Source organism: Microbacterium sp. MYb45, from assembly GCF_002979655.1.
GTDB lineage: Bacteria > Actinomycetota > Actinomycetes > Actinomycetales > Microbacteriaceae > Microbacterium.
This window is the reverse complement of the sequence record NZ_PCPG01000008.1, coordinates 1-57671: the sequence shown is the minus strand read 5'-3', so window position 1 is coordinate 57671 and position 57671 is coordinate 1. Positions and strand designations below refer to the sequence as shown.

The 57671-nt window shown below is 68.7% G+C and carries 50 protein-coding genes (1 of these 50 running past the window's edge); 28 read left to right on the top strand and 22 right to left on the bottom strand.

Features of this window, described 5'->3' with window-relative positions:
- Positions 1–498, top strand: the end of a protein-coding gene (locus CQ034_RS13495; protein WP_029264132.1) for a LacI family DNA-binding transcriptional regulator. 561 nt of this gene lie to the left of the window's left edge; the window shows 498 of its 1059 coding nt (coding positions 562–1059); its start codon lies off the left edge, out of view; it ends in the stop codon at positions 496–498.
- Positions 499–529: 31 nt separating this feature from the next.
- On the opposite strand, the gene CQ034_RS13490 is transcribed toward CQ034_RS13495, so the two are convergent.
- Entirely contained in the window at positions 530–2029 is a 1500-nt protein-coding gene (locus CQ034_RS13490; RefSeq protein WP_105711434.1) for a hypothetical protein, read from the bottom strand.
- 119 nt (positions 2030–2148) lie between these two features.
- On the opposite strand from CQ034_RS13490, the gene CQ034_RS13485 reads away from it, so the two are divergent.
- The 7 genes from CQ034_RS13485 (at position 2149) to CQ034_RS19455 (ending at position 9655) form a co-directional block, all read left to right on the top strand.
- Positions 2149–5115: a Na+/H+ antiporter subunit A gene (locus CQ034_RS13485; RefSeq protein WP_105711433.1), complete on the top strand. Its 2967-nt coding sequence runs from the start codon at positions 2149–2151 to the stop codon at positions 5113–5115.
- On the top strand, positions 5115–5714 hold the full coding sequence (locus tag CQ034_RS13480; RefSeq protein WP_105711432.1) for a Na(+)/H(+) antiporter subunit C: 600 nt from the start codon (positions 5115–5117) through the stop codon (positions 5712–5714). The genes CQ034_RS13485 and CQ034_RS13480 overlap by 1 nt, the downstream gene beginning before the upstream one ends.
- Positions 5711–7264 carry a Na+/H+ antiporter subunit D gene (locus tag CQ034_RS13475; RefSeq protein WP_029264128.1) on the top strand — a complete coding sequence of 518 codons (1554 nt, stop codon included), beginning with the start codon at positions 5711–5713 and terminating at the stop codon, positions 7262–7264. The genes CQ034_RS13480 and CQ034_RS13475 overlap by 4 nt, the downstream gene beginning before the upstream one ends.
- Positions 7261–7854, top strand: coding sequence for a Na+/H+ antiporter subunit E (locus CQ034_RS13470; RefSeq protein ID WP_029264127.1), 594 nt, complete (start codon positions 7261–7263; stop codon positions 7852–7854). Before CQ034_RS13475 ends, CQ034_RS13470 begins: the two co-directional genes overlap by 4 nt.
- Positions 7851–8120: a monovalent cation/H+ antiporter complex subunit F gene (locus CQ034_RS13465; protein ID WP_029264126.1), complete on the top strand. Its 270-nt coding sequence runs from the start codon at positions 7851–7853 to the stop codon at positions 8118–8120. Before CQ034_RS13470 ends, CQ034_RS13465 begins: the two co-directional genes overlap by 4 nt.
- Positions 8117–8506 (top strand): monovalent cation/H(+) antiporter subunit G, encoded by a 390-nt coding sequence (gene mnhG / locus CQ034_RS13460; RefSeq protein WP_029264125.1) that lies wholly within the window; start codon positions 8117–8119, stop codon positions 8504–8506. Before CQ034_RS13465 ends, mnhG begins: the two co-directional genes overlap by 4 nt.
- A gap of 273 nt (positions 8507–8779) precedes the next feature.
- Positions 8780–9655, top strand: coding sequence for an endonuclease domain-containing protein (locus tag CQ034_RS19455; protein WP_146114845.1), 876 nt, complete (start codon positions 8780–8782; stop codon positions 9653–9655).
- 125 nt (positions 9656–9780) lie between these two features.
- Here CQ034_RS19455 and CQ034_RS13450 read toward each other — a convergent pair whose 3' ends face one another.
- Entirely contained in the window at positions 9781–10542 is a 762-nt protein-coding gene (locus tag CQ034_RS13450; protein WP_051662649.1) for an alpha/beta fold hydrolase, read from the bottom strand.
- A 57-nt stretch (positions 10543–10599) separates the two neighbouring features.
- Entirely contained in the window at positions 10600–13263 is a 2664-nt protein-coding gene (locus CQ034_RS13445) for a penicillin acylase family protein (RefSeq protein WP_258134214.1), read from the bottom strand.
- 288 nt (positions 13264–13551) lie between these two features.
- On the opposite strand from CQ034_RS13445, the gene CQ034_RS13440 reads away from it, so the two are divergent.
- A complete protein-coding gene (locus tag CQ034_RS13440) occupies positions 13552–14220 on the top strand; it encodes a GntR family transcriptional regulator (protein WP_258134213.1) in 669 nt (222 codons plus the stop codon).
- A gap of 55 nt (positions 14221–14275) precedes the next feature.
- Here CQ034_RS13440 and argG read toward each other — a convergent pair whose 3' ends face one another.
- From argG to CQ034_RS13425, 3 genes are read right to left on the bottom strand one after another with little or no spacing between them, the layout of a single operon-like run.
- Positions 14276–15721 (bottom strand): argininosuccinate synthase, encoded by a 1446-nt coding sequence (argG, locus tag CQ034_RS13435; RefSeq protein ID WP_091028311.1) that lies wholly within the window; start codon positions 15719–15721, stop codon positions 14276–14278.
- 43 nt (positions 15722–15764) lie between these two features.
- Positions 15765–16181 (bottom strand): PIN domain-containing protein, encoded by a 417-nt coding sequence (locus tag CQ034_RS13430; protein ID WP_105711429.1) that lies wholly within the window; start codon positions 16179–16181, stop codon positions 15765–15767.
- Positions 16165–16398 (bottom strand): AbrB/MazE/SpoVT family DNA-binding domain-containing protein, encoded by a 234-nt coding sequence (locus tag CQ034_RS13425; protein ID WP_258134212.1) that lies wholly within the window; start codon positions 16396–16398, stop codon positions 16165–16167. Before CQ034_RS13425 ends, CQ034_RS13430 begins: the two co-directional genes overlap by 17 nt.
- Before the next feature lie 272 nt (positions 16399–16670).
- On the opposite strand from CQ034_RS13425, the gene CQ034_RS13420 reads away from it, so the two are divergent.
- The gene (locus tag CQ034_RS13420; RefSeq protein WP_105711427.1) at positions 16671–17375 is read left to right on the top strand and encodes a ZIP family metal transporter; all 705 of its coding nucleotides are present in this window, start codon (positions 16671–16673) and stop codon (positions 17373–17375) included.
- 34 nt (positions 17376–17409) lie between these two features.
- Here CQ034_RS13420 and CQ034_RS13415 read toward each other — a convergent pair whose 3' ends face one another.
- Entirely contained in the window at positions 17410–17817 is a 408-nt protein-coding gene (locus tag CQ034_RS13415) for a pyridoxamine 5'-phosphate oxidase family protein (RefSeq protein ID WP_105711426.1), read from the bottom strand.
- A 201-nt stretch (positions 17818–18018) separates the two neighbouring features.
- On the opposite strand from CQ034_RS13415, the gene CQ034_RS13410 reads away from it, so the two are divergent.
- Together CQ034_RS13410 and CQ034_RS13405 are read left to right on the top strand one after the other, a co-directional pair.
- Complete coding sequence (locus CQ034_RS13410) at positions 18019–18990, top strand: alpha/beta hydrolase (RefSeq protein ID WP_105711425.1); 972 nt, start codon at positions 18019–18021, stop codon at positions 18988–18990.
- A 69-nt stretch (positions 18991–19059) separates the two neighbouring features.
- The gene (locus tag CQ034_RS13405; protein WP_258134211.1) at positions 19060–20055 is read left to right on the top strand and encodes a hypothetical protein; all 996 of its coding nucleotides are present in this window, start codon (positions 19060–19062) and stop codon (positions 20053–20055) included.
- A gap of 9 nt (positions 20056–20064) precedes the next feature.
- Here CQ034_RS13405 and cls read toward each other — a convergent pair whose 3' ends face one another.
- The 11 genes from cls to CQ034_RS13350 form a co-directional block, all read right to left on the bottom strand.
- Positions 20065–21525 carry a cardiolipin synthase gene (gene cls / locus CQ034_RS13400; RefSeq protein ID WP_105711423.1) on the bottom strand — a complete coding sequence of 487 codons (1461 nt, stop codon included), beginning with the start codon at positions 21523–21525 and terminating at the stop codon, positions 20065–20067.
- Positions 21526–21627: 102 nt separating this feature from the next.
- A complete protein-coding gene (locus tag CQ034_RS13395) occupies positions 21628–22731 on the bottom strand; it encodes a hypothetical protein (protein ID WP_258134210.1) in 1104 nt (367 codons plus the stop codon).
- On the bottom strand, positions 22728–23516 hold the full coding sequence (locus tag CQ034_RS13390; RefSeq protein WP_105711421.1) for a hypothetical protein: 789 nt from the start codon (positions 23514–23516) through the stop codon (positions 22728–22730). Before CQ034_RS13390 ends, CQ034_RS13395 begins: the two co-directional genes overlap by 4 nt.
- Positions 23517–23665: 149 nt before the next feature.
- Positions 23666–26575, bottom strand: a complete 2910-nt coding sequence (locus CQ034_RS13385; RefSeq protein WP_105711420.1) for an RICIN domain-containing protein — start codon at positions 26573–26575, stop codon at positions 23666–23668.
- A 214-nt stretch (positions 26576–26789) separates the two neighbouring features.
- The gene (locus tag CQ034_RS13380) at positions 26790–28499 is read right to left on the bottom strand and encodes a hypothetical protein (RefSeq protein ID WP_181156319.1); all 1710 of its coding nucleotides are present in this window, start codon (positions 28497–28499) and stop codon (positions 26790–26792) included.
- A gap of 339 nt (positions 28500–28838) precedes the next feature.
- The gene (locus CQ034_RS13375; RefSeq protein WP_181156318.1) at positions 28839–30539 is read right to left on the bottom strand and encodes a hypothetical protein; all 1701 of its coding nucleotides are present in this window, start codon (positions 30537–30539) and stop codon (positions 28839–28841) included.
- Positions 30540–30781: 242 nt separating this feature from the next.
- On the bottom strand, positions 30782–31831 hold the full coding sequence (locus tag CQ034_RS13370) for a VWA domain-containing protein (protein ID WP_105711419.1): 1050 nt from the start codon (positions 31829–31831) through the stop codon (positions 30782–30784).
- Complete coding sequence (locus CQ034_RS13365; protein ID WP_258134209.1) at positions 31828–32814, bottom strand: VWA domain-containing protein; 987 nt, start codon at positions 32812–32814, stop codon at positions 31828–31830. The genes CQ034_RS13370 and CQ034_RS13365 overlap by 4 nt, the downstream gene beginning before the upstream one ends.
- Entirely contained in the window at positions 32805–33293 is a 489-nt protein-coding gene (locus CQ034_RS13360) for a hypothetical protein (protein ID WP_105711417.1), read from the bottom strand. Before CQ034_RS13360 ends, CQ034_RS13365 begins: the two co-directional genes overlap by 10 nt.
- On the bottom strand, positions 33280–34167 hold the full coding sequence (locus tag CQ034_RS13355; protein ID WP_105711416.1) for a DUF58 domain-containing protein: 888 nt from the start codon (positions 34165–34167) through the stop codon (positions 33280–33282). The genes CQ034_RS13360 and CQ034_RS13355 overlap by 14 nt, the downstream gene beginning before the upstream one ends.
- 8 nt (positions 34168–34175) lie before the next feature.
- Positions 34176–35276 carry an AAA family ATPase gene (locus CQ034_RS13350; RefSeq protein WP_374956818.1) on the bottom strand — a complete coding sequence of 367 codons (1101 nt, stop codon included), beginning with the start codon at positions 35274–35276 and terminating at the stop codon, positions 34176–34178.
- A 335-nt stretch (positions 35277–35611) separates the two neighbouring features.
- On the opposite strand from CQ034_RS13350, the gene CQ034_RS13345 reads away from it, so the two are divergent.
- Positions 35612–37036: an NAD(P)-binding domain-containing protein gene (locus CQ034_RS13345; protein ID WP_258134208.1), complete on the top strand. Its 1425-nt coding sequence runs from the start codon at positions 35612–35614 to the stop codon at positions 37034–37036.
- A 70-nt stretch (positions 37037–37106) separates the two neighbouring features.
- On the opposite strand, the gene CQ034_RS13340 is transcribed toward CQ034_RS13345, so the two are convergent.
- Entirely contained in the window at positions 37107–37844 is a 738-nt protein-coding gene (locus CQ034_RS13340; protein WP_105711414.1) for a Pr6Pr family membrane protein, read from the bottom strand.
- A 106-nt stretch (positions 37845–37950) separates the two neighbouring features.
- On the opposite strand from CQ034_RS13340, the gene CQ034_RS13335 reads away from it, so the two are divergent.
- Together CQ034_RS13335 and CQ034_RS13330 are read left to right on the top strand one after the other, a co-directional pair.
- Positions 37951–40110, top strand: coding sequence for an adenylate/guanylate cyclase domain-containing protein (locus tag CQ034_RS13335; protein ID WP_146114843.1), 2160 nt, complete (start codon positions 37951–37953; stop codon positions 40108–40110).
- Positions 40111–40112: 2 nt separating this feature from the next.
- The gene (locus CQ034_RS13330; protein ID WP_105711412.1) at positions 40113–41537 is read left to right on the top strand and encodes a mechanosensitive ion channel domain-containing protein; all 1425 of its coding nucleotides are present in this window, start codon (positions 40113–40115) and stop codon (positions 41535–41537) included.
- A gap of 6 nt (positions 41538–41543) precedes the next feature.
- On the opposite strand, the gene CQ034_RS13325 is transcribed toward CQ034_RS13330, so the two are convergent.
- Entirely contained in the window at positions 41544–42476 is a 933-nt protein-coding gene (locus CQ034_RS13325) for a DMT family transporter (RefSeq protein ID WP_105711411.1), read from the bottom strand.
- A gap of 186 nt (positions 42477–42662) precedes the next feature.
- Between CQ034_RS13325 and CQ034_RS13320 the strand changes: the two genes are divergently transcribed.
- The 11 genes from CQ034_RS13320 to CQ034_RS13270 all read left to right on the top strand — a co-directional run bounded on the left by CQ034_RS13320 (position 42663) and on the right by CQ034_RS13270 (position 53677).
- Positions 42663–43949: an adenylosuccinate synthase gene (locus tag CQ034_RS13320; RefSeq protein WP_105711410.1), complete on the top strand. Its 1287-nt coding sequence runs from the start codon at positions 42663–42665 to the stop codon at positions 43947–43949.
- Between the two features lie 11 nt (positions 43950–43960).
- Positions 43961–45070: a beta-propeller fold lactonase family protein gene (locus CQ034_RS13315; protein ID WP_105711409.1), complete on the top strand. Its 1110-nt coding sequence runs from the start codon at positions 43961–43963 to the stop codon at positions 45068–45070.
- Between the two features lie 69 nt (positions 45071–45139).
- Positions 45140–46531, top strand: a complete 1392-nt coding sequence (locus CQ034_RS13310) for an MFS transporter (protein WP_105711408.1) — start codon at positions 45140–45142, stop codon at positions 46529–46531.
- Positions 46532–46572: 41 nt separating this feature from the next.
- Positions 46573–47565 (top strand): alcohol dehydrogenase catalytic domain-containing protein, encoded by a 993-nt coding sequence (locus CQ034_RS13305; protein WP_105711487.1) that lies wholly within the window; start codon positions 46573–46575, stop codon positions 47563–47565.
- Positions 47566–47647: 82 nt separating this feature from the next.
- Entirely contained in the window at positions 47648–48229 is a 582-nt protein-coding gene (locus CQ034_RS13300) for a biotin transporter BioY (RefSeq protein WP_105711407.1), read from the top strand.
- A gap of 288 nt (positions 48230–48517) precedes the next feature.
- Positions 48518–49954: an NAD(P)/FAD-dependent oxidoreductase gene (locus CQ034_RS13295; RefSeq protein WP_258134207.1), complete on the top strand. Its 1437-nt coding sequence runs from the start codon at positions 48518–48520 to the stop codon at positions 49952–49954.
- A gap of 142 nt (positions 49955–50096) precedes the next feature.
- Positions 50097–50399 (top strand): DUF427 domain-containing protein, encoded by a 303-nt coding sequence (locus tag CQ034_RS13290; protein WP_029263232.1) that lies wholly within the window; start codon positions 50097–50099, stop codon positions 50397–50399.
- A 43-nt stretch (positions 50400–50442) separates the two neighbouring features.
- Complete coding sequence (locus CQ034_RS13285) at positions 50443–51315, top strand: ABC transporter ATP-binding protein (protein WP_105711406.1); 873 nt, start codon at positions 50443–50445, stop codon at positions 51313–51315.
- Entirely contained in the window at positions 51312–51995 is a 684-nt protein-coding gene (locus CQ034_RS13280; protein WP_029263230.1) for an ABC transporter permease, read from the top strand. Before CQ034_RS13285 ends, CQ034_RS13280 begins: the two co-directional genes overlap by 4 nt.
- Positions 51992–52717 carry an ABC transporter permease gene (locus CQ034_RS13275; RefSeq protein ID WP_029263229.1) on the top strand — a complete coding sequence of 242 codons (726 nt, stop codon included), beginning with the start codon at positions 51992–51994 and terminating at the stop codon, positions 52715–52717. Before CQ034_RS13280 ends, CQ034_RS13275 begins: the two co-directional genes overlap by 4 nt.
- A gap of 48 nt (positions 52718–52765) precedes the next feature.
- Positions 52766–53677 (top strand): ABC transporter substrate-binding protein, encoded by a 912-nt coding sequence (locus CQ034_RS13270; protein WP_105711405.1) that lies wholly within the window; start codon positions 52766–52768, stop codon positions 53675–53677.
- 60 nt (positions 53678–53737) lie between these two features.
- On the opposite strand, the gene CQ034_RS13265 is transcribed toward CQ034_RS13270, so the two are convergent.
- Complete coding sequence (locus CQ034_RS13265; protein ID WP_105711404.1) at positions 53738–54988, bottom strand: AI-2E family transporter; 1251 nt, start codon at positions 54986–54988, stop codon at positions 53738–53740.
- Positions 54989–55050: 62 nt separating this feature from the next.
- Here CQ034_RS13265 and CQ034_RS13260 point away from each other — a divergent pair, with 62 nt between their 5' ends.
- Together CQ034_RS13260 and CQ034_RS13255 are read left to right on the top strand one after the other, a co-directional pair.
- On the top strand, positions 55051–55350 hold the full coding sequence (locus CQ034_RS13260) for a chorismate mutase (protein WP_029263226.1): 300 nt from the start codon (positions 55051–55053) through the stop codon (positions 55348–55350).
- A gap of 159 nt (positions 55351–55509) precedes the next feature.
- On the top strand, positions 55510–56706 hold the full coding sequence (locus CQ034_RS13255) for an ROK family protein (protein ID WP_105711403.1): 1197 nt from the start codon (positions 55510–55512) through the stop codon (positions 56704–56706).
- Positions 56707–56835: 129 nt separating this feature from the next.
- On the opposite strand, the gene CQ034_RS13250 is transcribed toward CQ034_RS13255, so the two are convergent.
- Complete coding sequence (locus CQ034_RS13250) at positions 56836–57615, bottom strand: hypothetical protein (RefSeq protein ID WP_105711402.1); 780 nt, start codon at positions 57613–57615, stop codon at positions 56836–56838.
- Positions 57616–57671: the final 56 nt, after the last annotated feature.

The following is a 57671-nucleotide window of genomic DNA, read 5'->3' as shown; positions in this document are numbered from 1 at the left end:
GCCCTGGTCACCCTGCCGCTCGACAGCGACCGCGAGCGTGCAGCCGTCACACCGGAGCGTCTCGCCAACGCGACCGTCGACGTCACGGTCCACCGGTTGGCCGGCACCCGGGAGGTGTTCCCCGACGCCCCGGCGATCTCGGCATCCGGCAGCCTCATCGACGAAGGCGTGCGCGTCGGCAGGATGCTGCTCGCGGACCCCGCCACCCGGCCGACCGCGGTGCTCGCCCAGAGCGACCTGCTGGCCGTCGGGGTCATCCGCGCGGCCGAGGAGAAGGGACTCCGCGTCCCCGAAGACCTCTCCGTCGCGGGTTTCGACGGTATCGCGCTGGACGGTCTCGGCGACCTCACCCTCACGACGAGCGTGCAGCCGGCCGTCGAGAAGGGCCGCGCGGCGGGGGAGCAGGTCGCCCGCATGCTGCGAGGCGAACCGGGGATCACGCAGCATCTCACCTGTCGGTTCCGCGTCGGCACCACCACCGGCCCGGCCTCGCGCTGAGCTCCGCCCTCCGCCCCGGCGGCGGCCACAGTCAGCTGCGCTGCGGGCCGAGCGGAAGCGCCGTGTCGCCGAGATCGAGGATGCGGTAGCGGCCGCAGTCGATCACCTCGTCGGGAATGGCCGGTGCGGGCAGGTTCCAGGGAACCGTCTGCGCATCCTCCACGAGGAACGTCACCTCTCCGACGTCGAAGTCACGACGGTTCACCAACCAGGCATAGCCGCGCAGCTCATGATCGACCTGCACGAGCTGCGCAGGATCGTCGAGGTGCAGTTTCGGCAGGCGTACGGTCCAGAACTGACCGGCCCCGGTGCGGCCGGACGCGTCGACCCAGTCGGTCACGCAGGTGAGGTCGGGGTCGGCGACCTCGGCGGCCGCAGCGAGGCGCGGGATGCTCAGGATGCCGCCGAGCGCGAGCAGCACCGCGGCGATCGCGGCGACGAGCGACCGGGGGCGGAGCGGCATCCACCCCGCGCGCGGCAGGGCGACCAGGGCCAGAACGGGCGCGAACACCACAGGCTGCAGGTAGCGGGCCGCGTGGGTGCCGAGCGCGATCGCGCCGATCACGACGAGAACGGGCATCAGCCAGGCGACGGCGGCGACGAAGCGCGAACCCTCACTCGCGGCGCGTGTCGTGCGGACGACCGCGAGCACGATGAGTACCAGCACGATCAGGCAGCCGAACACCCCGCCGGGGGTCGAGAGGCGGTCTGCCGCGAGTCCGCCGTAGTAGCCGAGTGAATCGGCCCATCGCGCCGGCTGCACGTAGCCGGCGCCCGTGTTGGCGATCCATGCCCGAAGTGGAATGCGTCCGACGAAGCCGAGAGCCGTGCCGATCAGGAGCACACCGAGGAGCAGGGTCAAGCGCGACCGCTGCCGCGAGCGGATGGTCAGCAGTGCGAGCAGCACCGCGATCGGAACCGCCGCCCACGCCGCGTACAACGGATTCGACAGGGTCGACAGGGCCGCCGTGGCGCCGAGCGCGACCAGGAGACCGACGATCCCGGACGCGCGGTCGAGCGCGCGACGCACCAGACCGACCGAGAGCGCGACCGCGACCACGGTCGCCGAGTAGTAGGTCGTCGTGAGTTGCAGGGACGCGAGCTCGAGCGCATCGCGCGATGCGGAGACCTCGGTCACGGCGATGGCGCAGAAGGCCGCGAGTCCGAGAAGAGCCCACGCGACGGGTGCCCGGTCCTCTCTCCGCCGACCGGCCACGAGCCGAAGTGCTCCGTAGAGGGCGAGCATGTTGATCACGGCATTGATCGCGAGCAGGCTGTTCACATCGACCGGAAGGAGCAGGTCGAGCCCCGCGAACACCGCGGATTCGGGGAGGAAGAGCACGCTCGACATCGCCCAGTCCAGCGGCTCACCGGAAAGCGCCGACTGCCCGAACATGGCCACGATCAGGGAATCCCCGTCGCGGAACAGCAGGTCGGAGCGCGCCGAGGATGCGACCTGCGCGGCGGTCATCACCGCGATCGCCAGGGCGCCGAACCACCCGGCCAGCTCCCGCACCCAGACCCGCCGCATGCGACCACTCTTGCACGATCACACTCCTGCGGACCGAGTGGAGTCTTCGCCCGGGTAAACTACTTATGACACCCCCCCGCCTGGCCGCAAGGCCGACGACCCCCGAGGGAGCCGCGTATATGCTGACGCTCCTCGCCGTGTTCCTGCTCGGGTCGCTGTTGATGCCCGTTCTGGTGCGCTGGCTCGGAGCTCAGGCCTTCGCCATCGCCGCACTCGTCCCCGCAGCGGCCTTCGTGCACGCGCTCGTCATGACGCCGCAGGTGCTCGACGGCCCGGTCCCGTACGAGTCGGTCGAGTGGATCCCGCAGCTCGGACTGAACCTGTCCATGAACATGGACGTGCTCGGCTGGGTGCTCACCCTGATCGTGACCGGCGTCGGCGCCCTCGTGCTCCTCTACTGCCGGTGGTACTTCTACGAGGACTCGGCCGGCGTCGGCCAGTTCGCGGGCGTCCTTCTCGGATTCGCCGGAGCGATGTACGGCCTCGTGCTGACGGACGACCTCGTCATGCTGGTCATGTTCTGGGAGGTGACGAGCATCCTCTCGTACCTCCTCATCGGCCACTACCGCCGCCGCGCCGCCAGCCGACGTGCGGCACTGCAGGCCCTGCTCGTGACCACCCTCGGCGGACTCGTGATGTTCGTCGGCGTCGTGATCCTCGTCGTGGACACCGGAACCTCGAGCATCCGCGAGATCCTCGAGATCGCACCGACGGGCCCTGCGGTGGATGCCGCGATCGTCATGCTCCTGATCGGCGCGATCAGCAAGTCGGCCCTGTTCCCGTTCCACTTCTGGCTCCCCGGTGCGATGGCAGCGCCCACCCCGGTGAGCGCGTATCTGCATGCGGCCGCGATGGTGAAGGCCGGCATCTATCTGATCGCCCGGTTCGCGCCGATCTTCGCGTTCAGCGCCCCCTGGCGCCCGATCGTCATCACCCTCGGCATCCTCACGATGCTCATCGGCGGCATCCAGGCGCTGCGCGAGACCGACCTCAAGCGCATCCTCGCGTTCGGCACGGTCAGTCAGCTCGGGTTCTTCGCGATCGTCGTCGGCTACGGCACGCAGGCCGCAGCACTGGCCGGACTCGCGCTGGTGATCGGCCACGCCCTGTTCAAGTCGGCCCTCTTCCTGATCGTCGGCGTCATCGACCGGCAGCTGTCGACCCGTGACATCACCGAGCTCTCCGGCGTCGGGCGGCAGGCGCCGGTCATGGCGACGGCGGCATTCATCTCGGTGGCATCGATGGCGGGCATCGCTCCGACCATCGGGTTCGTCGCCAAGGAGTCCACGCTCACGGCTCTGCTCGACGACGCCCTGGGGGGTTCTCCCTGGGGTCTGGTGGCGCTCATCGGCGTCGTCCTCGGTTCCATGCTCACTGCGGCATATGGGGCGCGCTTCCTCTGGGGAGCCTTCTGGAAGAAGCGCGACGAGCAGGGCCAGCTGCCCGACACCGCCTGGCCCGATCCGCCGGTCGGGTTCCTCTCGGCGCCGATCATCCTCGCCGGCGTCACGCTCGCCGCGGGTATCGGGGCGCCCGCGCTCGACGTGGCCCTGCAGGGCTACGCCGTCACCGCGACTCCCGGGCTCGACCACGCGGGCGAAGCCGTCGAAGGCCCGGGGCACCTCGCGCTGTGGCACGGCCTCGAGCCCGCCCTAGGCATCTCGATCGCGTCGATCCTGGTGGGCATCGGCCTCTTCCTGCTCACCCGCCGGACCGGCTGGGACCGCATGCCCCGCCTGCTGCGCTTCACCGCAGCCGATGTCTACTACCTCGTCATGCGCGGCATCGACCGTCTCTCCGTGCTCAGCACCACCCTCACGCAGCGCGGCTCGCTGCCGGTGTACGTCGGCACCATCTTCGTGGTGTTCGTCGCCGCCGAGGTCACCGCGCTCATCGCCAGCGACATCGATCGTTACAACCTCTCCGCCTGGCACACGCCGGCGCAGATCGTCGTCGCGCCGATCATGGCGATCGCCGGCGTGTTCGCGGTGCGTGCCCAGAAGCGTTACACCGGCGTCGTCCTCGTCTCGGTCACCGGGCTCGGGATGGTCGTGCTGTTCGCGACGAGCGGCGCACCCGACCTGGCGCTCACGCAGATCCTGGTCGAGACCGTGACGATGGTGACGTTCGCTCTGGTGCTTCGCCGCCTGCCCGCGCGGATGGGGGAACACAACGCCTCGGTGGGGCGTGTCCCCCGGGCGCTCCTCGCGATCGGCGTCGGCGTCACCATGGCCTTCGTCGCGGTCGTCGCCACGCAATCCCGTATCGCGGATCCGATCTCGGAGGTGTTCCCGCAGCTCGCGTACGAGATCGGTCACGGCAAGAACGTCGTCAACGTGGCCCTGGTCGACCTGCGTGGCTGGGACACGATGGGCGAGCTGTCGGTGCTCGTGCTCGCCGCGACCGGCGTGGCCTCGCTCGTGTTCGTCACCCATCGAGCCGACCTGCTGGCCGCCACCAAGAACCTGCCGAAGGCGACCCGCAAGGCCGCGCGCAGTCGCCCGCTCGTCGAGACGACCGAGGGCATCCGGTTCCAGAACTCCGAGAACGAGAGCAGCCCGCGGGCATGGCTCGTCGGCGGGCAGAAGATGAAACCCGAGAACAGGTCGATCCTGCTCGAGGTGATCGTCCGCATCCTGTTCCACACGATCATCGTGGTGTCGATCTTCCTGCTCTTCGCCGGGCACAACCTGCCCGGCGGCGGTTTCGCCGGCGGACTTGTCGCCGGCATGGCGCTGGTCATGCGCTACATCGCCGGAGGCCGCTGGGAACTCGGCGCCGCCGCACCGACGGATGCCGGCCGACTGCTCGGAACCGGCCTCATCCTCGCCGTCGGCACGGCCGTCGTCCCGCTCTTCTTCGGGCTCGCGCCGCTGACGAGCACGTTCTGGGAATGGGAGATCCCCGGTATCGGGCACATGGAGTTCGTCACCTCGACCATCTTCGACGTGGGTGTCTACCTGGTCGTGATCGGGCTCGTCCTCGACGTGCTGCGCAGCCTCGGCGCCGAGGTCGACAGGCAGGCGGCTCTGCGCTCGACCCCCGGTCCTGAAGGCTTCCTCTCGCGCGGAAGGGGGAGCAGCTGATGGATGTCTCGCTCACCCTGATCGTCATCATGGCCATCCTCTTCGCGTGCGGCGTGTACGCGATGCTGGAGCGCAGCCTCACCCGCGTGCTGATCGGCTTCCTCCTGCTCGGCAACGCCACGAACCTGCTCCTGCTGATCGTGATGGGCGTCCCGGGCAACGCACCGTTCTTCGGCACCGAGGGCGAGATGAGCGACCCGCTCCCCCAAGCGCTCACCCTGACCGCCATCGTGATCACGTTCGCGGTCTCGGCCTTCCTCCTGGCTCTGATCTATCGCTCCTGGCAGCTGGGCCAGGCCGACACCGTCGAGGACGACGAGGCTGACATCGCGCTCCGCGAGCGCACCGACGCCGACGAAGATCTCATGGACGACGAGTCCGAGACCGACGAGGACGAGGCGACCACCGACTTCGTCGGCGTGCAGACCGCACCGATCACTGTGCTGCACATGCGCGACCACCCCGCCATCCACGACGATGCACCGTTCGACGCGCCGACGGGCTGGGGCGACGAACCCTCCTCACGCTCAGCCGAGGGCGACCAGGCGCGCCCCGATGAACCCGACGACCACGACGAGAACGAGGAGGGCCGGCCATGACCGCACTGGTCCCGCTCCTCGTCGGGCTCCCGCTCCTCGGCGCCGCCATCACCCTCGTGTTCGGCCGGAACGCGCGGCTCCAGGTCGTCGTGACCGTCGCCACACTCGCCGCGGTCTCGGTGATCGCCGCCGTGCTCCTGGTCGTGGTGGATTCCGGCGACCCGCTCGCCGTCTCGGTCGGCGGCTGGCCGGTGCCCTTCGGTATCGTGCTCTATGTGGACAGGCTCGCCGCGCTCCTCGTGCTCATCTCGAGCATCGTGCTCCTCGCCGTCCTCCTCTTCTCCATCGGCCAGGGCGCCGCCGACGGCACCGACGAGACCCCGATCTCGATCTTCAACCCCTCATATCTGATCCTCGCGGCCGGTATCTTCAACGCCTTCATCGCCGGCGACCTGTTCAACCTCTATGTCGGCTTCGAGATCCTGCTCGTCGCCTCGTACGTGCTGATCACGCTGGGCAGCACCGAGTCTCGCATCCGCACCGGCGCCGTCTACATCGTCGTCTCGCTGGTCTCATCGATCCTGTTCCTCGCATCGATCGCCATGATCTACGGCGCACTCGGCACGGTCAACATGGCTCAGATCGCCGAACGCATGTCGGAGCTCCCACAGGAGACCCAGCTGGTGCTGCACCTGATGCTGGTGGTGGCCTTCGGCATCAAGGCCGCGATCTTCCCGGTGTCCTTCTGGCTGCCGGACTCGTACCCGACCGCCCCCGCCCCCGTCACGGCGGTGTTCGCGGGCCTGCTGACCAAGGTGGGCGTCTACGCGCTGATCCGCACCGAGACCCAGCTGTTCGCCTCGAACAGCATCGACACGGTGCTGCTGATCATCGCGCTCGCGACCATGATCGTCGGTGTGCTCGGTGCCGTGGCGCAGGCGGAACTCAAGCGAATCCTGTCGTTCACGCTCGTCAGCCACGTCGGCTACATGATCTTCGGCCTCGCGATAGCCACGCCGGCCGCGATCGGCGCGACCGTGTACTACATCGTCCACCACATCGTCGTGCAGACGACCCTGTTCCTCGCGGTGGGACTCGTGGAACGTCGAGCCGGCAGCACGTCGATCCTGCGGGTCAAGGGGCTGCTCAAGGTCGCGCCGGTGATCGCCGTGCTCTACTTCGTGCCCGCGATCAACCTGGGCGGGCTCCCCCCGTTCTCCGGGTTCATCGGCAAGTTCGCGCTCTTCGAGGCGGCAGCATCCGTCGGCACCCCGATCATGATCGTGCTGATCTTCGGCGGCATCGTCACCTCCCTGCTCACCCTGTACGCACTCATGCGCGCCTGGAACCTCGCCTTCTGGCGCGAGGAGGAGGACTCCACCGAGACCGAGGGTCGCATCTCGTACCTCGGCAACGCCCCGGCCGCCGACGAGCAGCAGGAGCGTCGCCGCATCCCGAAGATCATGACGATCGCCACGGCCGGCATGGTCGCCGTCACCGTCTCGCTCACGATCTTCGCCGGACCCCTGTACGCGCTCTGCGACCGCATCGGCGCCGCTCTGCTGCAGCCCGTCAGCCTCGTCCAGCTGGAAGAGGAGGTGGGCGGATGAGACGACAGACCAAGCGTCACCTCTGGCGCGACATCCGGGTCCAGCTGCCCTTCCTGGCCTGGCTCGTCGTGCTGTGGATGCTGCTGTGGGCGCAGTTCACCGTGCTGTCTTTCCTGTCCGGACTCGTCGTCGCGATCTTCGTGACCCGCGTGTTCCGGCTGCCGACGGTCGAGCTCTCGGGTCGGATCAATGTCGCCTACGCCGCGCTGTTCGTGGTGCAGTTCCTGTTCGCGGTGCTCAGCGGAGCCATCTCGGTGACTCTGCAGGTGTTCGACTTCCGCCGCCAGCCGGGCACCGCGATCATCGCGGTGCCGCTGCGCTACGCCGACGACCTGGTCATGACGCACGTCGCCGTCGTGTCGTCGCTCGTCCCCGGTTCGCTGGTGGTCGAGACCGACCGCGACCGTCGCATCCTGTACCTGCATGTGATCGGGGTCAGGAACCGCGCCGACGTCGAGAAGCAGCGCGCCGGAGTGCTCCGCTGGGAGCGACGGGTCGTCCGGGCGCTGGGCGACCCCGCGCAGTACCGCGCCCTCAAGGCCGACCAGCGCGCCGGCCTGACCGGATCGACGAAGGGCGGTGCCCGATGAACATTCTGCTGCTGCTGATCATGGTGGTCTTCGGCATCGCCGCCGTCCTCACCCTCGTCCGCATCGTTCGAGGACCGTCGATCCTCGACCGTGCCGTCGCCTCCGACGTGCTCCTCACCGAGGTCATGTGCGTGCTCGGGGCGGAGATGGCCATCAACGGTCACACCCGCAACATCCCCGTGCTCCTCATCATCGCCGCGATCGGGGTGTTCGGCTCGATCTCCGTCGCCCGGTTCGTCGCGAGAAGGGACAACACGACCTCATGAACATCCTCGGTCTCGTGATCCCCGACCCCGTCATCGACGTGGCCGTGCTCGTGCTGATCCTGCTCGGGGCGCTGCTCTGCCTGTCGGCGGCGGTCGGGCTGCTGCGCTTCCGCGACGTGCCGTCCCGGCTGCACGCGGCGACCAAGCCCCAGGTGCTCGGGCTGCTGCTGATCTGCATCGCGATTGCCCTGTCGCAGCGGTCGGTCGGCGGCATCCTGCTGGGATTCGTGCTCGTCGCGCCCGTCGTGCTCATGCAGTTCGCGACGGCGCCGCTGTCTGCGCACATGGTCGGGCGACAGGCCTACCGCAACGGCACCATCGAACAGCGCGGCCTCGTCGTGGACGAGCTCGCCGAGTCGAAGCAGACCCCGCCCGCCGCCGGCTGAGCTACCCGCCGGGGTGTGCTCTGTCGGCTGAGCTCGTCCGGCTGACCGCGCTGCCGCCGTGAACGGTCGGTGCACCACTCCTCAAGAATCCGCGCGACTCTGCCACCGAAGCGGATTATCCCGGCGTGAAGCCAGATTTCTGAGGAGTTGCGCACACCGCATGGCTGCCAACGGGGTCGACACTGCTCCTACCCAAGGCGAGATTCGGGACGAACCTTCCCTTTCGTGAGCCTCGCCCCTCAGCTGTCCTCTCCAGGACCCAGACTCGCTCGAATGAGGCCATGGACCGTAAACGAACGCGCAGCCGCGCTGTACAGCAGCATCGTTCTCGACCGAGCGGAACTCCTCGCCCGACGAATGACCGGACGAGCAATCACGCGAGCCATCGACTCCGGCCAGCTCCGACGGCTGCGCCGCGACCGTTACGCAATCGAACCCGTCGATCCTGATATCGCGGAAGCGGTCCGCATCGGCGGGCGCCTGTCGTGCATCTCGCTTCTGAGCCAGATCGGTGTATTCGTGCATGTCGTCGACGCACTGCATGTGCACGTCGTTCCAGGGTCGTCTCGAATTCGTCCTCCTCGATCGAGGCGAACCATCCTGCACTGGCAGTCGTGGTCGGGGCAACCGAGCCCTCTCCATGTCGCTCCCCTCGCGGACGCCGTCGCGCAGGCCATCCGGTGCCAGGCTCCGCGGGCATCTGTCGCCACCGTCGACAGCGTGCTGCACCACGGATTGATGACTCGGGAGGAAGTGATCCTCATGTTCTCTCAACTGCCTGTCCGGTTCCGTCCGTTGCTCGCGCTGATCGATGCCTCGGCGGGGTCGGGGCCCGAGACTTTCATGAGGCTCATTCTGCGAGCGCTCGGGGTCGCGTTTGAGACCCAGGTGCTGATCGAGGGTGTCGGCCGGGTCGACTTCCTGGTCGAGGGGTGGCTCATCATCGAGTGCGACAGCAAGGAGTTCCACGAGGGTTGGGCCAAACAGGTCGATGATCGGCGGCGGGATATGGCAGCTGCGATGCAGGGGTATGTGACGATCCGGCCCCTTGCGGTCGACATTCTGCGGAACGATCCGACCGTCCGACAGGCAGTCGCCGAGGTCATCCGGGTAATGGGACCGCGCTTTCGGCCCACGACTCGTTCATGACTCCTCAAGGATTGGCTGTAAGGGAGCCCAGATGACGGCGAAAGCGAGGTCGGTGCGCTTTCTTGAGGAGTTGTGAACACCGGTCGCGACGAACCCCCGCGAGACGGGCCGTCAGAGACGGGCCGTCAGAGGCGGGCGGCGAACTCGTGGATCAGGCGGGCAGCGGGCTCGGAGTCACTGATGAGTGTGCCGTGTCCGTGGTCGGGGATGACCTCGAGCGCGGCACCGGGGATCGCGTCGAGGATCTCGCGGCACCAGCTCATCGGCGCGAGCGGGTCGTCCTCGCCGCGCAGCACCAGCACCGGGCACTCGATGCGCACGAAGGCGTCCTCGGGCTCGTGCACGACGGTGGCACGGATCTTGCGGATCAGGTGCGGGCCGCCCCGGAGGTACTCCCGCGCGCCGCGCCAGATCACCAACGGCCGCTCGCCGACGAGGTCGGTCAGGAGGTAGCGGGCCTGTGCCGCGATGTTGCGCGCCGCCTTGTTCACCGTGGGGCCCGCCAGCACCACGCCTTCCACCAGCGACGGATGCCGCGCGGCGAGCTCTGCGGCGATCTGGCTGCCCATCGAGTGGCCGATCACGACGACCGGGCCCGAATCCACCTGCTGCAGGTAGGCGGCGACCAGGTCGGCGTGGCGTTCCATGGTGAGGGTGCGCGTCGGCTCCGGCGCCTCGCCGAATCCCGGCAGGTCCAGGGCGATCACCCGACCCTCGAGCCGCTGCACGACGTCGAGGTAGACGCTCCGACCCATCCCGATGCCGTGCAGCAGGAGATACGTGTGCGGGCCTTCGCCGAACGTCTCGGCGATGAGCGTGGCGCCGCCGTGCTCGAACTCGAGGAGCGTGACGGTCGTGCCCTTCGGGGCGAGGTAACTGGATGGCACCTCCCCACGGTAGCGGAGCAACCTGCACCGTCCCTTCAGGTCGGCGCAGCCCACGGATCAGCCGGTCGGCGACAGGATCAGCGTGTCCACCTCCGACGCATCCACCGCCTTCGCGGAGTACGCCCACGGCTTCTGCAGCCCGACCGTCCAATCGGCGGTCTGGTCGGTGTAGTGCTCGTGGAAGGCATGACCCGACGCGCCGGTGAGGTGGTTCCAGGTCGAGGCATCGAAGTCGGAGAGATCGATCACCATGCGCATCGACGGCACCGTCGTGGTGGCGTATGAGACGCCGAGCTCCCACCCGGTCGCGTTGACCACCGATGCGCCGCCGCCCACCGGGTACGGCCCGCGGTTGAAGAGGGCCTCGACGGGCGCGATCCCCGAGGTGCCGAGCGTGTCGCTGGTGAGGGTGATCGCGTGCAGGTCGCCCCAGTTCCAGCGGGTCGGGACGTCTCCCTGCAGGGCGACGAGTTCGTCATAGGCCTCTTCGGCGGACAACGCCAGCATTGCCTCCATCCCGTCGACGTCGATCTGCGGGTTGCTCCAGAGCGGATCGGTCGGGTCGTCGAGCATGTCGGCGACGACCGTGAACAGGCGACCCTGTCCGTCGATCGGCAGGGGCTGCTCGCGCTCGCCGAAGATGTTCTGCACGAGGTTCGACCAGAGCACGTTCGCGTAGGCGGCGGCGGGGGAGGAGGCCGTGTTCTGGCCGTCCCACGGGAGCAGGAGGTCCACGGCCGACTGGACGTCCGCGCGGCTCACGTCGACGTCGGCCATGGCGGTCGCCAGCTGCGTGCCGATCCACATCTCGTCGTCCATCTGGATGTCACGCATGTCCTGTGCGGTCAGCGGAGCGGCGGCCGCGCGTCGTTCGATCAGGTGGGCGATGCGCGCCGCGCGATACCCGTAGTCCCAGTCGCGGGACAGGAAGAAGGCGTAGTCGTCGGTCACGATCGCGTTGTTCGCGGTGACGATGTACCCCGAGGTCGGGTTGTACGAGACGGGCAGCTCGTCGAACGGGATGTAGCCCGTCCAGTCGTAACTGCTGTCCCAACCCGGCTGCGGCATCCATCCGTCGCCGGCACCGCGGATCGGGAGGCGCCCCGGTGTCTGGTAGCCGATGTTGCCCTCGGTGTCGGCGTAGATGAGGTTCTGTGCCGGCACGTCGAAGAGGGAGGCGGCGTAGCGGAAGTCGTCGAAGTCCTGCGCGGTGGAGAGGGCGAAGATCGCGGTCGCGGTCGTGCCGGGGTCGAGCGCCGTCCAGCGCAGGCTGATGGCGTACTCGGCGTCGTCCTGCCCGACGGGCGGAGCGGCGGGCGCCTCGGTTCCTTCCGCGAGCGCCGGCTCCGGGTCATCGGCGATCGCGGTGAAGTCGTCCGTGAGCCCCGAGATGATGGGCCCGTGCACGGTGGAGCGGATCGTCAGCTCGATATCCTCGCCACCGGCGACCTTGATGGTCTCGATGCTCTGCTCGAGCGGGACCAGTGCTCCGTCGCGCCAGTACTCGTCGCCGACCACCCGCTCCACGTAGAGGTCGGTGACGTCGGTGGTGAGGTTCGTGAACCCCCAGGCGACGTGCTGGTTGTGGCCGATCACGATGCCGGGAAGCCCGGAGAACGAGAAGCCGCCGACGTCGAACGGGCACGCGTCGTTCACTGTCGAGCACTTCAGCTGCACCTGGTACCAGACCGATGGCAGCGACGCACCGAGGTGCGGGTCGTTCGCGAGCAGCGGCATCCCGGTCTCGGTGAGATCCCCCGAGACGACCCAGGAGTTCGATCCGATGCCCTCGCCGACATCGCCGACGAGCTCGCTCGCGGCCTCGATCACACTCGAGGTCTCCTGCCACTCGATCGTGGTGGTCGCCTGCTGGATCTCGCCGTCGGATTCGGAGGGCGTGTACGCGGCGGGTTCCGCACCGGTCTCGAGTGCGGGCACCGTCGAGATCTTCGGAACGATCACCGGGTTCTCGTCGAACGGGTAGTCGGGGTAGAGCTTCGCGAGTACTTCCCCGGTGTCGACCGCCTCGCCCGCCTCGTCCGCACCGGCCTTCAGCTCGGCGGCCAGGAGCGAGCGCTCGGTCTCATCCTCGATGTTGCCGCGCAGATCCCAGGCCATCGCCTTGAGCCAGGCGACCGAATCCGCGGGCTCCCACGGCTCGGGAGCGTAGTCCGGGTTCTGGATGCCGAGAACGGCATATTCGAGCGAGAGCTCGGCGCCGGACCGTGTCGCGAGGTAGGCGTTGACCCCGTCGGCATAGGCCTCGTAGTAGCCGCGCGTGGTGTCGTCCATCGCCTCGACCTCGGCTTCGGCGACGGTTCGCCAGCCGAGTGTGCGCAGAAAGGCGTCGGTCGCCGCCTGGGGCTCTCCGAACATCTCGGCGACGCGCCCTGCGGTGACGTGGCGGCGGAAGTCCATCTCGAAGAAACGGTCCTGCGCGTGCACGAACCCTTCGGCATAGAACAGATCGTCGGTCGAGTCGGCCGTGATCGTCGGGATGCCGCGGTCATCGCGCTGCACCGTGACCTCGGCCTTCAGACCGTCGAGCTCGACCGTTCCCGAGGTCTGCGGGAAGGAGCGCTGGATCGTCCAGGTCACGAAGAAGGCGGCGGCAACGGCGATCACGACGATCCCGGCCACAACGAGGAAGGAGATCCGTCCGATCCGGGCGCCCAGTGAAGGGCGCGTGGATACGGCGGACTCCTGCGAATCGGTCATCATCGTCGAGAACTCTTTCGGGTAGACAGGTGGAACTCAGTCCCACCGAGCCCCAGTGCGCGTTTCAGGGTCGCGCCTTCGCATCATATCCGCCCGAGCGCTCGTGGATCATCCATTCAGACGAATGTGTTATGTTACCCGTTGCGCTCTGCGCAGAACGGGGACGATGCGGAGGCTCGGCGCGATTGCGTCCGGGCCGCCATGTCGGCCGCAACGAGTGGTGGGGGAACCACTGTGGTCGAAGGAGGGTGTGATTTGGTGGGCATGGATGGTGCGCTGGAACGGCGTTCGGTGAGTGACGACGTCTATCACCGGCTGCGGGACGCGATCGTCGACGGTGAGCTTCGGCCGGGCGAGCGGATCCGCGACTACGAGCTGGCGGCGGATCTCGGGACGTCGAAGACGCCGGTGCGGCACGCGCTGGCGCGACTTGCCGAGGGGGGACTCGTCGAGATGCAGCGTAACCGCTACACGCGTGTGGCACCCCTCGATCTGGACCGCATCCGAGACGCGATCGCGCTCTTCGGTGACATCTGGATCGGTTCGGTACGCCACGCGATGCCGCTGATCCAGGCCGACGACGTCGCCTATCTCGTCGATCTCACCGAGGACATGTCCGCTGCGGTCGTGGACCACGATGTCGTCGAGTTCGGTAAAGCGTTGCGCGCCATCGTGACCGGGTTCGCGCGCATCGAGGGCAACACCACTCGGGTGACCGTCATCGAGTTCCTCGGCCCGCAGATCCGTCGCTTCACGCAGCACGCGCGCGGCGTGTTCGACTGGGTGGCGGTCGAGCGATCCACCGTCGCCATCCGTGAGGCCATCCGACAGCGCGACGCGGCCGAAACCCGTGCTGCCATCGTGACGCTCTTCGACGAGGTGCTGCCGGGCATCATCGACCGCGCCGAGGAGCTCGACGCCGCTGACGAACGGCGCAGCGCCGGCGACTCACCCGCCTAGCGGGTGCACCCGTCCGGCGCCGGCAGCCCGGGCTGCCAGCGCCGGCAGTACGACGTCAGTCGGTGCCGGAGTCGAACGCCGCGCCCTCGGACGCCGTGTCGACGGCATCCGCCAGGTTCTCGTCGGCTTCGGAGATCGACCCGTGGACCGACTCGGTGATCTCGGCGGACTCTCCGGCGGTCACCCGGCCGACCAGCTCGCCGGTCGCGCCACCCACGAGGCCCAGGCCCGCGTACTGCTCGAGGCGGGCACGCGAGTCGGCGATGTCGAGGTTGCGCATCGTGAGCTGGCCGATACGGTCGACCGGGCCGAAGGCGGCGTCGCCGACGCGCTCCATCGACAGCTTCTCGGGACCGTAGGACAGGTTCGGCGAGACGGTGTCGAGGATGGTCCAGTCGTCGCCGCGGCGCAGACGGATCGTCACGGTGCCCGAGATCGTCAGGCCGACCCAGCGCTGGATCGACTCGCGCAGCATGAGCGACTGCGGCTCGAGCCAGCGGCCCTCGTACATCAGGCGGCCGAGGCGGCGACCCTGCTCGTGGTAGGTGGCGAGGGTGTCCTCGTTCAGGATGCCGTTGACGAGGCGCTCGTAGGCGATGAACAGCAGCGACATGGCGGGAGCCTCGTAGATGCCGCGCGACTTCGCCTCGATGATGCGGTTCTCGATCTGGTCGCTCATGCCGAGGCCGTGGCGTCCGCCGATCGTGTTCGCCTCCATGACCAGGGCGACCGGGTCGGAGTACTCGACGCCGTTGATCGCGACGGGACGGCCGGCCTCGAACGTGACGGTGACGTCTTCGGTCTCGATCGCGACGGACGGGTCCCAGAACTTCACGCCCATGATCGGGTCGACAGTCTCGAGCGAGACGTCGAGGTGCTCGAGGGTCTTGGCCTCGTGCGTCGCGCCCCAGATGTTCGCGTCGGTCGAGTAGGCCTTTTCGGCGGAGTCGCGGTAGGGGAAGTCGCGGGCGACGAGCCAGTCGCTCATCTCCTTGCGACCGCCGAGCTCTGTGACGAAGTCGGCGTCGAGCCACGGCTTGTAGATGCGCAGGCGCGGGTTGGCGAGCAGGCCGTAGCGGTAGAACCGCTCGATGTCGTTGCCCTTGTAGGTGGAGCCGTCGCCCCAGATGTCGACGCCGTCTTCCTTCATGGCGCGCACCAGCAGCGTGCCCGTGACCGCGCGGCCGAGGGGTGTGGTGTTGAAGTACGTCTTGCCGCCGGAGCGAATGTGGAAGGCGCCGCAGGAGAGGGCGACGAGGCCTTCTTCGACCAGGGCGGTCTTGCAGTCGATCAGGCGCGAGGCCTCGGCGCCGTACTCCAACGCACGGCCCGGGATCGACGCGATGTCGTCTTCGTCGTACTGACCGAGGTCGCCGGTGTAGGTGAAGGGCACGGCGCCCTTCTCGCGCATCCACGCGACGGCGACGGAGGTGTCGAGTCCTCCGGAGAAGGCGATGCCGACGCGCTCGCCGACGGGCAGGGACTGGAGGACCTTGGACATGCTTTCCAGTCTATCCGCGTGCGGCGTGTCGCCCCGTGCCGCGTCAGATCACGCGCACATCGACTCCGAGCGCCGCGTACGTTCCTATCGCGCGGCGATCGCATGTGACGAGCGTCATCCCGGCGGCTCTGGCGCACAACGCGACCAGGCCGTCGTAGACCGCTCCACCGGCGATTCCAGCATCGGCGAGGACGTCGACGGCGGTGCGCGCATCCTCTTCTGAGAGTGAGATCGACCGGGGGAATGCGGCCCGGATCGCGTTCGCCGCTGCCAGAGGGGTCAGGCGATTGGGGCCCGGCAGGCGCGTCAGCACGGAGTATGTCTCTGCTGAGGCGTGGCCGGCGAGGCCGAGGATTGCCCCGGCGCAGGCGCTCTGGACCGCGATGTGCGCGGTGTTGTCTTCCACGAGGAGAGCGAGCGCTGCGCTCGTATCGAGGACGAGGTCAGCGCTGGTCGGCAAGGCGCAACTCGCGGATGTCGTCGGGTGTGATCGCCATGCCGGACGACGCGATGACGAGACGCCCGTCCTTCTCGATGAGGTTGTCCGGGGCATCGATCTCGATGCGGATGCCGTTGCCGTCGAGGATGAGATCGATAGGACCAGGGATCAATCCGACGCGCTCGCGGAGCGCAGCGGGGATGACGATTCGCCCTGCCTTGTCCATGGTTGCTTTCATGCCATGAGAATACCATTCGAATGGCGCGTCGCGAGGTGATGCGGGTGCTTCATATCGGTTACGGCGACGTTCGTCACCCCGAACGCCGACTACTCCGACTGAACGGCATCTTCATGGCGTAGTCGAGTGTGAGCTAGCGGTGAAACGAGGCGCGCGTGCGGGGGAGCCGATGCGCGACGTGCCGATGGACGAGCGACACGTCTCCGCTTTCGCCGATGTCGCGCAGGCAGAGTGCCGCAGTGGTGGGAGAGTAGGCCCCACGGAGGTGCGGCATGGGCGAAGCAGTCCTGTGGGGAGTGATCGCGGCGGCGCCGCTGTTCATCGGCGCGGTGCTCGCTCTGCTCCGGAAGTGGCCGCCGCGGTGGCTCGGCATCGTCCTCGGGTTCGGCGCCGGCGCCCTCATGGCCTCGATCGCCTTCGAGCTCTGGGAAGAGGGGCTCGACCTCGCCGGTCCGGTCCCGCTGGTGGTCGGCGTCGCGGCCGGTGCCATCAGCTATTACATCGCCGACCGCATCCTCGATGCCCGTGCCGCGAAGAGCAAGTCGCAGGCGGGCGGTGGCCAGCTCGCCGTGGGCGCGCTGCTCGACGGCATCCCCGAGCAGCTCGTGCTCGGCATCGGGCTGGCATCAGGGGAGCCGGTGAGCATCGCGCTCGTGGTGGCCATCCTCGTCTCGAACCTGCCCGAGTCGATCGGGTCCGCCGCCGACCTGCTCGAGGGGGGCATGGCGAAGTCGCGTGTGCTGCTGCTGTGGGCAGGGGTGGCCGTGATCTGTGCGGCGGCGACCGTCGCGGGCTTCGCGCTGGCGAGCGTGACGGGTGACGCCTTCCGTTCCGCGTCGAGTGGCTTCGCAGCCGGGGCGCTTCTGGTGATGCTCGTCGACTCGATGGTTCCCGAGGCGCAGTCCAAGGCCAAGGAGTCGACGGGTCTCGCGACCGTCCTGGGCTTCGCGCTCGCCGCGGGGCTCGCGTTGGCGTGAGAGCGCGCGCGACGGCAGACCCCGCCGCCGTGTCTCAGATCTTCGGGTGTGCCGGCTCTCGGCGTACGTTGCGACCGGAGATGCTGTCGATGTGCAGGACCAGAGGGAGGCTCCGATCCTCACCCGCCCAGGGGTGCACACGAGCGGCGATGCCGGCGGCTTCTTCTTCCGACGCACGGGAGAGACTGCCGTGCAGCAGCACGTTCCACGCCGTGCTCCCGATCGGATCGTGGTAGTCCACCTCGAACGCGACGTCGACGGGCGCCTGCGTCAGATCGGCCAGGAGGCCATCGGGCGACGTCCTCAGAAGCAGCTCCTGCCCCGACACCGCGAAGTTCACCGGGTGGATCTGCACCCGCCCGTCATGGACGAAGCCGATGCGTCCGATCGTGGTGGTGCTCAACAGGTCGTAGGACTGCTGTTCATCGAGTTCTCGGATCATGCGCATTCCTTCCCTCTGGCGCCAGGCTATCCGGGGCGACACGCCCCTTCAAGGGAGTCCGCCACCGGCGGAACCGCGACCCCGCCACCCGGCGGACGGGAGGCGTCGGATCCGCCCCGGCTGGCGGGTTATCCTCGGTGGCGGCGTGCACGAGGCTGGCGGGTAGCCGCCGCGATGGCGGCCGAGGACAAAGGAGTTCTGATGACTGACACGACCCTGGCGCGCCCGCCCTTCGATCCCGAACTCGAAGCCGCTCTCGCCCTCGTGGGCGACCAACTGCCGTCCACGCTCACGCCGGAGATGATCCCGTTCCTGCGCCAGTCGCCGGTCGGCGGCGAGGAGGAGATCTTCGCTGCGCTCGCCGAGCGCGGGTTCACCTTTCGCGACGTGTCGATCCCCGGCCACGGGGGTGACGAGATCGTGGTCTCCGTGATCGAGAAGGAAGGCCGCACCGGCACCGGTCCCGGCTTCTTCCACACCCATGGCGGCGGGATGATCATCGGCAACCGCTGGCTCGGTGTCGTCGGCTTCCTCGACTGGGCCGAGCGCTTCAACGGCGTGATCGTCACGGTCGAGTACCGGCTCGCCCCCGAGTTCCCCGATCCGTACCCGGTGGAGGACTGCTACGCCGCGCTGCTGTGGGCGGCCGAGAACGCGGGCGAGCTCGGCATCGACCTGTCGCGGCTGATGATCGGCGGCGGGAGCGCGGGCGGCGGTCTGGCTGCCGGCACCGCTCTGCTGGCCCGTGACCGGCGAGGCCCTGAGCTGATCGGGCAGCTGCTCATCTACCCGATGCTCGATGACCGCGACGAGTCGGTCTCGACCCGTCAGATCGACGGCATCGGCGTCTGGGACCGCGGATCGAACATCACTGGCTGGACGGCGCTCCTGGGCGACCGCAAGGGCACCGACGACGTCTCGATCTATGCCGCCCCGGCCAGGGCCACCGACCTGAGCGGACTGCCGCCCGCGTTCATCGACTGCGGCAGTGCCGAGGTGTTCCGCGACGAGGATGTCGCCTACGCCACGAAGCTCTGGGAGGCCGGAGTCCAGGCCGAGCTGCACGTGTGGGCCGGCGGCTTCCACGGCTTCGACATGTTCGCCCCCCACACCGCCGTCGCGCAGGCCATGCTGGCCGCGCGGGACAACTGGGTGAACCGCTTGCTCTCCTGAGTCCGATCCCACCCTGCGGGGCCGAACCGACCCCGTAGGGTGGAATCCCCGTGCGCGATGGAGCCCGACATGCAAGATCTGCTGGGGCGGCTCACCGCCCTCGACCCGGATGCCAGTGAGACGCTCAAGGTCGTCACCTACTTCGACGCCCTCGTCGCCCGATCCGTCGGCGTGGAGAGCATGCTGCGCGGAGCCGCGGTGCTCAGCGGCGCGACGGTCGGCCAGCGCGACGGACGGCAGATCGTGCGAGTGCGGGCCGACGGCGTGCGCATCGACCCGATCGAACCGTCGCATGCCTGGCCGGTACGGGAGAGCGGGCCGGGAGCGGTCGCGTGGATCGAGCGGGAGGGGCCCGCCCACACCAACGACACGATGATCTTGGAGCGGCTGAGTCTCGCCCTCGGCATCATCCGAGCGCGCCGCTCGGTGGGACCGGAGAGCGCTGTCGAACTCGCGATCAGCTCGTACGCGGGAGCCGACGAGCGGGCTGCCGCGCTGCCTCGGCTCCGGCTCGGCGCGCGCACGCTGCGCCTGGTCGCCTCACCGCCCGATCCCGCGCCCCTGCCGCAGCATCCGTCAGCCGTGGTCGCCACCCGTCACGGCCTGACCCGCGCGACGATCCTGGATGCCGAGACGGATGCCGTGAGCGCCTGGCCCGACAGCGAAGGGCTGCGCCTCGGTCTCGGCACCGCGGGACCCGGGGAGCAGCTTCCGCGCTCGTGGGCTTCCGCGCTGGTGGCGGTACGGCTGACCAGTCCCGCCGAGCCGATCGTCGATGTCGCCGACCTCGGAGCCCTGCTGCTCGTCGCGGAGGCCGCGGAGCAGGGGCCTCTCCATCCGGATGCCGCCGCGCTCGCCGCCCTCGACGACCGCAGTCGCGAGCTGCTCGACGCCGTCGCCGAGGAGCAGAGCGTGCGCGCCGCAGCCCTGCGCCTGGGTCGTCACCATTCCAGCGTGCAGGAGCGGATGGCGGTTCTCGTCGAGACCGTGGGCTACGACCCGCGCACCTCCCGAGGGCATGCCCGGTACGTGCTCGCCCGGATGCTGCTGACGCTCGGGTCCTGAGCGGGCGACTCAGTTCAGCGCCGACGTCAGCCGGAACACCCCGTCGAGGAACGTCGACTTCGCGGGCTCGCGCAGCCACTCCTCCAGCGTCAGCTCCCGCCCCGCGGTGCGGTACTTCTGCTCGACCTCGCGCATCTGCGCCACGAAGGACTCTCCGCGCACGAGCAGTGACATCTCCGAGTTCAGGCTGAACGAGCGGATGTCCATGTTGCTCGAGCCGATCACGGCGATGTCGTCGTCGATGGAGAAGTGCTTCGCGTGCAGGATGTACGGCGGCGGGTAGAGGAAGATCCGCACGCCCGCGCGCAGCAGTGTCTCGTAGTAGGAGCGCTGCGCGTGATAGACCATCCCCTGGTCGCCGAGCTCGGAGACGAACAGCTGCACATCGAGTCCGCGCTGGCAGGCCGTGGTGATCGCGTAGATCATGGCCTCGTCGGGCACGAAGTACGGGCTGGTGAGGATGACCCGCTCGGTGGCGCCGTGGATGAGGGAGAGGAACATCCGCAGATTGTTCTCGGTGCCGTACGCCGGACCGCTCGGCACCATCTGGCAGTGCAGGTCGCCGCCCGCGGGTCGCGGCACGGCGGAAGCCGGAACCCGCTCGACGATGGACAGATCCTCGCCGGTCTCGATCAGCCAGTCGGAGAGGAAGACGGCGTCTACCTGGGCGACGACCGGACCCTCGACCCGCGCGATCAGCTCCTGCCACATCAGTCCGCGCTTGATGTTCTTCTCCGCGTTGTAGTCGCGCGAGATGAGGTTCTGCGAGCCGACGAACCCGACCCTCCCGTCCACGACGACGAGTTTGCGGTGGTTGCGCAGGTCGGGTCGCTGGTACTGACCCTTGAACGGCCGCACTGGCAGCATCCACGACCAGGACACGCCGATCCGGTCGAGCTCGGCGAACGTCTCCTCGGACTTCGGGATCTTGCGCGAGGCGATGTAGTCGGCCAGCAGACGCACGGAGACGCCGCGGGCGACGGCCTTCTCCATCGCCGTGAAGAATCCGCGGGTCGTGGCGTCCGACGCGGCGATGTAGAACTCGACGTGCACGTACCGCTCGGCCGTGTCGATCGCGGCGGCCATGGCATCGATCGACCCCTGGTAGTCGTCGATCAGCTCGGCCGACGAATCGCCGACCACCGGCAGCCCGGTGAGCGCGTGATTCTGCTGAGCAACGCGCTGGAGCCACCGTGGAGCCTGCGGGTCCGGATCCTCCACGGCCGCGGCGGCGATCATCGCCGTGATGCGCTGCTGCTCGTCGCGGCGCTTCTTCGGCAGCCGGAAGTTGCCGATCAGCAGGTAGAGGCCCATACCGACGAAAGGCACGAGGAACACGAGCAGCAGCCAGGCCATCGCGGCCGTGGGCTTGCGGTCGCGGGGGATGTAGATCAGTGCGATCACATTGATGGCGAGGGCCGCGAGGGCCAGGATCGTCCAGATCAGGTTCGCGGAGAGGAGCGCGTCCATGGGGCCTCCTTCGAGGGGATGCCTGAGTGTGGCACGCGGTGCGACGGGCGCGGTGCGCGGCTCATCCTGCACGGGTGGGGCGTCGGAGTGTGGCGCGCACGGTCACTCGAAGCCGGGATACTCCTGCAGCTTCGTCTCGAACTCGTCGCGGTCGGCCTCGCCGAGCACACCGCTGGCGATCACGACGAGCTGCAGACCTTCGAGCGGTTCCCCGGTGCGGGCCGTCTGGGCTTCGCGCGCGGCGAGGAAGCCGCCGTCCCGGTCGTTCGACAGGTCGTAGATGTTGGCGTAGAAGCGCATCGGATCGGGGTAGTTCTCGGTGTAGTACTCCCACGTGTGCTGCGTGCGGGGATCATCGCTGCCGTAGAGCTTCGCGATCATCGACGGGTCGATGCCCGACCCGGTCGGGTCGTTGAAGGAGTAGAGCTCCCACAGGCCGTGCTGCACGACCTCGTCGTTGATCGCGGCCATCACCGCTTGCTTGCGCGCGTAGCCCTGCACGGGCTGCTCGGTCGCCCACGCCGCGGAGGTGTACTCGACGAGCATCGATTCGCCGCCGTAGCCGTTGCGTTCGGGGCGCAGGTCCTCGTCGCCGACGGGGACCCAGGTGTATCCGAATTCCCGGGTGAGCCGAGTCCGGATGTCGGCGAAGAGCTCTTCGGACTGCGCGCGCACCTCCTCCAGGGACTGCTGCCCGAGCGTCTCCTGCGGATCGGTGCCCTTGATGCCGGGGTACGCCTCGGCGTGCTTCTGATCCGCGGACTTGGCGCCCTGGTAGCTGCCGGCGGCCGAGGTCTGCAGCGCGCTCATGCCGCCGACGGTCGCGACGTTGAACAGGACGGTCACGATCAGCGCGATCGCCCCCAGCTTCCGTGCCCGCGGTGAGAACAGGGCGGCGACGACCGTGCCGACGACCACGAGTTGCGCCGTGAGCATCGTGACGCCGTAGAGCACGTCGGTGCCGCCGGCGACCAGCGTGCCGAGCAGGGTCAGCGCGAACAGGACGGCGACGGTGAGGGCGATCCACCCGAGGGCGTTCGCCGGCTGCTTCGGGTCCGGGGAGATCGGGGTCGGGGCGACGGCGGATTCACGGGCGGGGGCCGAAGCCTGGCGTCGCGCACCGTGATAACCGCCGGGCGGAGGGACGGGAGGAGCCCCTTCGGCGCCGGCGAGGTAGCGCGCTCGTTGCTGCTCGTGATCGCTCACCACGGCTTGTCCGTTCCCGTGCCGCCGGGCTCGTCGCCCTGCTGCTGATCCCGCTCCTGCGTGCCCTGCTCGAGCTTGCCCTCGAGCTCGTCGAGTTTGCCCTCGGAGGGCTGCTCTTCTTCACCGGGCTGCTGCTCGGGTTCCTGCGGCTCCTGCTGTTGCTCCTGCTGCTTCTGCTTGAGCCGATCCTCGGTGCCGTCGAGGGTGTCGGACATGTCGCGCTGCGGGTCGGAGGACTGCTGCTGCGCCTCTTCGCTGTGGCACTCCTCCGGCGTCTCGACCGTGATGGTGAGCGCCTCGCCGTAGAACTCGGCTGCGGCGGCGCCGTCGCCGTCGGCCCGCGCGGCGTCGCCCATCCGCTCGACGACGAGCGCGAGGTTGATCCGCACCCCGCACACCTCCAGTCCGGTGGCGAGGCCGAGTGCCTCTTCGAGCTCCGCCCTGGCCTCGGGCAGCTGCTCGGCCGCGCCGAGGGCGGTGCCGATGTTGAACGGCGCCTTGTACGGTTCGAACCAGTTGAGGAAGTCCTGTCCACGCGCCGAGGCTTCGGATCCCGCGAAGTCGTCGACGACGTAGGCGGTGATCGCCTGATGCGCGAACGCGTACATGCTCAGCAGCTTGCCCACGAACAGCAGGGCCGCGAGGGTGAGCGGGATGGTCGCGATCGCGACCCACCGGCGGATGCTGCGGCGGCGACGGTTCGAGCGGAGCAGCGCGGCCGCTGCCTCGTTCGGGAGGGATGCGCGGTGCGCATCGGCGACGGGGCGTGTCGAAGCGTGCGTCACGCTCCACCTCCTCGCCGCTCGCCCCATGCGGCGGCAGACGAGGGTCCTCGAATCGGCACGGGAAGCGGTGAACATCCTATCCGCGTAACCTCCCAGCACAGCAGCGTCGGCCTCGAGGGAGTCCCCGAGGCGGACGCAGTCGCGTTCGGCTATCCGGCGCGGAGGGCGAACTGGTTGTTGTTCGACGGTGTGGTCCCGCAGGCGGCCTGCTCGAAGATCGCACCGTCGGCGAGGTTGCCGTTGGTGAGTGTGAGACACATGCCCGAGTGGCTGGCGATGAGCTGGGCAAAGCCGCCGGCGGTGTCCTTCACGGTCCAGAGGAAGTTGCCGGTGTCACCGCAGGTGTACTGGATGACCTTGTTCGTCTTCGAGAGGGAGACGGCCAGGCACCCACCGGAGGAGGCGTTCTTCAGCTGGACCCGCCCGTCGGCCTTCGGGATGACCGTCCATTTCTGCAGCGCATTGCCCGTGATGGGCTGCTGCACGGACTGGTCGGTGCTGTTGTTGGTGAGACCGACCGCTTTGCCGCTGGCCTTCGAGACGATCGTCTGCCCCGGAGTGCCGAGCAGGAACTGGTTGTTGTTCGATGTTCCGCAGGCGGCTTGCTCGAAGATCGCACCGTCGGCGAGGTTGCCGTTGGTGAGTGTGAGGCACAGACCGGAGTGGTTGGCGATGAGCTGGCTGAAGCCCCCGCCGACATCCTTCTGGGTCCAGAAGAAGTTGCCGGTGTTGCCGCAGGTGTACTGGATCACCTTGTTCGTCTTCGAGAGGGACACTGCCAGGCACCCACCGGAGGACGCGTTCTTCAGCTGGATTCGCCCGTCGGCCTTGCGGATGACCGTCCATTTCTGCAGCGCGTTGCCCGTGACGGGCTGCTGCACGGACTGGTCGGTGCTGTTGTTGGTGAGACCGACCGCCTTGCCGCTGGTCTTCGAGACGATCGTCTGCCCCGGAGTTCCGAGCAGGAACTGGTTGTTGTTCGACGGTGTGGTCCCGCAGGCGGCCTGCTCGAAGATCGCACCGTCGGCGAGGTTGCCGTCGGTGAGGGTGAGGCACATGCCCGAGTGGCTGGCGATGAGCTGGCTGAAGCCCCCACCGACATCCTTCGCGTTCCACGAGAAGTTGTCGGTGTTGCCGCACGCGTATTGGATCACCTTGTTCGTCTTCGAGAGGGAGACGGCCAGGCATGCACCGGAGGAGGCGTTCTTGAGCTGGATTCGCCCGTCGGCCTTCGGGATGACCGTCCACTTCTGCAGCGCATTGCCCGTGACGGGCTGCTGCACGGTCTGGTCGGTGCTGTTGTTGGCGAGGCCGACCGCCTTGCCGCTGGTCTTCGAGACGATCGAGAGCTGGCCGGTCGGGTTCGAGGTGGGGGTCGTGGCCCGGCTCGAGGCCGTGTTTCCGCTCGCGTCCTTCGCAACGACCGTGTACTGGACTGTCGCTTCCGCCGGCGCCGACGTGTCGACCAGGCCGACGACAGGACGCTTCCACCACGTCGCCTCGGACGTGGCGGTGGCGACCGGCGTCGCGGTTCCGGACCGGTAGAGCTCGTACGTCAGCTTCAGGTCATCGCGGTCCCAGTTCGCCGGGATGGTGACACCGACTTGATTCTGCCCCGTGCGAACGACTGTCGGCACCCAGGAGTCGCCGGAGAGGCGGGGCTTGTCTTTGGCTCCTCCGGGAGGTGTGGTGGAGAAGCGGACGAGTCCTTCGAACTGGCCGTTGTTGACGGAGCGGAATTCGCCGCCGATGGAGATCATGTTCCCGGTGCCGGTGATCGACAGTCCGGCCTGACCCAGGCCCGAGGTCACGCCGACGGCCCAGTCCGGAGTCCAGTTGTAGGCCGAGGGAGCGGGTGTTCCCGCCCAGTCCTTGTATTGAGGCACGTTCGTCTGGTGTCCTAGCGTGCCTCGCGCGTCGGCGGTGAATGCTTCCGAGTAGCGGTGCGTACGCGGGGTCTGCTCCGGGTGCAGGCCCATGGTGCTGCAGGCATGGGTGTGGCTGGTCGTGTAGACGACCTTGCCGGTGGAGTAGACGCCGTAGTGGTCGCCGAGGCAGTCGGCGATCCAGCGGATCTTGCCGGTGCCGGCTTCGGCGGCGAAGGTGCCCTCGAGGTTTGCCACGTCGTTGGTGGCGTACGACCACCCCGTGCCATAGACGCCCGTGGCGTCAGCGTTGAGACCGAAGATGCCGCCCTTTCCCGCATACTGCCCTGTGCCGGATCCGTTCTTCACCGTGTTGGGTACCTGCCACGCAGTGTCCACCGTGCCGGTGGTCTTGTCGACCGCGCCGATGCCACGCAGTGCGCTGTTGCCGCTGATCTGCGAGAAGCGTCCGCCGATGATCGTGTCCGCGCCGGCCGGGTCCATCACCATCGCGTCGACCTGAAGGTCGGTCTGTGGTGCCCAGGGCAGCAGCTTGCCATCGGGCGCGTTGAACGCGGTGAGGTTCTTCCTGGCCGTGCCGTTGGCCTGGGTGAACAGCCCACCGGCGTACACGCTCGTCCCGGAGGTCGTCAGCGCGTAGACACCCGATCCGCCGATCGACGGGATGAAGCCGGGAACGAGCTCGCCGGTCTTCGCGTCGAGCGCGGCGATGTTCCAGCGGTCTTTGCCGTTGACGGAGTTGAAGGAGCCGCCGATGTAGATGCGACTGCCGTCCGGCGACGGAGCGACGGCCTTGATGACCCCGTTGACCTTCGGTGCGAACGGCAGCAGCGCGCCGGTCTGGATGTCGTAGGCGAGCACGTTCGACCGCGCCGTGAGCGCCGTTCCCGGTGCGGCCTTCGGTTCGCGGGCGTTGTCGAACTTGCCGACGGCGTAGACCGTGGACCCGATCGTCGTCTGCGCCCAGACGTACCCGTTGTCGATCTGGACCGTCGGGATCGGATCCGATGTGACGACGTTCTCGTCGCGCTGCAGCAGAGGCGGCGACGACGAGACTTCCGCCGCCACCGCCGCTCCGCCGCCGAATGAGACCAGGCCGCTGACGACCAGGACACCGACGACGGCACCGATGGCCGCCTTCCGGGCGCGCTTCAGCGCAAGGATGTTCCCCATGATTTTGATTCCCCAGTTATCTGATGCCGACCTATGGGCCGACGTGACATCGTCGTGCGCTTCCGACCGAGACGGCTTCCCCACGAGTCCATACCGGTCGGTTCGCAACGACGAACCCCATGTCGAAGCGTGATAGCTCACGACATGTAAAATAATAGCATACAGGAAGATCGCGCTGTCCAGCCCACGGAGGGCCGGTGGCAGGGGGACCTCCCTAGTTCGGTGCCACCACGGCCATGCCGCCGCTGATGGCGGTGTTCCCGTCGCCGTCCTTCGCCACCACCGTGTACTCCACCGACGTGTCGCTCGTCGCTGTCGTGTCGACGAGGGTGACCGCCGGTCGATTCCACCAGGTCGCATCCGCGGTCGTCGTGGCCACCGGCGTCGCGCTGTCCGCACGGTGGAGCTCGTACGTCAGCGTCAGGTCGTCTCGATCCCAGTTGGCGGGGATGGTGACGGTGACGCCCTCGGTGTCTTCGGCGTTCGGCGCGACGGCTCCCGTCCAGCTGTCGCCGGAGAGACGCGGCTTGTCCGTGGCTCCTCCCGGAGGTGTGGTGGAGAAGCGGACGATGCCCTCGAACTGCCCGTTGTTGACCGAGCGGAACTCGCCGCCGACGGAGATCATGTTCCCGGTGCCCGTGATCGACAGGCCCGCCTGGCCCATGCCGGTGGTGACGCCGACGGCCCAGTCGGGCGTCCAGGCATACGCGGACGGTGCCGGGGTTCCTGCCCAGTCCTTGTAGTTGACGTTGGGCTGGTGTCCCAGCGTGCCCCTGGGGTCGGCCGTGAAGGCTTCGGAGTAACGGTGCGTGAGCTGCTGCTGCTCCGGGTGCAGGCCCATGGTGCCGCAGGCATGGGTGTGGCTGGTCGTGTAGACGACCTTGCCTGTGGAGTAGACGCCGTAGTGATCGCCGAGGCAGTCGGCGATCCAGCGGATCTTCCCACTCCCGGCTTCGACGGCGAAGGTGCCTTCCAGGTTTCCGACTTCGGCGCCCCCATACACCCAGCCGGTGCCGTACACGCCGGTGGCATCGGCCGTGAGCGCGAAGATTCCGGCCTTGCCTGAGGCGGTGCCGCTGTTCGATCCGTTCTGGATCGAGTCGGATGCCAGCCAGTCGGTGTCGACTGTGCCGGTGGTCTTGTCCACCGCGCCGAGGCCGCGCATCGTGGTGTCGCCGCTGACCTGCGAGAAGCGTCCGCCGATGATCGTGTCCGCGCCGGCCGGGTCCATCACCATCGCGTCGACCTGCAGATTAGTCGTCGGCGCCCAGGGCAGCAGAACGCCATCGGATGCATCGAACGCGGTGAGGTTCTTCCTGGCGGTGCCGTTGGCCTGGGTGAACAGGCCGCCGGCATAGACGCTGGTGCCCGAGGTCGCCAGGGCGTAGACGCCCGTTCCGCCGATCGAGGGCACGAAGCCGGGGACCAGTTCGCCGGTCTTCGCGTCGAGGGCGGCGATGTTCCAGCGGTCTTTGCCGTTGACGGAGTTGAAGGATCCGCCGATGTAGATGCGGCTGCCGTCCGGCGACGCAGCGACGGCCTTGATCACCCCGTTGACTGTGGGGGCGAACGGCAGCAGCGCCCCGGTGTCGATGTCGTAGGCGAGCACGTTCGACCGCGCCGTGAGCGCCGTTCCCGGTGCGGCCTTCGGTTCGCGGGCGTTGTCGAACTCGCCGACGGCGTAGACCGTCGACCCGATGGTCGCCTGCGCCCAGACGTAGCCGTCGTCGATCTGGACCGTCGGGATCGGATCGGACGTGACGACGTTCTCGTCGCGTTGCAGCAGCGGCGGCGGCGGCGACGAGACTTCCGCCGCCACCGCCGCTCCGCCACCGAACGAGACCAGGCCGCTGACGACCAAGACACCGACGACGGCACCGAAGGCCGCCTTTCGGACGCGCTTCAGCGCAGAGTTGTTCCCCATGATGTTGATTCCCCAGTTATCTGATGCCGACCCCAGATCGGCATGACATCGCCGTACGCTCCAGACCGAGACGGCTTCCCCAGAGGCCGTGCCCAGTCGGTTCGTGACGACGAACCCCCAAATCGAAGCATGATAGCTATCGACATGTAAAATAATAGCATATCGGATGCTGGTTCGCCAATCAGGCCGAGATCAGCCGCGTCGCAGACCTGAAAGCGATGGCTCTGCGCAGCCGGTCGGCCGCTGGGGGACCAGCAGAGCCGACCTCGGGTACGATCCGAGGTCGGCTCTCGTTCTTTCCACTCGGGCTGCGGAAGCGGGCGGCCCGAGACCCTTCGATCAGTGGGGTGCTATCCAGGTGATGCCGCCGCTGGCGGTGACGTTGCCGTCGGCATCCTTCGCCACCACTGTGTACTCCCGTGGCGTATCGTCCGTGGCTGTCTCGTCCACGAGGATCACGAGTGGTCGGTTCCACCAGGTCGCATCTGCCGTCGTCGTGGCCACCGGCGTCGCGCTGTCCGCGCGGTGGAGCTCGTAGCTGAGGGTCAGGTCATCGCGGTCCCAGTTGGCGGGGAGGGTGACGGTGACGCCCGCGGAGCCGTCGGCGTTCCCCTCGGCGCTTCCTGTCCAGTCGTCGCCGGAGAGACGGGGCTTGTCCTTCGCTCCGCCCGGAGGGGTCGTCGAGAAGCGGACGAGTCCTTCGAACTGGCCGTTGTTGACCGAGCGGAACTCGCCGCCGACGGAGATCATGTTTCCGGTGCCCGTGATGGACAGGCCCGCCTGACCCATGCCCGTGGTCTGACCCACGCCCCAGTCCGGGGTCCAGGCATACGCCGACGGAGCGGGCGTACCCGCCCAGTCCCTGTAGTTGACGTTGGGCTGATGCCCCAGTGTGCCCCTGGCATCGGCGGTGAATGCCTCCGAGTATCGGTACGTCGTCTGCCGCTGCTCGGGCTGCAAGCCCACAGTCCGGCATGCGTGGGTGTGGCTCGTCGTGTACACGACCTCGCCGGTGGAGTAGACGCCGTAGTGGTCACCGAGGCAGTCGGCCACCCAGCGGAGCTTGCCGGTCCCGGCTTCGGCAGCGAAAGCCCCTTCCAGGTTGGTCGGCTGTACGGCCCCATAGGACCAGGCGGTGCCGTAGACGCCCGTCGCGTCGGTGGCGAGACCAAAGATTCCCGTTCGCCCCGTGGAACGGGTGGCCCGGACGTTGTTGATCGCGGACGGTGTCTGCCAGGCGGTGTCCACTGCACCGGTGGTCTTGTCGACCGCTCCGATGCCGCGCAGGGCGGTGTTGCCGCTGATCTGCGAGAAGCGTCCGCCGATGATCGTGTCCGCCCCGGCCGGGTCCATCACCATCGCGTCGACCTGCTGGTCGGTCGTCGGTGCCCAGGGCAGGAGGATGCCGTTGGAGGCGTCGAAGGCGGCGAGGTTCTTCCGCGCGGTGCGGTTGCCCTGCGTGAACAGCCCACCGGCGTAGACGCTGGTGCCCGAGGTCGCCAGGGCGTAGACGCCGGATCCGCCGATGGAGGGCACGAAGCCCGGCACCAGTTCGCCCGTCGTGGGGTCGAGGGCGGCGATGTTCCAGCGGTCTTTGCCGTTGACGGAGTTGAAGGAGCCGCCGATGTAGATCCGTGTGCCATCGGGCGATGCGGCGACGGCCTTGATGACGCCGTTGACTGTGGGTGCGAAGGGCAGCAGCGCGCCGGTGTCGATGTCGTAGGCGAGCACGTTCGACCGGGCGGTGAGTGCGGTGCCCGGTGCGGCCTTCGGCTCCCGGGCGTTGTCGAACTCGCCGACGGCGTAGACCGTCGACCCGATGGTCGTCTGCGCCCAGACGTAGCCGTCGTCGATCTGGACCGTCGGGATCGGATCGGACGTGACGACGTCGGCGTCGCGTTGCAGGAGAGGTGGCGGCGAGGTCTCCGCCGCCACCGCCGCTCCGCCACCGATCGAGACCAGGCCGCTGACGACCAGGGCCCCGACGACAGCGCCGATGGCCGCCTTCCGGGCGCGCTTCAGCGCAAAGATGTTCCCCATGTATTCGTTCCCCAGAGATAGATGCCGACCCTTCAGGCCGACATGACATCGCCGCGCGTCCCCACCGAGCCGGCTTCCCCACGAGCCTGCGGCACGGTCGATCCGAGACGACGAACCTATGCCCGGACAGGTAGCCCGTGGCAGGTAAAACGATACGGACCGGCGGACGGGAGCGCCACGGATCCCGCACCTTCATACCGGATCTCCCACGGGTCCCCGCGGCGGGTGCGAGGCGATCGGTGCTACTGCCCGGAGTCGGTGGGGCGCCGCTCCCGCGTCGGACGCAGCTGCCGGAGCTTCGCGATCAGCATCGTCGCGCGTGCGAGCTCGATGCCCAGGATGAGGAGGATGACCAGCGCCGCGACCCAGTACAGCTCCGTCACGTTGCCGACCTCGCCCGACTCGGCGTAGTTGGTCGTGGTGGCCGGCGCCTCCGGCAGCACCGGGGCGGCCTCCGCGGTCCGGTGCTCGTACTCCACGCCGAGCTGGTCGGCGATGGCCTCCAGATTCGTCTCGTCGATCACGGAGAGCGCGTCGGCGCCCTCGTACTGGATGTACTCGGCACCGCCCTCGGCGAGCCCGCCCGTCGTGATGCGCATCGGCCCGCCCTCCGCAGTGCCGTAGCCGAACACGGCTCCTGCGTCGGTGTACTTCTCGCTCGAGCTGAACGACTCGGGCTCGCTGTCGACCGTCTGCTCGCCGTCGCCGAAGTAGAACACCATTCGCGAGCGGTCGGGTGACGACTCTGCGGCCGAGGCGAGGGTCTCGGTCAGCAGGGGTGCCGCGATGCCGATCGAGCTCCCGCGCGACTGACTCGTCACTTCGGGCCGCAGCACTTCCAGCGATCCCATGAGTGCCGTGGTGTCGGTGGTCAGCGGCATCCTCAGCTCGGCCGCCGCATCCGAGGTGATGAGCGCGAAGCGTGCTCCCGGGTACTCCTCGACGAGCGTGCGCACGTCTTCACGGATGCCGTCGAGCCGCGGTTCGCCCTCGTCCCAGTCCTCGGCCACGATGCTCGCGGTCGTGTCGACGACGAGCACGATGTCGGTGTCGGTCGCGAGCGTCTGGGTCGCGCCTCCCGGGATACCGGGGCGCAGCAGCAGCGCGGCGCAGGCGAGCACCAGCACCAGGCGCATCGCCCACAGCGCGCGGTGTCCGGCGACCGTGCGCGTGTCGGCAGGCGCCCCTCCGGCGGTCCGGGGCGGTCGCACCAGGACCCAGATCGCGAGTGCGGCGACCGGGGCGCACAGCAGCAGGATCAGCAGCGGGTTCAGCACGGGCTGGAAGATCACAGTCGCACCCTCCACAGCACCACGACGAAGCCGAGGAGACAGACCGAGAGCACCGCGATCCAGAGATTCGGGGCGTCCGTCCAGACCACCTGCGCCTCGCCGCGCAGCTCGGTCGCCTCCTGCTCCTGCACCTGCTCGACGATGTCGGAGACAGTCGTCGTGTCGCGCAGGCCGAATGCGGCCCCGCCGGTGGACTCGGCCGCGGCGGAGAGCTCCGCGCTGACGTCGGCATCCTTGCCCTGCACGGGATTAAGCGCGAACACCCGCACCTCCTTCGAGGCCGCGTAGGCCGCGGCCTCGTCGAGCGTGACGATGGAGGCGCCGTTGACCTCGTTGTCGGTCGCGAAGATCACCGACCGCGAACGGTCGTCACCCGGACGGTCGAACCCCATCGTGCAGGCGGCGAGGCCGTCGCCGATCAGGGAGGCGCCGTCGCCGTTGAGCGTGCCGACCCAGTGCTCGGGGATCTGGTCGACGTAGTCGAAACTCCGGGTCATGCTCTCCAGGTGCTCGCGGATGAAGTCGTAGTCGTCGGTCAGTGGGAAGATCTGCACCGGGGAGCTGTTGAAGATGGTCAGCCCGATCCGTTCGCCCTCGAAGTCGTCGAGCAGCTCCTCGAACACCGTCAGCACCTCGACGTCGACCTCGGACATCGAGCCGGAGACGTCGAGGCACAGCATGATGTCGCGGCTCGTGTTGACCGGCTGGATGGTCTGCGCGGACATCGGCCGAGCCGCCACGACACCCGCGACGATCGCCGTGACCGCGCCCAGGGCGAGGATGCCCGACAGTGCGAGGGCCCGCCGAGCCAGCGCACGGCGGAACGTGGGCAGCGTGCGCAGCCGCTCGGCGCGAGCGACGCGTGCCGTGTCGCCGCCGCGACCGCCGCCGCGTCGCCGCAGCCCGAGGATCAAGCCGACCGTGACGGCGATCAGGATGACGGCGACCGCGGCGACCAGCATCCACACGTTCGCTAGTGCCACGCCCGCACCACCGTTCGTGCCGCCTCGGCACCGGCGATCGGATCGATGGCCGGCCCCGGCCGGAAGATACTGGGGTAGTAGTGCCTGCCCATCGCGTCGATCAAAGCGGGATGCACGCCCCGCGCCACGAGGTCGTCGAGCGCGAGCACCGGGGCCTCGAGGCCGCTGTACTCGTTCACGAACGTGCGGACGACGCGGCTCAGTTCGAGGTTCGCCTGCCGGGCGGTGAGTCGGTTCGCGCGGTAATCGCCCTCGATCTGCTGGATGCGACCCATGTACTCGGTGCGCAGCTGCGACAGCACGTCGATGATCAGCGGCGGGTGCCCGGCGGCCTCATCCACGGGCAGAGTGCGGCGAGGACGGGTGAGCGCGATCAGCAGCCAGGCGCCGAGGACCAGGAGGACCAGGATGCCGATGGCGAGCAGCATCCATCCCCAGCCGTACTGCGCCGGCGGGTAGAGCTCTTCAGAGCCGGGCATTCGACCTCCGGTTCAGCAGCTGCAACAGCTGCGCGACGGCGTCGTCCTGCCCGTCGAGGGAGGAGTGGCTGATCTCGAGGCGGGTGAGGAGCTCATCCCGGTGCGCCGCGTCGGCATCGTGCTGCGCGGTCAGCTCCTGCACGATGGCACGGTCGCCCTGCACGAAGTCCGGCACCTGCCAGCGGCTGTCCGCGTCGCTGCGGATGCGTCCGGTCGCGTGATCCAGCACCGGGTCGGCGTCACGCAGGGTGAGCCAGAGCACGTCGTGCTGCACGCGCAGGCGGCGCAGCATCCGCTCGGTCTCGCTCGTCACGGGGGCTTCGTCGGTGATGACGACCACGATCATCCGGCGGGAGATCGTGCGGGTCACGAAAGAGAGCAGGGCGTCGCGGTCGCTGGGCGCCGAGCTGTCGTCGATCGCCCGATCGATCGTGCGCAGGGCGTGTTCGAGCGCGCCCTCGCTGCGGCCGGGCGCGAGACGCCGCACCTTCGCCGAGTCGCCGTAGACGGTGCTGAAGTCGTCGCCGTGGCGCAGCGTGAGCACGCCGAGCGCCCCCGTCGCGAGGATCGCCAGTTCCTTCTTCGATCGCTCGTCGGCGGCGAGGGCCGACATCGAACGCCCCGTGTCGACCACGAACAGCACCGTGTGCATGCGGGTCGCGCGGGAGCGCTTGACGAGCGGTGTGCCCAGCCGTGCGGTCGCCCGCCAGTCGATGTCGCGCACCTGATCGCCGTACTCGTACTTGCGCAGGTCTTCGAAGTCGAGGCTCCGCCCGTGCAGGAGCGACGCGTAGGCGCCGTCGAGCGCGTGCAGCGACTTGCGCGTCGAGTGGATGAAGAGCTTGCTCTTCACCTGCGTGATCAGGCTGGGCATCGGAGGGGTCAGGGGGTGGGGACCGACGCGAAGATCTGGTCGATGATCTCCTCGCTGCGGACACCCTCGGCATCCGCCTCGAAGGTCAGCAGCACGCGGTGGCGGAGCACCAGATGGCGCAGTTCGCGGATGTCTTCGGGCAGCACGTGGGAGCGGCCCTTCAGCAGGGCCAGCGCCCTGGACGCCTGCAGGAAGGCGATGCTCGCACGCGGGCTCGCGCCGTACTTGATGAAGCGGGCGCGCTCCTCGCCGATGTACGGCGCCGGGTTCCGGGTCACGTAGGCGATCGACACGATGTAGTTGCGGATCGCGGGGTCGACGTAGATGCGGCTCGCGACGTCTTGCAGCAGGCGCACGTCGTCGAGGCTCACGGCGCTGGTCACATGCCGATCCGGGTCGAGCACGCCCGAGTCGATGCGGCTGAGCACCTCGAGCTCTTCTGCCGGGCTCGGGTATTCGACGATCTCCTTGAGCAGGAAGCGGTCCATCTGCGCCTCGGGCAGCTCGTACGTGCCCTCCTGCTCGATCGGGTTCTGCGTCGCGATCACGAGGAACGGCTTCGGCAGGTGGTGGATCTCGCCGCCGATGGTGGTCTGGTGCTCCTGCATCGCCTCGAGCATGGCGCTCTGCGTCTTGGCGCTGGAGCGGTTGATCTCATCCAGCAGCACGAAGTTCGCGTGCACCGGACCGAGCACGGTGCGGAACGAGCCCGTCGCGGCGTCGTAGATCTGGTTGCCCGTGATGTCGCTCGGCAGCAGGTCGGGGGTGCACTGGATGCGCTTGAACTGCGCCTTCACGGTGTCGGCGAGAGTGCTGGCCGCGGTGGTCTTGGCAAGGCCGGGGACGCTCTCGAGCAGGATGTGCCCGCCGGCGATGAGCGACACGAGCAGGCTCGTGCGCAGCCGCTCCTGACCGACCATCTTCGCCGAGTACGAGGTGGAGATGATGCGCAGGACCTCGGTGGCCCTGGCCATCTCGGCATCCGTCGGAGCGCCGTTCGCCGGTGCCGCGGCCGGTGCCGACGCGGGTGCGGGGTCGGGTGTGCGCGCGGGGGCAGGCGGGGGCGGAGGCGCGGCCGGATACGGGGATGCGGCGTTCAGGTCATGCATGCTCTCTCCTCCTGAGGAGCGCGGCGCGTCCCCCCGCGGACCAGCGTAATCGCATCCGTCCGCGCCGTTCCCAGCCCGACCCACCCGCACCGCTCACCTGCATGAACGGATGACGGATGCAGGAGGGCTCGCCGTCCGCCCCTCGTGCATCCGTCGAAGGGTCATGCATCCGGAGGGGCGACCGGACCCGTCGGCTCCCGCGACCGACACTGATACCGTCGAAGGGCAGCCGCTTTCCGGGCAGGTCGAGCCTTCCGCTCCCACCGGGACAGAACTGTTCCTCGCTCGGATGCGGCCGCTGACCGATACATGACTGAAGAGTATGAGGACGATACGTGACGAGCAGAGAACGAGTAGCGATCATCGGCGCCGGCCCCTCGGGTATGGCGCAACTGCGGGCCTTCGAGTCCGCGGGCCGCGCGGGGGCGGACATCCCCGAACTGGTCTGCTTCGAGAAGCAGGCCGACTGGGGCGGACAGTGGAACTTCACCTGGCGCACCGGACTCGACGAGTTCGGCGAACCGGTGCACTCCAGCATGTACCGCAACCTGTGGTCGAACGGCCCGAAGGAGGCGCTGGAGTTCGCGGACTACAGCTTCGACGAGCACTTCGGCCGACCCATCTCCTCCTATCCACCGCGTCCCGTGCTGTGGGACTACATCGCCGGCCGCCTGGAGAAGAGCGACGTGCGCGACCTGATCCGTTTCCAGACGGTGGTGCGCTGGATCGAGTTCGACAGTGAGCGCGAGGTCTTCACGCTCACCAGCGAGAATCTGCCCACCGGTGAGTCGACCGTGGAGGAGTTCGACCGCGTCATCGTCGCCAGCGGGCACTTCTCCTTCCCGAACATGCCGGACTTCGCCGGTATCGAGACGTTCCCCGGCTACATCAGCCACGCCCACGACTTCCGCGGCGCCGAGGCGTTCGCCGACAAGGACGTGCTCGTGATCGGCGCGAGTTACTCGGCGGAGGACATCGGCAGCCAGGCGTTCAAGATGGGCGCCCGCTCGGTCACCGCGAGCTTCCGCTCGGCACCGATGGGTTACGACTGGCCCGACGGCATCGAGGAGCGCCCGGTCGTCGAGCGCTTCGAGGGCGACGTCGTGTTCTTCGCCGACGGCACGTCGAAGCGCGTGGATGCGGTGATCATGTGCACCGGATACCTGCACAAGTACCCGTTCCTGCCCGACGACCTGGCGCTGTCGTCGCCGAACAACGTCTACCCCGACGGCCTCTACCGGGGCGTGGTCTGGCAGGGCAATCCGCGTCTCACCTACCTCGGCGCGCAGGACCAGTGGTTCACGTTCAACATGTTCGACGTGCAGGCCTGGTACGTGCGCGACCTGATCCTCGGCCGCATCGCACTGCCGGATGAGGCCGAGCGTGCCGCATCCATCGCCGAGTGGCGCACGCGATTCGGGCAGATCGATTCGGCGGCCGCGGAGATCCGCTTCCAGGCGGACTACATCCGCGACCTGTTGGAGCTCACCGACTATCCGGAGTTCGACATCGATCGGGTCGTCGAGATCTTCCTGGCGTGGAAGCACGACAAGAAGGACGACATCATGGGCTACCGCGACCGCGTGTACGAGTCGGTCATGACCGGCACGCTCGCGGTCGTGCACCACACCCCGTGGCTCGAGGAGCTCGACGACTCCCTCGAGCGGTACCTCGATGTGGATCCGGACTCGGTCGAGACGGCTCGCATGGTCGGCGGCCTGCCGCGCGACGACGACCGGGAGGCGCTCGCCGCCGTCTGAGCCCGCATGAGCCGCACTCCGTCCCTCCCGCCCTCAGCGGTGTGAGGGACGGAGTCATCAGGGCGCGGCGTCAGAGCGCGAGGTCGGCGGGCGGCACGGTGGCGTCGGCCGTCGAGTCCGACACGGTCGCGCGGCGGCGACCGACCCAGACGACGAGCGCGGCGGCGCCGATGATGATCGCGGCGATCAGGAGCACGTAGAGCGCGACGGCTCCGTATCCGCCGGGCTGTGTGGGTTCGAGGAACGGATACGGGTACCAGTACGGCTTCCCCGTCGCCGGAGCGATCACCAGGTTCGCGCGGATCAGGGTGTAGATCACCCAGACGATCGGGAAGATCGCGGCGATGCCGACGGCTCCCCATCCGAGAGCTCGGCGACGCGGTGCGAAGAGGACGTCGGCCAGCATGATGATCGGGATGACGACGTGGAGCACCTCGTTGGACCAGCCGACGGTCGAGCCCTGCGGCAGCTCGATGCCGCGCAGCAGCAGGTTGTACACGACGCCCGTGACGATCATGTAGGTGCTCGCACACATCAGCAGGATCGCCAACCAGCGAGGTTCGGCCGTCGTCGTGCTGCGGCGCGCCAACCCCCAGATCCCGCCGCACGCGAGCGCGACCGCGGCCAGGACGTTCGACTCGATGGTGAAGAAGCTGAAGAAGTTCGCGATGACTGTGGGCAGGTGCGCGCCCCACTCGGTCGTCGCCGCCCCCGCGATCTCCAGGGAGCGGATGAGCTGCGCCACGATCGCGGCGACCGCGAGAACGGCTGCGGCGATGCGCAGGTAGGGCCACCAGGTCGTCGTCATGTTCGCCTCCGTCGGCAACTGTAGCGGCAGAAAACCATGGACCGCGGGACCGATATATCGATATCGTCGGACCGATCACGCAGGTGCGCGCATGGCGGAGGGGCATATGAGCGACAGCGGTAACGGCACGGTCGATGCGGGTGTGGTGAAGAAGGGGCGGTTCCGGCGAGCCGGACTCAGCATCCAGTCGAAACTCCTCATCATGCTGCTGGCGGTGAGCCTCGTGTCGTCCGTGATCGTGGGCGCCATCGGCTTCATCAACGGGCGTCAATCCCTGCACGACTCGGCGGTGGACCAGCTCATCACCATCCGCTCGATGCGGGCGGCCGAGATCACGACCGCGATCGAGAGCGTCCGTCGCGATGCCTCACTGAACTCCCGAAACCTCAGCGCGCAGAACATGTCGACGGCAGTGAACGCGGGCTTCGCCGATCTCGCCGACGTGGAGCTCGACGAGAGCGCGCAAGCGGAGCTCGAGGACTACTACACGGACGTCTTCATCCCCGAGCTCGAGGGGCGTTCCGGTGAGGAGTACGGCGACACGGCCTTCATCCCGGAATCCGATGCCGGGAAGTACGTGCAGTCGCAGTACGTCACGGGCAACCAGGACTTCGACGCCGACTACGACGCGCAGCTCGCACTCAACGACAGCGGCGACGGCACCAGCTACTCGGCCGCGACCGGACGGTACGGCGACTACTTCACGCGCCTGGTGCAGGAGGCCGGATACGAAGACGCCCTGCTGCTCAACGTCGACGGCGACGTCACCTACTCCGCGTACAAGGGGGTCGAGCTCGGCACGAATCTGTTGACCGGGCCCTACCGTGATTCGCTCCTGTCGAAGGCGTACTCCGAGGCGATCGCCACCAACTCCGTCAACACGGTCGTCCTCACCGACTTCGATCGGTGGATCCCCTCGCTCAACGTCCCCGGGATGTGGGTCGTCTCCCCGGTCGGAAACGACAACGGCATCACCGGGGCGATGGCGTTCCAGATCTCGATCGACACGATCAACGACGTGATGACCGGTAACGAGGACTGGAAAGCGCAGGGCCTTGGCGACACCGGCGAGGTGTATCTCGTCGGACGCGACGACCTCATGCGCAGCACCGCTCGCCGCCTCGTGGAAGACCCCGAGGACTATGTGAAGCGTCTGATCGCCGGAGGGATGGCGCCGACCATCGTCGACCGCATCGGCGCCATCAAGGGCACCGTCCTGCTGCAGCCCGTCGACACGAAGGCCGTGCAGGAGGCGCAGGCGGGCCGCAGCGGCACCATCGTCGGGCGCGACTTCGTCGGCGGCGAGAGCGTCACCGCCTACGCCCCGCTCGAGATCGAAGGTCTCGACTGGGTCGTGATCGCGCGGATCGACACCGCCGAGGCCTTCGAGCCGGTGAACGTCTTCACCCGCAACGTGCTGCTGTCGCTGCTCGGCATCATGCTCGGCGTCTCGCTGCTGTCGCTGCTGCTCGCGCAGGTGTTCACGCGGCCGATCCACCGGCTCGTCGGTGCCGTGCACAGGGTCGCGGAGGGCGACCTCGACGTGCAGGTGCCGCAGGGCTCTCGTGACGAGTTCGGCGACCTCGGCAGCGCCTTCAACGACATGGCCTCGAGCCTGCGCATCAAACAGGAGCTGATCGAGGAGCAGCAGAAGGAGAACGAGAAGCTGCTGCACACGCTCATGCCGGCGAGCGTCGCGACCAAGTACAAGCAGGGCGAGGAGGCGATCACCGAGGCGCACGAGAACGTGTCGGTCGTGTTCGCCGAGCTGGTCGGATTCGACGACCTCGCGCGCGACATGAGCGCGGAGGAGGAGATCGGCCTCCTGAACACGCTCATGCGCGGGTTCGACGAGGCCGCCGAGAAGGCGGGCGTCGAGAAGGTGCGCACCCTGCGCGGCGGCTACCTCGCCTCGTCGGGGTTGATCGTGCCCCGGGTCGACAACATCCGCCGCACGGTCGACTTCGCCCGCAATCTGGTCGGGGTGCTCGAGCGCTTCAATGCGCAGAACGGCACCCAGATCTCGCTGCGTGCCGGCGTCGACACCGGGACGGTCACGAGCGGCCTCGTCGCGCGGACCAGCCTCGCCTACGACCTGTGGGGTGACGCCGTGAACCTCGCCTACCGGGTGCGCTCGGTCAGCGGCGAGCCCGGCATCTACGTGAGTCAGACGGTGCGCGACCGCACCCAGGAGCTGGTCACCTACGTCGAAGCGGGGACGGTGGAGACGCAGGGCAGGACCGAGACCGTGTGGAAGGTGGTCTGATCATGGGCGACGTGTTCACGGGCGGCTGGGGCTGGTGGGTGCTCGCACTCGCCGTCGGAGTGCCCGTGGTCCTGGTCGTCCTCACCGAGTTGATCGGCGCGCTGACCCGTCGGGGCAACCCGGTCGCGAAGCCGCTGCGGATGCTGCGCAACTGGGTCATCCCGGTCGGCGCATTGTTCGCGCTGCTGATCTTCGCGATCCAGTCACCGGCGGATCAGGTGTGGACGCGCGTGGTGGCGACGGTGTTCGGGTTCCTCGTGATCCTGCTCGTGCTGTCGGCGTTCAACGTGGCCCTGTTCGCCAACGCGAAGCCGGGCTCGTGGCGCGAGCGCATCCCGTCGATCTTCGTGGAGATCGGGCGGCTCGTCCTGGTCGGCGTCGGACTCGCGCTGCTGTTCTCATGGGTGTGGGACGCCGACGTCGGCGGGCTCTTCACCGCTCTCGGCGTCGGCTCTATCGTGATCGGTCTCGCTCTGCAGAACGCAGTGGGCGGTGTCATCTCGGGTCTGCTGCTGCTGTTCGAGCAGCCGTTCAAGATCGGCGACTGGCTGGATGCCGCGGGGGTGCGGGGCCGGGTCGTCGAGGTCAACTGGCGTGCAGTGCACATCGACACGGGCTCCGGCATCCAGATCGTGCCGAACTCGTCCCTGTCGGGGGCCTCATTCACCAACCTCAGCGAGCCGGAGGGGCCGTACTCGGCCGAGACCTCGGTGACCTTCTCCACCGACGACCCGCCGCACGAGGTGATGGCGCTGCTCGTCGAGGTCGCCGACTCGCTGCCGATGCGGCTGCAGCGGCAGCGGGCGACGGTCGTGTACTCGGGAGCCGGTGCGTACTCCGTGTCGATTCCCGTCGCGGGTCCAGCCGATGCGTCTCGTGCGCTGTCGATGTACCTCTCCTGGCTCTGGTACGCCGCGCGACGCCGCAGTTTCGCTCTCGACGGCGACTCGACCGATCCGCTCGCCGAGCCGCAGCGCCTGGTCGAGGCGATGCAGGAGATCGCGCCGACCCTGCACCTGCGCGATGACGACATCGAGGCGATCCTCTCGGACTCCCGGCTGGAGCGCTACGGCGTCGGCGAGATCGTGCTGCCCAGTGGCGTCGTGCCGGACGAGGTGCGCGTGGTGCTGTCGGGTCGTGCGGTGCTCGCCCTCGAGGTCGACGACGGCCGGGTGGATTTCGCCGCTGCGGAGAAGGGCGATCTCATCGGGCAGACCGCCCTCACCCGTGAGCGCACGCAGGCGGTGACGGTGGCCGGGGAGATCCTGACCGTGGTCGTGCTGCCGCTCACCACGATCGATGCGCTGATCCGCACACGTCCGCGTCTGGCCGCCGAGATCGGGGAGTCGCTCGAACTCAAGCGGAGCCTGGCGGCCTCGCGGCTCGCGGAGCTCGGGATCGCGCGGGGAGTCATCACCGGGCGCTGAGCGGCGTCAGGCGCGTCGACGCCACCGCAGTCGGGTGATCAGCACGCCGAGCAGGCACAGCGCGCCGCCGAGGAACATGAGCGGCGTGGGCACCTCGCCGAGGATGGCCCACGACATCAGGATCGCGATGGCCGGGACCACATAGGTCGTCGCCGAGGTCTGCCCCGCGGTGCTGCGCTGCAGCACGTACGCCCAGGTCGTGAAGGCGACCGCGGTCGGGAAGATGCCGAGGTACACGACCCACAGCGTCGCATCCAGCGGGGCGGTCTGGAGCGATCCGATGAGGGGCCCGATCCAGGGCAGCAGCGCGATGGTGCCGACGCCCGCCCCGAGCCAGGTCAGGGTCGTCGGATCGACGCCCGAGGTGAGCAGGCGCTTCTGCACGAGCGTGCACCCGGCATACATGACCGCGGCGAGGAGGGCGAGCAGGAGGCCCGTGATGTCGGGGCCCGCGCTCGTGGACGAGTTCATGCCGATGAGCACGACGCCGAGGAAGGCGATCGGCGCCCCGATCACGAGCGGCTTCGGGAACCCCTCGCGCAGGAACAGGCCGCTGAAGACCACGACCATGAGGGGTGCGAGGTTGACGACCATCGCGGCGGTGCCCGCGTCGAGTGTGAGTTCCGCGCTGTTGAGGGCGAGGTTGTAGACGCAGAACCAGCCGACGCCCCACACCGCGATGAGCAGCCAGTGGCGACGAGCGGGAATGCGGATGCCGTGCCGTACCGCGATGATCGTCAGCACCAGCGTGCCCACCGCCATCCGCAGCAGGGCGAGGGCGCCCGGGTCGTAGTGCGGCCCTGCGCCCCGGATGCCGATGAACGCGGACGCCCAGAGCACCACGGTGACCAGCGCGGCGATGAGCACGAGCGGCCCCTGTGCCTTCGGTACTCCGGTATCGGTGCGGATCCCGGGGGCGCCGGATGTGGCTCGTGACATCCTCCGATCCTCGCAGGGGCATCCGACATCGGGCGAGCCGTCGGAGTGCCAACCGCCGTCGCTTTCCCGCCGGTCTGCAGGAAGGCGTCCGGAAGGGCGTAGGGGAACCCTTCGATAGGATGGGACCGCCCGAAGAGGGCCAGCTCATCGGCCGGTGCAAACCCGGCGAAAGCCAGGGGGATACCCATGCCAGGAATCGTTATCGTCGGCGTGCAGTGGGGCGACGAAGGAAAGGGCAAGGCCACCGATCTTCTCGGTGAGCGCACCGACTGGGTGGTGAAGTTCAACGGCGGCAACAACGCCGGGCACACCGTCGTCGTCGGCGACGAGAAGTACGCCCTGCACCTGTTGCCCTCCGGCATCCTCTCTCCCGGCGTGACGCCCGTGATCGGCAACGGCGTGGTCGTCGACCTCGAGGTGCTGTTCTTCGAGCTCGAGGCGCTCTCCGCCCGTGGCATCGACGTGTCGCGGCTCAAGGTCAGCGCCAACGCGCACATCATCACGCAGTACCACCGCACGCTCGACAAGGTCACCGAGCGCTTCCTCGGCAAGCGCATGATCGGCACGACCGGGCGCGGCATCGGTCCGGCCTACGCCGACAAGATCAACCGCGTCGGCATCCGGGTGCAGGATCTGTTCGACGAGAACATCCTGCGTCAGAAGGTCGAGGGCGCACTCGACCAGAAGAACCACCTGCTGGTGAAGATCTTCAACCGTCGCGCGATCACCGCCGACGAGGTCGTCGAAGACCTGCTCTCCTACGCCGAGCGGCTGCGGCCGATGGTCGCCGACACCGGCTACCTGATCGCCCAGGCGCTCGACCGCGGCGAGGTCGTCGTGTTCGAGGGCGGCCAGGCCACCATGCTCGACATCGACCACGGCACCTACCCGTTCGTAACCTCCTCTTCGGCCACGGCCGGAGGCGCGGCGACCGGCGCGGGCGTCGGCCCCGGTGCGCTCGACCGCATCGTGGGCATCGTCAAGGCGTACACGACCCGCGTCGGCTCGGGCCCGTTCCCGACCGAGCTGTTCGACGAGCAGGGCGAGTGGCTGCGCAAGCAGGGCTTCGAGTTCGGCACCACCACCGGCCGTCCGCGCCGGGTCGGCTGGTACGACGCACCCATCACCCGCTACGCGACGCGCATCAACGGCATCACCGACCTCGTGCTCACCAAGCTCGACATCCTCACCGGTCTCGAGCAGATCCCGGTGTGCGTGGCCTACGACGTCGACGGTGAGCGGTTCGACGAGGTGCCGGTCAACCAGACCGACTTCCACCACGCGAAGCCGATCCTGGAGTACTTCCCCGGCTGGAGCGAGGACATCTCGGTCGCACGCACCTTCGAGGACCTGCCGAAGAACGCACAGGACTACGTGCTGGCGCTCGAGAAGATGAGCAACACCCGCATCTCGGTGATCGGGGTCGGCCCCGAGCGCGACCAGGTCGTCGTCCGCCACGGCCTGCTCGACTGACCCGGCGCTCCATGACGAGGTTCTGGCTCGGCGGCTACGGCCCCGGTATGGACGGTCAGGCCGAGGGCATCGGCCTGCTCGCGGGGGATGAGGGCCGTGAGGCCAGCACACTCGCCTACCGCGGTGCCGTGACCGAGACGCCGTCGCCGTCGTGGCTCGCGCAGCATCCGTCCCTCGATGTCGTCTACGCGGCGCTCGAGGGGGACGCGGCCGTGCAGGCGTTCGTCCGCACCGGTGAGGGGGTGCTCGCTCCGCTGGGCGCGCCCGCGGCGGTCGGACAGTACGTGTGTCACGTGGCGGTCGCCCCGAACGGCTCGGCGCTGGTCGCCAGCTGCTACGGCGACGGCCGCGTGGTGCGGTTCGACCTCGACGAGGAAGGCCGCATCCTGCCTCCGAAGCCGGATGCCGCCGCAGCTCTCCGCGCGGCCCTGTTCGGCGACGACGTGGACCCGGATGCTCCGGCCGCGACCCCTCCCGGAGACGGCATCGCGGCGATCGATCCATACGCGGTCGGCGGCGACCGCGTCTCGCACGCGCACGCCGCGGTGTTCCTGCCCGACGGCCGCATCGCGACGACCGACCTCGGATTCGACCTCGTGCGGTTCTGGCGGCAGAGCGGCACCGGTCTGACCCTCGATCACGAGGTCGTGCTGCCCCTCGGTACCGGACCTCGGCACATGGTCATGCACCCCAGCGGGCACCTGCACGTGGTGACGGAGTACTCGTGCGAGGTGTTCACGCTCGCCCGCGCGGCGAACGGCACCTGGAGTGTCGTGTCGGTGACCATGGCGAGCCCGATCGCGGAGGTGGGCGCGGACTTCCCGGCCGAGCTCGCCCGCACTCGCGACGGGCACTTCCTCTACACGGCCCTGCGCGGCAGCAACACCATCGCGGCGCTGCGGGTGCGCGGCGGAGGTGAGGCCCTCGAGTCGGTCGCGCTCGCCGATGCGGGAGTGGACTGGCCGCGCCACCACCTGGTGCACGAGGGCAAGCTGCTCGTCGCCGGACAGCGCTCCGACACGATCACGCTGCTCGACCTCGACGAGCGCACGGGCGCGCCCCTCGGCATCCGTCATGAGGCGCAGGTCCCGACGCCGACGCACTTCCTGCCGGTGCGCTGAAGCCCCGCGGTCGCACTCGCGAAACCCGCGCTTGACCTCGACCTCACTTGAGGTTCTAGCGTCGTCTCCATGACCACAGAGACCGGGCAGACGCCCGCGCCGGCCGCCCCCGCACCGCGCATCCTGAACAGCGAGTACGTCTGGATCACCATCGGCGCGTGCGCGCTCGTGTTCCTCGGGGCGTTCGAGTCCCTGGCCGTCACCACCGTGATGCCGACGGTGAGCGCCGATCTCGGCGGTGAGCGGCTGTACGCACTCGCATTCGCCGGCCCCCTCGCCACCGGGGTCATCGGCATGGTGATCGCGGGGAACTGGGCCGATCGTCGTGGCCCGGTGGCCCCGCTCTACACGGCCGTCGCGATGTTCGTGTTCGGGCTGCTCGTCGCGGGCCTTGCGCCGAGCATGGAGGTCCTCGTGGCGGGCAGGTTCGCGCAGGGTCTCGGCAGTGGAGGGCTCATGGTCGCGCTCTACGTCGTGGTCGCCCGCGTGTACCCGCAGGTGCTGCACCCGGCGATCTTCGCCGGCTTCGCGGCCGCGTGGGTCATCCCTTCCCTCATCGGTCCGACGGTGGCGGGAGCGGTGACCGAGCTCTGGAGCTGGCACTGGGTCTTCCTCGGCGTCGTCATCCTCGTGCTCGTGGCGCTGCTGATGGTCGTCCCCGCCCTGCGCGGGCTCGCGAACGACGGCGATGCGTCGACGCCCTGGGCTTTCGGGAGGCTCGGCTGGTCGGTGCTGGCCGCCGTCGCCGTGCTCGCGTTGAACCTGGTCGGCGACATCCCCGGGGTCGGCCCGGTGCTGGCACTCCTCGCCGTGGTCGTCGCCCTGATCGCGGTGCGTCCACTGGTCCCGCGCGGCACCCTTCGCGCCCGGCGCGGGCTGCCCTCGGTCATCCTCGTCCGCGGGGTGGCGGCCGCCGCGTTCTTCGGCGCACAGGTCTACCTGCCCTATCTGCTGACCGATCGCTATGAGCTCTCGCCGACGCTCGCGGGGCTCTCCCTCACCGGCGGCGCGCTCGCCTGGTCTCTCGCCGCGACGGTGCAGGGGCGGATGGGCGTGCGGCTCTCGAGCGTCACGGCCGTGCGGCTGGGGACGATCCTCGTGCTGGCCGGCATCCTGCTGATCGTCGCGACCGCCGGCCTCGGCTGGAACGCCCTGATGGTCGCGGTCGCCTGGGTCGTCGCGGGGATGGGCATGGGCTTGATGAGCCCCAGGACCAGTGCCCTGACCCTCGCGATGTCGACACCCGCGGACCAGGGCTTCAACAGCGGCGCCATGACCGTCGCCGATTCGTTCGGCAGCGCCATGGCCCTGGCCATCACCGGGACCCTGTTCACGGCGCTCGCGGCCACCGACCCGTTCCTGGGGGTGTTCGTGCTGGCGGCCGTCGTCGCCTTCGCGGCGGCGGTCCTCGCTCCGCGGATCCGGGTCGAGGGCGCCGGAGAAGCGGGCGCGGCCGCATGAGCGTGGATGCGGGAGTCACCGAAGAGAAGGAGAGGGAGACCATGCGAGCCATCGTGCAGCGCGAGTTCGGAGAATCCGACGTCCTGAGGATCGAGGAGACGCCGTTGCCGATCCCCGGCGAGGGGGAGGTGCGCGTGCGCGTCGCAGCCGCGGGTGTGCATGCCGTCGATCTCGACATCCGGCGCGATGCTGCCCCGCCCTCGATGCCGCGGCCGACACTTCCGATGACGCCGGGACGCGAGATCGCCGGCGTCGTTGATGCCGTGGGTGCCGGTGTCGATGCGGCCCTCGTCGGAGAGCGAGTCGTCGCCCACGTCGGGTTCCGCAGCGGCGGATACGCCGAGTTCGCGCTGGCGGCGGCATCGGCGGTGCACCGCATCGCCGATGGGGCGACGTTCTCGCAGGCGGTCGCGACGATCGGAACCGGCCGAACAGCCCAGCTCGTGTGGGACGCGGCGCAGATCCGCTCGACGGATGTCGTCGTGATCCCCGGAGCGTCGGGAGGTCTCGGCAGTCAGCTCGTCCAGCTCGCCTTGTCGGAAGGGGCCACGGTCGTCGCCCTCCACGGAGGATCGGCGAAGCGCGATGTGGTCGAGGGGCTCGCACTCGGCGAGAAGCATGCGCGCGGCCGGCTGGTGCCGCTCGACGCGAACGACGAGTCGTGGCCCGAGCTCATGGCCGAGCAGCTTGACGGAAGGCAACCGTCGGTACTCGTCGACGGTGTCGGCGGCGCCACCGCCCGAACAGCCTTGGAGAGTCTCGGACGAGGAGGGCGCGTCGTGATCATCGGCTGGTCGAGCGGAGAGATCCTCCGCCTCGACACGGATGACATCGTGCGCGGCTCGCTCACGGTCACCGTTCCGCTCGGGCGTCCCGTGGCGGATCTGCGCGTGCTCGAGACGGCAGCGCTCGCCGCGCTGTCCGAAGGGCGCACCTCTCCGCCTGTCGACGAATATCGGCTCGAGGACGCCGGGGTCGCGCACGATGCCATCGCGCAGCGCCGCCAGCGGGGGAAGATCGTGCTCGTGCCCTGAAGTCGGTGATTTGCGCGCGCGGCGGCGCATCCGTACTCTGATGAACGGTGTTCAGGTGAACACCGTTCAGGAAGGATGTGCGATGACCGACGCCCCCCGTGACACCAGCGCGACCCTCGGCCGCGTGGCCGTGTTCGCCGCCCTCATCATCGTGCTCGGCACGGTCGTCGTGCCGCTGCCGGGCGGGGTGCCGATCACGGGGCAGACGCTCGGGGTCATGCTCGCCGGCCTCGTGCTCGGACCGCGCGTCGCACCGTGGTCGATCGCCGTCGTGCTGGCGCTCGCCGCGGTAGGGCTCCCGGTGCTGGCGGGTGGCCGCGGTGGTCTCGGCGTCTTCGTCGGTCCGACCGTGGGCTACATGATCGGCTGGATCGCCGGCGTCGTCGTGATCGGACTCCTCATGCGCACCGGACGCTTCACGTGGTGGCGCGCGGCGGTGGCGGCCCTGGTCGGAGGAGTACTCGTCGTGTACGCGTTCGGCATCCCGGTGCAGGCGTTCGTCACCGGCGTCCCGCTCGACCTCACCGCGCTCTCGAGCCTCGCGTTCCTCCCTGGAGATCTGATCAAGGTGACCGCGGCCACCCTCGTCGTGGTCGCCCTGCGTCGCGCCTACCCCCGCGCCTTCGCCGACAGTCGTCCGGTGCCGCGGCCCGTCGCCGCCTGACGCGCCCACCGCGGCATCCGCTCCGCTCCGGTCCATCTGTCGGACCGATGCACGGATGTCGGACGACACGCCGGGTATCCGTCCGACATCCGTGCATCGGTCCGACAAGTGAACCCGCCGACCCCGTCTGCCCCGTCGGCACCATCGGCCCGGCACCCGTCGTGCCCGCCAGCCGGTCCTCGGGCTCGCCCGCCACGCCGACGGGAACAAGTCACCCGTGACTCGGCGTTGCTCTTGAGCGAGACTGGGCGACGGAACCGACGACCCGGGCGACGAGAGGTGCGACGCATGACTGCTGCGGAGATGACCGACGAATACGACCTGATCGTCCTGGGCGGAGGACCCGTCGGCGAGAACGTCGCCGACCGCGCCGTGCAGGGCGGGCTCACCGCGATCATCGTGGAGAGCGAACTCGTCGGAGGGGAGTGCTCGTACTGGGCGTGCATGCCGTCGAAGGCGCTGCTGCGTTCGGCCCAGGCCCTCCGCGCGGCGCAGCACGTGGCCGGCGCCTCTCAGGCGGTCACCGGAAAGCTCGACGTGCGCGCCGTCTTCGACCGCCGCGACTCGTTCACCAGCAACTGGTCCGACGACGGGCAGGTGAAGTGGCTCGATTCGGCGGGCATCGACCTCGCCCGCGGCCACGGCAGGCTCACGGGCGAGCGTGAGGTGACGGTGACGGATGCCGATGGCGCCGAGCGCGTGCTCCGGGCCCGGCACGCGGTCGCGATCAGCACCGGATCGGACGCCGTCATCCCGCCCATCGACGGACTCCGCGAGGCCTCCCCGTGGACGAGCCGCGAGGCGACCAGCGCCGAGGAGCTGCCGGAGAGCCTGGCCGTGATCGGCGGAGGAGTGGTCGCGGTGGAGATGGCGACCGCGTACGCCGCGCTCGGCTCGACCGTGACCGTGATCGCCCGGAGCGGCCTGCTCGGCGGGATGGAGCCTTTCGCGGGCGAGCGGGTGGTCGCGGGGCTGAAGGAACTCGGCGTCGACGTGCGCACCGGAACCGGGACCACGTCGGTCCGCCGCGGGCCCGATGGCGTCACCATCACGCTCGACGGCGGCGAGGAGATCACCGCGACCGAGGTGCTCGCCGCGACAGGGCGCGCGCCGCGCAGTGGAGACATCGGCCTCGACGTCGTCGGCCTCGAACCGGGGCGCTGGATCAAGACGGATGACACGCTGCGGGTTCCCGGCTCCGACTGGCTGTACGCGGTCGGCGACGTGAACGGACGCGTGCTGCTCACGCACCAGGGCAAGTATCAGGCGCGGGCCGCCGGTGACGTGATCGTCGCCCGCGCGAAGGGTGCCGACATCGACGATGCACCGTGGGGCCGCCACGTCGCCACCGCGGATGAGGCCGCCGTCCCGCAGGTCACGTTCTCGATCCCCGAGGTCGCCTCGGTCGGACTCACCGAGGCCGCTGCGCGCGAGGCGGGGAAAGAGGTGAAGGTCGTCGACTACGACCTGGGCTGGGTCGCCGGCGCGAGCCTCTACGAAGACGGCTTCGAGGGCCAGGCTCGCCTCGTGATCGACACCGAGCGCGACGTCGTGCTCGGTGCCACGTTCGTCGGTCCCGAGGTGGCGGAGCTCGTGCACGCCGCGACGGTGGCGATCGTGGGCGAGGTTCCGATCGCCCGTCTGTGGCACGCGGTGCCGTCGTACCCGACCGTGAGCGAGATCTGGCTGCGGCTGCTGGAGGGCTACGGACGCGATTCCGCCTGATCCGCACGGCGGCAATCCGTTCGGGGAAGGGCGCCGAACAGCATCCGGGATTGTTTCTCACATTGACGGCCCGCGCGCAACCCGTCGGACCGATGTCCCCACCGTCTTATACGCTCGAACCCACATCCGAGGAGGCAGGACCATGAAGGCTGTACTCGCAGGAACCGTCATCGCCGAGGCCGACGAGAGCGAGCTCGTCCGCATCGAGGGGAACTGGTACTTCCCACCCGCATCCGTCGCGCCCGGCGCGCTCGTCGAGAGCCCCACGCCGTACACCTGTCCGTGGAAGGGCGCCGCGCAGTACTACTCGGTGCAGACCGAGGGCGAGCTCCACACCGACTACGCCTGGTCGTATCCGAACCCCTACCCCTCGGCGTTCGAGCGTGTGGGCACGGACTTCTCGGGATACGTGGCCTTCGACCCCCGCGTCGAGGTCGGACCGTAGCCCCACCTGCCTTCGCATCGATCGACCGACTGGAGACCAGCCCATGATCGAGTTCCGCAACGTCACGAAGCGGTTCCCCGACGGCACCCTCGCCGTCGACGACTTCAGCCTGGTGCTGCCGTCGCGCAAGACCACCGTGTTCGTCGGCTCGTCCGGCTGTGGCAAGACCACCCTGCTCCGGATGATCAACCGGATGGTCGAGCCCACCTCCGGCGACGTCGAGATCGACGGCGAGAGTGTGCTGGTCGGCGACCCGGTCGCGCTGCGTCGGCGCATCGGCTACGTCATGCAGAACTCCGGCCTCATGCCGCACTTCACGGTCATCGACAACGTGGCCACCGTCCTGCGGCTGACCGGGGTGAAGCGAGCCGCGGCCCACCAGCGAGCGCGGGAACTGCTCGACACGGTCGGCCTCGACCGGGCGCTCGCCGAGCGCTACCCGAGCCAGCTCTCCGGTGGTCAGCAGCAGCGCGTCGGTGTGGCCCGCGGACTCGCAGCCGACCCGAACATCCTGCTGATGGACGAGCCCTTCGGTGCGGTCGACCCCATCGTGCGGGCCGACCTGCAGCAGGAGACCATCCGCCTGCAGCACGAGCTCGACAAGACGGTCGTGTTCGTCACGCACGACATCGACGAGGCGTTCCTGCTCGGTGACCAGGTCGTCATCCTCGACAAGGGCGCGCGCATCGTGCAGGTGGGCAGCCCGAGCGAGATCATCGAGAACCCGGCCGACGACTTCGTGGCGGCCTTCATCGGCGCCGATCGCGGCAAGCGGGCGCTGCACCTCAAGCAGACGCCGCGCGGCACCGTGGTGGTCGATTCCGACGGTCGCACCCAGGGCGCGATCGTCGACGTGCCGGATGCCGTGACCGACGCTCTGCTGAGCGAAGAGAGCGTGACGAAGGGCGCTCCGTGAACTGGGTCGTCGACAATCTCGGCCTCATCCTCGAGCTGACCGCGATCCATCTGCAGCAGAGCGCGATCGCGATCGTGCTCGGTTTCGTCCTGTCGCTGCCGCTCGGGTGGCTCGCCTGGCGCTATCAGCTGGTGAAAGGGCCCGTCATCGTCCTCACCGGGCTGCTCTACACGATCCCCTCGCTGGCGCTGCTGATCCTCCTGCCGTCCGTCGCGGGCTACCCCGCCCGCAGCCCGATCAACCTCATCATCGGCCTGACCATCTACGCGGTCGCGATCCTGGTTCGTGCGGTCTCCGATGGACTCGACTCGGTCGACCCCGCGATCAGGCAGTCCGCCACCGCGATGGGCTACGGCGGGTTCCGGCGGTTCTGGACGGTCGACTTCCCGCTCGCCGGCCCCGTGGTCCTCGCCGGGCTCCGGGTGGCCGCTGTCAGCACCATCTCCCTCGCCACCGTCGGCATCCTGGTCGGCGTCACCAACCTCGGCTACCTGTTCGAGAACGGCCTGCAGCGCCGCATCCTCGCCGAGGTGTTCGCCGGCGTCGTCGCGGTCGTCGTGATCGCGCTCGTGATCGACCTGCTGCTCCTGCTGTTGGGCCGCGCCCTGATGCCGTGGACCCGCGCGGCGAAGACGCCGTCGGCCGCTCGTCGAGCCGTGAGCATGGGGGCGGCCGCATGAACGTGTTCACAGACGCCCTCGCCTGGCTCTTCTCCCCCGACCGGTGGGAGGGGACGTATGCGCTGCCGGTCCTGTTCGGCCAGCACATGTACTACACGCTCATCTCGGTGGTGATCGCCGCGGTCATCGCCGTTCCGATCGGCTGGCTCATCGGGCACACCGGGCGCGGACGGGAGGTCGCCGTCGCGGTCTCCGGTGCGGCGCGTGCGATCCCGTCGTTCGGACTCCTGGTGCTGCTCGTGCTGCTGCTCGGCGTGCTCCGCATCCCCGAAGCCGCGATCATCACGTTCGTACTGCTCGCGATCCCCTCGCTCCTCGCGGGTGCCTACACGGGCCTCGAGGCCATCGACCGGCGGGTGCTCGACTCGGCGCGCTCCATGGGGATGACCGAATGGCAGGTGTTCTGGAAGGTCGAGGTGCCCCTCGGTCTGCCGCTCCTCGTCGGCGGCATCCGCTCCGCGCTCCTCCAGGTGATCGCCACCGTGACGATCGCCGCCTACGTGAACCTCGGTGGTCTCGGCTGGCCGATCATCCAGGGCATCCCGCTGCGCAAGTTCGATCAGGTGCTCGGCGGGGCGATCCTCGTCGCCGTCCTCGCGCTGGCCGTCGACCTGATCTTCGCGCTCCTCCAGCACGCCGCCGTCCCCGCGGGCGTGCGAGCCGCACCGCGGAAGCGCCGCTCGCGCACCGCCCTCAAGGCCGCGGCCGCAGCGCCCGCCTGACATCGACCCACAGCATCCATCCCGTTGTCCCAGAGAAGAGGAAGTCCCATGTTCACAGCACGAAAGTCACGACTCGCCCTCGCCGGTGGCGTCTCGCTCGCCGCGGCGCTCGTCCTCGCCGGCTGCACCAGCAGCAACCCGCTCGACGCTCCCACCGATGACGCAGGCTCCGGCGACGAGACCATCGTCATCGGCTCGCAGGCGTACTACTCGAACGAGATCATCGCCGAGATCTACTCGCAGGCGCTCGAGGGTGCCGGCTTCACGGTCGACGAGCAGTTCAACATCGGTCAGCGCGACGCGTACATGCCCGATGTCGAGTCCGGCGCGATCGACGTCTTCCCGGAGTACACCGGCAACCTGCTCGAGTATCTCGACAAGGATGCGACCGCAACCAGCCCGGACGACGTCTACGAGGCGCTCAAGGAGGCGCTGCCCGACGGTCTGACCGCGCTCGACTACGCCGAGGCTTCGGATCAGGACACGTACACCGTGCTGAAGAGCTTCGCGGACGAGAACGGTCTCACCTCGATCTCCGACCTCTCCAAGGTCACCACGCCCGTGACCATCGGCGCCGCGCCGGAGTTCGAGCAGCGCCCCTACGGCCCGGCCGCGGCCAAGGAGGTCTACGGTGTCGACCTCGGGTTCTCGGCGACGGGCCCGACCACGCTCGAGTCGCTGCTCGCCGGCGAGATCCAGGTCGCCGACATCTACTCGGCGGACCCGGCGTTCCAGACGGAGGACATCGTGGCGCTCGAAGACCCGGAGAACATCATCCTGGCCTCGAACGTCGTGCCGATCGTCTCGGACGACCTGCCCGATGGGGCCGCCGACGTGATCAACGCGATCAGCGCGAAGCTCACGGCCGACGAGCTCGTCGCCCTGAACGTGCAGAGCACGGTCGACCAGAAGTCGGCATCCGACATCGCCAAGAAGTGGCTGGCGGACAACGACCTCTGAGTCGCTGAGACAGAAGCGCCCGGCCCCGTGAGGGGTCGGGCGCTTCTTCGTCTCGGGCGGTCAGATCCTGGCGTCCTGTTTCGGCACCAGCACCTGTTTGATGATGATGAGGATGGATGCCGTGACCGGCACAGCCACGAGCGCGCCGAGCAGCCCCAGCAGGGTGCCACCTGCGAGGGCACCGATCACCACGAGCGAACCGGGGACCGAGACCGCCCGGTTCATCACGCGCGGAGTGATCACGTAGGCCTCGATCTGCATGTAGACGAGGTAGATCGCAGCGAAGACGAGCGCGGCGATCGGATTGCTGAAGAGGGCCAGGCAGGTGCCGAGGATCCAGAACAGCACGGAACCGACCAGCGGGATGAGGGTGACGCAGAACGCGATCGCCGCCATCAGGGGCGGGAACGGCAGGCCGAGGAAGAAGTAGAGCAGGAACGCCAGCGTCGCATTGCAGAACGCGAGCACGACCATGCCCATCACGTAGCCGCCGACCGAGTCGGTGATCTGGTCGGTGATGTCGCCGGCTCGAGCGCGATCGCGGGCCGGGGCGAGACGCAGCATCCCCTGCTTCATGGCGGGGAGGGAGGCGAGGAAGTACAGCGTCAGAACGAGAACGATGATGGCGCCGGAGATGCCGGTCGCGATCGAGGCGCCGACCGCCAAGGCGCCGCCGCCGATCGTCGCCAGGTTGCCGAAGTCGGTCAGGAACGACTGCACCTCGGCCACGAGGTCCTGGAACTGGTCTCCGAACTGGGCTTCGAGCGTCGCGTAGACGTCACTGCCGGTGAAGTCCTTGATCATGCCGGGCACGGAGCGCACGAAACTCGCGATTTGATCGATCACGACCGGGAGGATCATCCACAGCACGAGGGCCACGACGACGATGAGGCTCAGGATCACGACGACGACCGACAGCACCCGCGAGACGCCCCGCCTCTCCAGGAACCGGACGGCGGGGTCGAGGCCGAGCGCGCCGAAGAGCGCGAGGGCGATGTAGATGAGCACGGTCGACAGGCTCGTGAGAGCGAGGCCGATCACGATCGCGCCGAGGCCGCCGAGGGTCACGAGGAAGCCGAACACGAAGGGGCGGTCGATGCGCGTCCAGAAGGAGCGACTCGGTGTCATCGGCTCGATCACGACCGGGCGGGCGATGGCGGGGGCGGCTGACGAGACCTCGGATGCCGGCGCGGTTCGGCGGCGGGAGGACGCAGGAGTCGTGGTGTCGCTCGCGACCGCCTCGTCGTTCACAGCGGGACTCGGTGCGGCGCCGTCGAGGGGCGCGGAGGCGGGCGACTCTTCGTTGCTCATGTGCTCACGATAGCGGTGCGGCAGGTCGAAATCCGGGTGTTCCGCGGCTCTAGAGTAGGGGCATGACCGCCGCCGAGGACCCGAAGGCCGAACTGCTCCGACTTCGCGCCACCATCGACAACATCGACGCTGCACTGATCTTCATGCTGGCCGAGCGCTTCCGCGCGACCCAGCAGGTCGGGCACCTGAAGGCCGATCACGAGATGCCGGCGTCCGACCCGAATCGGGAGGAGCAGCAGGTCGCGCGACTGCGGGCTCTGGCCGAGGAGGCCCACCTCGATCCGGAGTTCGCGGAGAAGTGGTTCAACTTCGTTGTGGCCGAGGTGATCCGCCACCACACCGAAGCGGCCGAGGGCCGCTGAAGGAGGTGCCGGACGGGCGACGGTGTGTGCAGCACTCGCCCGTCCGGAGCTTGAGGTTCATTGACCAACTAAGTTCAATGAATAAACTTAGGGAGAGACTACGGATCGCGCCACGATCTGTCAACAGCTCGCCACCGACGGGCTCGGAAACGGGAACACATGCTCAACGCGGATGACACCCTCGACACCCAGGCATCGGTACGACGCGCGAACCTGCGCCGCGCCCTGCAGCTCGTCTTCCGCAATCCGGGCACCCAGACGCGGGCGGGCATCGCGAGGTCGACCGGGCTGACCGCGGCCACCGCGTCGTCCCTGGTCGCCGAGCTCATCGAGGATCGACTGATCGTCGAGGGGGAGCAAGCCGCGAGCACAGGCGGCAAACGCGCGACCACCCTCAGCGTCGATGCGAGCCATCACCTGATCCTCGTCCTGGTGATCCAGCCGCTCCACGCGCAGATCGCCCTCGTCGCGCTCGACGGGACGGAGCTCGAGACGCGGCGGGTGGGCTACAGCATCGAGGAGCGCGACCGCTCGCTCGACGAGGCGCTGACCACCGTCGCCGGCGAGTTCGGCGGGAGACTGCTCGCCGCGGGGGTGCAGCTCCCGGGGACGACGGACGGTCGCTCGGTGCTGGAGAGCGTGCAGTTGAAGTGGGAGGGAGTGCCCCTCGCTGAGCGGTTCGAGCGGATTCTCGACGCACCCGTGCTCCTCATCAACGACGTCGACGCGGAGGCGATCGCGGAAGCAGGGATGGAGGAGTCGCCCAGTGGGTACCGGCTCTTCATCCACCTCGGGGGCGGTGTCGGTGCGGCCGTGACGCTGAACGGCGAGCTCGCGCCCGGCCCCCGCGACCGCGCGGGAGAGATCGGCCACGTGCAGGTGGTGTTCGGCGATGCCGCTCGCCTCTGCCGCTGCGGTCAGCGCGGCTGCTTGGAGTCCGCGGCCGCCCTGGGCGCGATGTTGGGCGATGACTTCTCCGACGCGATGGACGCCTCCGAGATCAGGGCGCTCGCGGCGACAGCCGACGAGGAGCAGCTCGACGAGGGTGCTCGTGCGCTCGCCAGGGCGGTCAAGCTCATCGGCGCGCTCCTCGACCCGACCGAGGTCGTGATCGGCGGACCGGCCACCGAGCTCGGACCGCGCTTCCTCGATCGGGTGCGCCGCGAGACCGAGTACCCCGCCCGCGGTACGACGCAGGTGCCGGTCCGCTACGCCGACCCGCGGGTGTCACTCGCCGCCGGTGCCGCGCAGGTCGCCCTGACTTCGGCGCTCGGTGTGCGCTGGAACCCGCAGCAGTTGCGCGCAGCATCCGCCTCTGCAGCATCCACTTCCGCCGCATCCACTCCCCGCCCCTGACCCGCCAGCGCCCGGCCTGAAGGAGTTCTCCCGTTCTGAAGGACGGAATCGAGCATCCGGTCCTTCATTCCCTGAGATCTCCTTCGGAACGTGCGGCGGATGCGCGGGTGGGTGTCGCCCGACGGGTGCTCAGCCGCCGAACTCGCCGATCAGGATCAGCGGGCTGTGATTCGTGTTGCAGGTGTCGCTGATCGGATCGATCAGGCTCGTGTCCTGCAGCAGTGCTCCAGGCGTGTGGCCGTCGCCCTGCACCCAGGAGAGCAGGGCGGTGAACGGGTCGGACATGGTCGTCTCCGAGGCGCCCGCGAGCGTCTCGAGGTCGACGATCGCCGCGTCGACCCGCCGCGTCCACTCCACCTGATCGAACGCCTGGTACTCCGTGTACCCGATGTCGGCGTTCGAGAACGCGCTGTAGATGTCGGAGAAGGCATCGCACTCGGTCGTGATCGCCTCGTCGCGGAGGAACTCCGCGGTGGAGAAGTGCGGAGTCGCCGTCCAGGCGACATCCTCGGGAGTCCACACGAACAGCTTCGGCGCCGTCTGTTCGGTGACCGGCCACGTCAGCGACGTGATGCCGTCGCACGTGCCGCGGAGTGCAGCCTCTCCGGCCGCCATCGGGTCGCCCACTTCGAGGTGGAAGTTCAGGCCGCCCTCGCACTCGAAGTCGATCGTCACCGACCGCGCATGATCGGGGAGCGGGAAGTCGACGCCGGGGTATGGCTCGGTCGGCCCCGTGCCCGTGATCACCGGTCCGGTCGTGCTCACCTGCGCGACGGTCTCGCCCGTCGCCGTCGCCGTCGCCGTCGGTGTGGGGTCGGCCTCGGGCTCCGCCGCGGTGCATCCCGCCAGCATCACCACGAGGGCGGCGAATGCGGCGGCGGCGCCGAGCGCAGGGCGTGGATGGGGCATGGGACTCCTTCGTCGCGTCTCAGAGAGGTGTCTACCATCCTGCCCCGGCCCCCGCC

Bases quoted from the DNA above. Each gene is read 5' to 3' on its own strand.
- CQ034_RS13490 (WP_105711434.1), bottom strand. From the start codon at position 2,029: ATGCGGCGGGTCTGGGTGCGGGAGCTGGCCGGGTGGTTCGGCGCCCTG.
- CQ034_RS13485 (WP_105711433.1), top strand. From the start codon at position 2,149: ATGCTGACGCTCCTCGCCGTGTTCCTGCTCGGGTCGCTGTTGATGCCC.
- CQ034_RS13480 (WP_105711432.1), top strand. From the start codon at position 5,115: ATGGATGTCTCGCTCACCCTGATCGTCATCATGGCCATCCTCTTCGCG.
- CQ034_RS13475 (WP_029264128.1), top strand. From the start codon at position 5,711: ATGACCGCACTGGTCCCGCTCCTCGTCGGGCTCCCGCTCCTCGGCGCC.
- CQ034_RS13470 (WP_029264127.1), top strand. From the start codon at position 7,261: ATGAGACGACAGACCAAGCGTCACCTCTGGCGCGACATCCGGGTCCAG.
- CQ034_RS13465 (WP_029264126.1), top strand. From the start codon at position 7,851: ATGAACATTCTGCTGCTGCTGATCATGGTGGTCTTCGGCATCGCCGCC.
- mnhG (WP_029264125.1), top strand. From the start codon at position 8,117: ATGAACATCCTCGGTCTCGTGATCCCCGACCCCGTCATCGACGTGGCC.
- CQ034_RS19455 (WP_146114845.1), top strand. From the start codon at position 8,780: ATGAGGCCATGGACCGTAAACGAACGCGCAGCCGCGCTGTACAGCAGC.
- CQ034_RS13445 (WP_258134214.1), bottom strand. From the start codon at position 13,263: ATGATGACCGATTCGCAGGAGTCCGCCGTATCCACGCGCCCTTCACTG.
- argG (WP_091028311.1), bottom strand. From the start codon at position 15,721: ATGTCCAAGGTCCTCCAGTCCCTGCCCGTCGGCGAGCGCGTCGGCATC.
- CQ034_RS13425 (WP_258134212.1), bottom strand. From the start codon at position 16,398: ATGAAAGCAACCATGGACAAGGCAGGGCGAATCGTCATCCCCGCTGCG.
- CQ034_RS13420 (WP_105711427.1), top strand. From the start codon at position 16,671: ATGGGCGAAGCAGTCCTGTGGGGAGTGATCGCGGCGGCGCCGCTGTTC.
- CQ034_RS13415 (WP_105711426.1), bottom strand. From the start codon at position 17,817: ATGATCCGAGAACTCGATGAACAGCAGTCCTACGACCTGTTGAGCACC.
- CQ034_RS13410 (WP_105711425.1), top strand. From the start codon at position 18,019: ATGACTGACACGACCCTGGCGCGCCCGCCCTTCGATCCCGAACTCGAA.
- CQ034_RS13405 (WP_258134211.1), top strand. From the start codon at position 19,060: ATGCAAGATCTGCTGGGGCGGCTCACCGCCCTCGACCCGGATGCCAGT.
- cls (WP_105711423.1), bottom strand. From the start codon at position 21,525: ATGGACGCGCTCCTCTCCGCGAACCTGATCTGGACGATCCTGGCCCTC.
- CQ034_RS13385 (WP_105711420.1), bottom strand. From the start codon at position 26,575: ATGGGGAACATCCTTGCGCTGAAGCGCGCCCGGAAGGCGGCCATCGGT.
- CQ034_RS13380 (WP_181156319.1), bottom strand. From the start codon at position 28,499: ATGGGGAACAACTCTGCGCTGAAGCGCGTCCGAAAGGCGGCCTTCGGT.
- CQ034_RS13375 (WP_181156318.1), bottom strand. From the start codon at position 30,539: ATGGGGAACATCTTTGCGCTGAAGCGCGCCCGGAAGGCGGCCATCGGC.
- CQ034_RS13360 (WP_105711417.1), bottom strand. From the start codon at position 33,293: ATGCCCGGCTCTGAAGAGCTCTACCCGCCGGCGCAGTACGGCTGGGGA.
- CQ034_RS13355 (WP_105711416.1), bottom strand. From the start codon at position 34,167: ATGCCCAGCCTGATCACGCAGGTGAAGAGCAAGCTCTTCATCCACTCG.
- CQ034_RS13350 (WP_374956818.1), bottom strand. From the start codon at position 35,276: ATGCATGACCTGAACGCCGCATCCCCGTATCCGGCCGCGCCTCCGCCC.
- CQ034_RS13340 (WP_105711414.1), bottom strand. From the start codon at position 37,844: ATGACGACGACCTGGTGGCCCTACCTGCGCATCGCCGCAGCCGTTCTC.
- CQ034_RS13335 (WP_146114843.1), top strand. From the start codon at position 37,951: ATGAGCGACAGCGGTAACGGCACGGTCGATGCGGGTGTGGTGAAGAAG.
- CQ034_RS13330 (WP_105711412.1), top strand. From the start codon at position 40,113: ATGGGCGACGTGTTCACGGGCGGCTGGGGCTGGTGGGTGCTCGCACTC.
- CQ034_RS13325 (WP_105711411.1), bottom strand. From the start codon at position 42,476: ATGTCACGAGCCACATCCGGCGCCCCCGGGATCCGCACCGATACCGGA.
- CQ034_RS13320 (WP_105711410.1), top strand. From the start codon at position 42,663: ATGCCAGGAATCGTTATCGTCGGCGTGCAGTGGGGCGACGAAGGAAAG.
- CQ034_RS13315 (WP_105711409.1), top strand. From the start codon at position 43,961: ATGACGAGGTTCTGGCTCGGCGGCTACGGCCCCGGTATGGACGGTCAG.
- CQ034_RS13310 (WP_105711408.1), top strand. From the start codon at position 45,140: ATGACCACAGAGACCGGGCAGACGCCCGCGCCGGCCGCCCCCGCACCG.
- CQ034_RS13305 (WP_105711487.1), top strand. From the start codon at position 46,573: ATGCGAGCCATCGTGCAGCGCGAGTTCGGAGAATCCGACGTCCTGAGG.
- CQ034_RS13300 (WP_105711407.1), top strand. From the start codon at position 47,648: ATGACCGACGCCCCCCGTGACACCAGCGCGACCCTCGGCCGCGTGGCC.
- CQ034_RS13295 (WP_258134207.1), top strand. From the start codon at position 48,518: ATGACTGCTGCGGAGATGACCGACGAATACGACCTGATCGTCCTGGGC.
- CQ034_RS13290 (WP_029263232.1), top strand. From the start codon at position 50,097: ATGAAGGCTGTACTCGCAGGAACCGTCATCGCCGAGGCCGACGAGAGC.
- CQ034_RS13285 (WP_105711406.1), top strand. From the start codon at position 50,443: ATGATCGAGTTCCGCAACGTCACGAAGCGGTTCCCCGACGGCACCCTC.
- CQ034_RS13275 (WP_029263229.1), top strand. From the start codon at position 51,992: ATGAACGTGTTCACAGACGCCCTCGCCTGGCTCTTCTCCCCCGACCGG.
- CQ034_RS13270 (WP_105711405.1), top strand. From the start codon at position 52,766: ATGTTCACAGCACGAAAGTCACGACTCGCCCTCGCCGGTGGCGTCTCG.
- CQ034_RS13265 (WP_105711404.1), bottom strand. From the start codon at position 54,988: ATGAGCAACGAAGAGTCGCCCGCCTCCGCGCCCCTCGACGGCGCCGCA.
- CQ034_RS13260 (WP_029263226.1), top strand. From the start codon at position 55,051: ATGACCGCCGCCGAGGACCCGAAGGCCGAACTGCTCCGACTTCGCGCC.
- CQ034_RS13255 (WP_105711403.1), top strand. From the start codon at position 55,510: ATGCTCAACGCGGATGACACCCTCGACACCCAGGCATCGGTACGACGC.
- CQ034_RS13250 (WP_105711402.1), bottom strand. From the start codon at position 57,615: ATGCCCCATCCACGCCCTGCGCTCGGCGCCGCCGCCGCATTCGCCGCC.